The organism is Streptomyces sp. NPDC020192 (assembly GCF_044388685.1).
Taxonomy (GTDB): Bacteria; Actinomycetota; Actinomycetes; order Streptomycetales; family Streptomycetaceae; genus Streptomyces.
Map to the genome: position 1 here is coordinate 1 of NZ_JBIRXG010000002.1, position 55674 is coordinate 55674.

Below are 55674 nucleotides of genomic sequence, written 5' to 3' on the forward strand. Positions count from 1 at the left end.
ACCAGTCCGTCCATGTCGGCGTCGAAGGCGATGGGATAGATGTCCTGGTACTTCTTCGGCGGGTTCTCGGCGTAGGCGATCGTCCCGTCGGACCGGTGATGGAACCACTCGGGGTGTTTCTGCACCCAGGGGTGGTCCGGGGAGCACTGCAGGGCGAAGTCGAGGGCGATCTCCAGGCCCAACTCCCGTGCCCGGCCCACGAAATGGTCGAAGTCCTCGATGGTCCCGAGGTCGGGATGGACGGCGTCGTGCCCGCCCTCGGGGGAGCCGATCGCCCAGGGCACGCCGACGTCGTCGGGCCCGGCGGTCAGGCTGTTGTTGGGGCCTTTGCGGAACGTCGTACCGATCGGATGGATCGGCGGCAGATAGACGACGTCGAAGCCCATGTCCGCGATGGCCGTCAGCCGACGGGCGGCGGTACGGAAGGTGCCGTGGGGCTGCTCCGGGGTGCCCTCGGAGCGCGGGAAGAACTCGTACCAGGAGCCGTACAGGGCCCGCTCCCGCTCCACCAGCAACGGCATCGGATCCGAGGCGGTGACCAAGTCCCGCAGAGGGTAGCGGGCCAGGAGGGCGTCCACCTCCGGGGACAGGGCCGGCCTCAGACGCTCCTGTACCGACCGGGAGTCGTCGCCGAGGGCGCGCGCGGCGGCCAGGACGAGGTCGCGCTCCGGGCCCTTCGGCACTCCGGCGGCCGCCCGTTCGTACAGCGCGGCGCCCTCCTCCAGGACCAGCCCGATGTCGACGCCGGCCGGGATCTTGACGCGCGCGTGGTGCCGCCAGGTCGCCACCGGGTCGGACCAGGCCTCCACACGGAAGGTCCAGCGGCCCGTCGCGTCCGGTGTGACCTCCGCGCCCCACAGGTCGCTGCCGGGGGAGAGTTCCCGCATCGGTGTCCACGGGCCGCGGCGGCCCTTCGGATCGCGCAGGACCACATTCGCGCCCACGGCGTCGTGCCCTTCGCGGAACACGGACGCGGTGACCTGGAAGGTCTCCCCGGCCACCGCCTTCGCCGGGCGCCTGCCGCACTCCACGGCCGGCCGGACGTCACGTACCGGTACACGGCCGATGGCCGGGGTCCTGCGCATGTATCTCACCTCCGCCGTGCGCGAAGCCGGGCACCTGGCCCGGCTTCGCGGTCCGAGACGGGCCGACTCGCGTCGGTCCCGGGGGGAACGCCTTTGTACGGTGCCAGGTCAGGGGCTTGACGCCGTGGAACGCCGCTCCGGTGGCGGCGGTCTTCTCGCCTTCCGGCGACGTTTCGGACGCCCGTTCTGCTCGCGCAGGTAGGTGACCAGATTGGTGCGCAGATAGCGCTCGGCCGCGTCCGCCGCCTCGCGGGCGCAGCGTTTGCCCATCAGCACGCACAGCGTGTAACCCGAGTCCTCGAAGGTGGCCCGGACCGTGCGGTCGTGGGGCGAGGCGAGCATCACGCGCTCCCACGCCCGGTAACGCCGCAACTGCCGGGCCACTTCGGCCTTGGCGGGGAGCAGCATCGCCGTCTTCACCTTTCACGCTCTCGACTGGGCGCGTTCCCGACGGTCGGGTGGTGTCCGCGCACGGGAGGGCACGGCACCGTTACGGCGATCGAGGCTTTCACTTATGGTGCACGCACGACGACGCAGCGTCTTGTTGGAGCTTCAACCATGACGGGTGTCGGGTGCTCGTGTTGCACGAATGGCGTAGTGACCGCACCGTGGAGGTGACTCAGAAGCGATCAGCGCTCACGCTGTGTGTCCGGGATCCCTCCCGGAAAGGCGAGGGGAGCCAGAGCTTCGCCGGTGAGGAGCAAGCGACGATGAAGACCGCAGTGCCCTGCTACTACCACCTCGACGTGGAAGTCAGCCCGGAACGGGTGGGACAGGTCAGCCGCATCCTGGCCGCCCACTTGCGTTACTGGGACCTCGAGAATCTCGCGGACCCCGTCTGCCGCGGCGCCGAACTGCTGCTGCGGGCGATCCACCAGCACGCCTCCGACAAGCACACGTCGATCGAGATGTGGTGGAACGGACAGCACCTGATCACCGCCTTCGGTGACGACGACCCCGATCTGCGCCCCGACCCCCATCTGCGGTCCTGTCTCGCGGACATCGCCGCCATGAGCGACGGCTGGGGCTGTTGCGCCTCGGACAGCGGCAGCAAGATCATCTGGTTCTCGCAGCGCGCCCGGGCCGGCCAGCGCGTCCCGCTGGTGCCCACCGCGCCCGAGCCCACTCTGAGCCAGGGCCTCCCCGTGCCGCGCGAGCTCCCGGTCGCGCGGCTGGCCGCTCCGGCGGGGGCCCCGGACGACACCCTGGCCGCCACGGCGGCAGCCGGGGACCACGGGCTTGCCGTACCGGCCGGTGTTCTGGGCGACACCCTGGAGGGCAGCCGGTGACGTCCCGCACCTCCCGGAAATCCCGGAACGGGCTGCCCGTGTGGAGCGGGCAGCCCTACCCGTTGGGCGCCTCGTTCGACGGACAGGGCACCAACTTCGCGCTGTTCAGCGAGGTCGCCGAGCGCGTCGACCTGATCCTGCTGGACGAAGCGGGCACCGAGACCCCCGTCCGGCTGCACGAGGTCGACGGCTTCGTCTGGCACGCCTATCTGCCCGGCATCACCCCCGGCCAGCGCTACGGCTACCGGGTGCACGGCCCCTGGCAGCCGTCGCTCGGCCACCGGTGCAATCCGGCGAAGCTGCTGCTCGACCCGTACGCCATGGCGGTGGACGGCCAGATCGACAACCACGCCTCGCTGTACGAGCGCGCCCCCGACGGCCCGGCGCCCGCCGACAGCGCCGGGCACTCCATGCTGGGGGTCGTCGCCGACCCGTACTTCGACTGGGGCGACGACCGCCCGCCCCGCACGCCGTACGCGGACTCGGTCATCTACGAGGCCCATGTGCGCGGCCTGACCCGCACCCACCCCGACGTCCCGGAGCGGCTGCGCGGCACCTACGCCGGCCTCGCGCACCCCGCGGTCGTCGAGCATCTGACCGGGCTCGGGGTGACGGCGGTGGAGCTGATGCCGGTGCACCAGTTCGTCCAGGACGGCGTGCTGCAGGACCGGGGCCTCGCCAACTACTGGGGCTACAACACCGTCGGCTTCTTCGCCCCGCACAACGCCTACGCCGCCTTCGGCACCCGGGGCCAGCAGGTCAACGAGTTCAAGGCGATGGTGAAGGCGCTGCACGCGGCCGGCCTCGAGGTGATCCTCGACGTGGTCTACAACCACACCGCCGAGGGCAACGAGATGGGCCCGACCCTGTCCTTCCGGGGCATCGACAACGCCTCCTACTACCGGCTGGTCGACGGCGACTGGGCGCACTACTACGACACCACCGGCACCGGCAACAGCCTGCTGATGCGTCACCCCTACGTGCTCCAGCTGATCATGGACTCGCTGCGGTACTGGGTCACCGAGATGCACGTCGACGGCTTCCGCTTCGACCTCGCGGCCACCCTGGCCCGGCAGTTCCACGAGGTGGACCGGCTCTCGGCGTTCTTCGACCTGATCCAGCAGGACCCGGTGATCAGCCGTGTCAAGCTGATCGCCGAGCCCTGGGACGTGGGCGAGGGCGGCTACCAGGTGGGCAACTTCCCTCCGCTGTGGTCGGAGTGGAACGGCAAGTACCGGGACGCCGTACGGGACTTCTGGCGGGCCGAGCGCGGCTCGCTCGGTGAGTTCGCCTCCCGGCTGACCGGCTCCTCCGACCTGTACCAGCACAGCCGGCGCCGGCCGCGCGCCAGCGTCAACTTCGTCACCGCGCACGACGGTTTCACCCTGCGCGACCTCGTGTCGTACAACGACAAGCACAACGAGGCCAACGGCGAGGACAACCGCGACGGCGAGAGCCACAACCGGTCCTGGAACTGCGGGGCGGAGGGCGCGACGAAGGACCCGGCCGTCCTCGAACTGCGCGCCCGCCAGCAGCGCAACCTGCTGGCGACGCTGCTGCTCTCGCAGGGCATCCCGATGCTCTGTCACGGCGACGAACTCGGCCGCACCCAGCGCGGCAACAACAACGCCTACTGCCAGGACAACGACATCTCCTGGGTCGACTGGGAACTCACCCGCGAACAGCGGTCGTTGACGGAGTTCACCCGGCACCTCATCGCCCTGCGCGCCGCCCACCCGGTGCTGCGCCGACGCCGCTTCTTCCGGGGCGAGACCGCGACCAACGCCGACCAGCCGCTGCCCGACCTGATGTGGCTCAGGCCCGACGCCCGGGAGATGGCCGACCGGGACTGGCAGTGCGGCGACGCGCACTCGGTCGCGGTGTTCCTCAACGGCGACGCCATCGCGGAACGCGACGCCTACGGGCGCCGGATGACCGACGACTCCTTCCTGCTCCTCGTCAACGGCTACTGGGAACCGGTCGACTTCCGCCTGCCGGGCACGAGGTTCGCCGAACGCTGGACGACCCTGGTCGACACGGCGGACCCGGACGGCATCCCGGACGAGCGGGAGCGCAAGGCGGGGACGAGGGTCCGGGTGGAGGCGCGGAGTCTGGTCGTGCTGTCGAGACCGTCGCGAGTCGCCGGCTAACGCTGCCGGCGTGACGTCACCGTGAACTGCGCCCCGTCCGGATCCCGCAGAATCGCCTCGTCCTCGTCCTCGCTCAGCACACTGCCCCCGTGCTTCTCGGCCGTGCGGGCGCAGTCCAGGACGTCGGCGACGGCGAAGTGGACCTGCCAGTGCGGCCGTACGGAGGGATCCGGTGCCGACTCCACCGCGCCCGAGTCGATCCGCGCCACGATGTCGCCCTCGCTGCGCAGCACCACCTCGCTGCCCTCGTACTCCACCTGGCAGCAGCCCGGCAGCCCGGACGCCCAGTCGAGGATCTCGCCGTAGAACAGGGCGGCGTCGAAGGCGTCGCGGGTGTGCAGCCGGATGAACGTCGGCGACGCCCGCCGCCAGGCCTCCCAGTTTCCGACCAGTTCCCCCTGCCAGATGCCGAAGGTCGCCCCGTCCCGGTCGGCGAGCAGCGCGGCCCGGCCCGGCGGGAAGGACAGCGGTCCTACGGCCGCCGTACCGCCGCGCTCGCGGGCCCGGGCCACGGCCACGTCGGCGTCCGGCACGGCGAAGTACGGCGTCCAGGCCACCGCCATCTGCCACATGGCGGCGATGGCGGCGATCCCCGCCACCGGCACCCCGTCCGCCAGCGCGATACGGAAGTGCTCACCGAGTTTCGCGCTGCGCCAGCGCCAGCCCAGGACGGCCGTGTAGAAGTCCTGGGTGGTCTTCAGATCGCGGCTGGTCAGGCTCACCCAGCACGGGGCGCCGAAGACGGAGTGCGTGGACATGACGTCGCGCTTGCGCGGTCCGCCGGCGGGGGTGTTGTGGTTCATGGCGCTCGCGTCCTGCCGTAGGGGACGGTCTGGCACCAGTGTCCACTGCGCGAGCCGGTTCGCGCTCCTTGACCTCTCCTTTGAGCTCTCCTCCGGAGGAATTACCTCTGTAGCAGAGGTAATCTTTCGAGTGTGGAGCACGAGACCTTCCCGGAGGAGCTGGCCGACACGCTCGTACGCATCCAGCGGCTGATCCGGCGGCGACTGCGCGGCGGGCTGACCCGGCCCCGGCTGCGCGGCGCCGAGGTGGAGCTGCTGCGGCTGGTCGAGTCCCGGCCCGGCATCGGCATCTCGGACGCGGCCAGGGCGCTGCACCTGGCGGGCAACTCCGTGTCGACCCTGGTCAACCAGCTGGTCAAGGGTGGATATCTGCTCCGGGAGACCGACCCGGCCGACCGCCGTGCCGCGCGCCTGCTGCTCACCGAGGCCGCCGAGCAGCGGCTCGCGGACTGGCGGCGCCGCCGGGCCGAGCTGGTCATGCGGCAGGTCTCCGGGCTCGACGAGGCCGACCGGGAAGCCCTCCGCGCGGCGCTTCCGGCGCTGCGCAAGCTGGCCGTCACCCTGCAGGAGGAGGCCGAGGAACCATGACGAGTGACAGCCCCACCGGAGGCCCGCCCGGCACCCCCGCCGAGAGCGGCGATCACACCGCCGCGCTGCCCGGCACGACCGCCGACGAGGTGGCCGAGGCCGTCACCTGCACCGGTCTCGCCTATGCCTTCGGCGACACCAGGGCCGTCGACGGGCTCGAGCTCGCCGTCCGCGAGGGCGAGGTGTTCGGACTGCTCGGCCCCAACGGCGCCGGCAAGACCACCGCCATCCGCTGCGTCACCACCCTGCTGCCCGTCCCCGCCGGCATGGTCCGCGTCTTCGGCCACGATGCGGCCAAGGAGCGGATGGCGGTGCGCCGGCTGCTCGGTTACGTCCCGCAGCAGCTGTCCGCCGACAGCGGGCTCACCGGCCGGGAGAACGTCGCCCTGTTCGCCCGCGTCTTCGACGTGCCCCGCCGCGAGCGCGCCGCACGCGTCGCGCAGGCCCTCGCCGCCGTCGGCCTCACCGATGCCGCCGACCGGCTCGCGGGCACCTACTCCGGCGGTATGGTCCGCCGGCTCGAACTCGCCCAGGCCCTGGTCAGCGCGCCCCGGCTGCTGATCCTCGACGAACCGACCATCGGCCTGGACCCGATCGCCCGCACCGGCGTCTGGGAGCACATCAACGCCGTCCGCGCGGCCACCGGCATGACCGTCCTCGTCACCACCCATCACATGGACGAGGCCGACCAGTACTGCGACCGGGTCGGCCTGATGCACCGCGGCCGGATCCGCGCCCTCGGCACACCGGCCGAGCTGCGCCGGGGCCTCGCCGAGCGCCAGGGCACCGACACCCTGCCCACGCTGGAGGACGTCTTCCGCGACGTCGCCGGCAGCGGCCTCGACGACACGTCCGGAGGAGGTTTCCGCGATGTCCGCAGCACCCGCCGCACCGCACACCGCGTCGGCTGACCGTACGGATCTTCTGCTCACCCCGCCCGTGCCCCGCGCGGGCTGGCGGCTGCTGCCCGCCCGGGTCGTCGCCATGTGCACGGTCGAACTGCAGAAGCTGCGCCACGACCGCACCGAGCTGTACACCCGCGCCGTCCAGCCCGCCCTGTGGCTGCTGATCTTCGGCCAGACCTTCACCCGGATCCGGGCGATACCCACCGGCGGCGTGCCGTACATCGACTATCTGGCGCCCGGCATCATCGCCCAGTCCGCGATGTTCATCGCGATCTTCTACGGCATCCAGATCATCTGGGAGCGGGACGCGGGCATCCTCAACAAGTTCCTCGTCACCCCCACCCCGCGCTCGGCGCTGATCACCGGCAAGGCGTTCGCGGCCGGTGTGAAGTCACTGATCCAGGCGGTCGTCGTCATCGTCATCGCCGCGCTGCTCGGGGTCGCCCTCACCTGGAACCCGCTGAAGCTGCTCGGCGTCGCCGTCGCCGTGGTCCTCGCCTCCGTGTTCTTCTCCTGCCTGTCGATGACCATCGCGGGCATCGTCCTCAGCAGGGACCGGCTGATGGGCTTCGGGCAGGCGATCACCATGCCGCTGTTCTTCGGCTCCAACGCCCTCTACCCCGTCTCGGTGATGCCGGGCTGGCTCCAGGCCGTCAGCAAGGTCAACCCGCTGAGCTATCAAGTCGACGCGCTGCGCGGGCTGCTGCTCGGTACGCCGTCGCACCTCGGCTCCGATTTCGCGGTGCTGTCGGTGGCCGCCGCGCTCGGCGTCGCCGCGGCCTCCTCGTTGCTCGGCCGGCTGGCCCGATGATCTTGCCGGGAACGTGATGTGCGGCACGCGCGCGTACCCCGCGAAAAGGGACCGTGAACGGATTCTTCCTGGGCAGCGCTTGATCAGCGATCAAAGCGGGCGAACCCGCTGGCCACAGCGCATTCTGCGCATTTGACAGTGCGATCCGCGCACAGATAGACAGCAGCTCTCGAAGGTCGAGAGGGGCACTGTGTACGAGCCGAACGTGGTCGGGGACTGGCACGAGTACGACGAGCATGCCGGTCTGCGGGTCCGCGTCCACCGCCTGGAGGCGGGCGAGCCGCCGCGCGGACGCGACGACGCCGCCGTGGGGCTGACGTACTTCAGTGTCCGCGTGACCGTCGAGAACCGCGGCGCGCGGCAGTACTGCATCCACCTGGAGGACGGCCAGATCGACGTCCGGGTCGGCGCGGACGGCGAGTCCGCGTTCATGGACTGGCGCAACTCGCAGTTCATCGAGGGTTTCGACGTCTATCCGCTGCGCCGGGTCACCGCCGTGCTCTACGCCGCCGCTCCCGAGGCCGCCCTCAGCCACGTGGACGTCCAGGTGCAGCTGCGGGTGGAGGACGAGTGGACCGACCGCCGGCTGTGGGCCGGCGGCATCGGCGTCCAGGAGGCGCCCACCGCGGCCGCCTCCGCCGGCGCCCCCCAGTGCAGCCTGGCCCACCAGGTCAGCGCCTTCCTGCGGGACCAGACGGAGCCGGGCACCGCCTGACCACGCCGCCCCGGGCGTCGTACGACGTCAGTGCGGGATGCCGTCGATGATCTCCCGGGCGCCCTGCCGGAGCAGGGACACCGCCACCGAGGTGCCGAGGGTGGCGGGATCGAGCCGGCCGGCCCACTCGTGTGCGTTCAGCCGGGTCTTGCCGTCGGGGGTGAACACACAGGCTCTCAGGGAGAGTTCGCCGCCGCGGTCCACGCGCGCGTACCCGGCGATGGGGCTGTTGCAGTGGCCCTGCAGCACATGCAGGAACATCCGCTCGGCCGTCGCCTCCCGGTGCGTGTCCGGGTCACCGAGCCCGCTGACCGCGTCGATGACGTCGGTGTCGTCGTCCCGGCACTGCAGGGCCAGGATGCCCGCGCCGATCGGCGGCATCATCGTCTCCGGCGAGAGCACCTCGCTGATCACATCGGTCCGGCCGATCCGCTCCAGCCCCGCGACGGCCAACAGGAGGGCGTCCGCCTCGCCGGCGGCGAGCTTCGCCAGCCGGCTGTTGTCGTTGCCCCGGAACGGCACGCACTCCAGATGGGGGTGCGTGGCGGCCAGTTGGGCGATCCGGCGCACCGAGGAGGTGCCGATCCGGGTGCCGGCCGGCAGCTCGTCCAGGGTGAGCCCGCCCGGGTGGACCAGCGCGTCCCGGATGTCGTCCCGCTTCAGGAACGCCGCGAACACCGTCCCGGCGGGCAGCGGCCGGTCGGCGGGCACGTCCTTGACGCAGTGCACCGCGAGATCGGCCTTCCCGGCCAGCAGGGCCGCGTCGACCTCCTTGGTGAACGCGCCCTTGCCCTCGACCTGGGACAGATCGCCGAGCCACTTGTCGCCGGTGGTCTTCACCGGGACGACCTCGGTGCGCAACCCCGGGTGCAGCACGGCCAATTCGGCGCGGACCCGCTCGACCTGGGCCAGGGCCATGGGCGAGTCGCGGGAGACGATTCGGATCAGTTCGGGAACCGGCATGGGCACACGATAGACCTTCGCCCCTCAAGCCGGGCTTTCGGGCAGGTCGGCGGCCGACTCCTCCGGGGTGAGATCCGGGCGCAGCCGCAGCCACGACGGCTGGCGCAGCAGCCCGTTCCGGGTCCGCGTGCTGTAACTGACCTCGCCCACCAGCCGGGGCAGCACCCAGTGGGCGTCGGGGATCCGTTGCACGGGTTCGAAGGGACACCGGTTGCTCGCGACGGCCGCCAGCAGCCGGGCCAGTTCCGTCCGCTCCGCCTCGCTCCAGCCGGTGCCCACCCGGCCGACGTACCGCAGCCGGCCGGCCGTGTCGCGCTGGCCGAGGAGCAGTGCGCCCGGCAGTCCGGTCAGCCGCCCCTTGCCGGCCAGCCAGCCGCCGACGATCACGTCCTCGGCCCGCATGTTCCGGATCTTGATCCAGGCGCGGGAGCGCACCCCGGGCTCGTACACCGAGTCCAGCCGCTTGCACACCAGGCCCTCCAGACCGTGCTCCCTGGTCGCCGCGAGCGCCTCGGCGCCGTGCCCGGTGACGGCACCCGGGACCGACCAGTACGGCCCGGCCGGATTCAGCTCCTCCAGCCGGGCCCGCCGCTGGACGTACGGCTGCCGCAGCAGGGACTCGCCCAGGTACGGCACGTCGAACAGCACCAGATGGACCGGCACCTCGGCGGCCCGGCGCGCCGCCCGCGCGGGGGCGTGCGCCAGCCCCATCCGGCTCTGCAGCAACTGGAAGTCGGCCCGTCCCCGCTCGTCCAGGGCCAGCACCTCGCCGTCCAGCACGGCGGGCGTGCTGCCCAGAGCGGTGCCGAGCGGCCGGAGTTCGGGATAGGCCTCGGTGATGTCCTCGCCCGACCGCGCGCGCAGCCGCACACTGCCGTCGCCGGGCAGGTACACCATCGCCCGCTGCCCGTCCTGCTTGGTCTCGTACGCCCACCGCGCGTCCTGGGCGGCGGGCGGCAGCCTGCCGGGCGTGGCGAGCATCGGCGCGATGAGCGGCAGGGATACGGCGGTCACGGCTGAAGGTCTCGACCGCGCACCGGGGCCGCACGCGCTCCGGGCCGCGGGTTCCCCTGAACGGGCCCGCCACCGGATCAGGCGTGCCGCAGATAGGCGAGCACGGCCAGTACCCGGCGGTGCCCGCTGTCGCTCGGCGGCAGCCCCAGCTTCAGGAAGACGTTGCCGACGTGCTTGCTGACGGAGCGTTCGGTGATGACGAGCGTCCGGGCGATCGTCGTGTTGTCGTGCCCCTCGGCCATCAGATGCAGCACCTCCCGCTCGCGCGGGGTGAGCGCGTCCAGGGGGGAGCCCGCGCGGCCGGTCATCAGTTCCGTCACCACCTCGGGGTCGAGGGCCGTGCCACCGCGTGCGACCCGTTCCAGCGCGTCGAGGAACTCGTCCACGCAGCCCACCCGGTCCTTCAACAGATAGCCCACCCCGCGCGCGCCGCCGCTCAACAGCTCGGCCGCGTACGACTCCTCGACGTACTGCGAGAGCACCAGGACCGGCAGTCCTGGCAGCCGCTCGCGCGCCTCCAGCGCCGCCCGCAGGCCCTCGTCACGGAAACGGGGAGAGGGGCTCGCCCGGGGAGAGCGCGAGAGGCGTGCGGGGCGGCCGCCGTGCCAGATGACCCGGACGCGCCCCGTAACCCCCTCACGCGCTCTCCCGCACGACGGCCGTGGCAGCTGCCGGCCGGGCCACAGGGTCCCGCGACCGCCTCGGCTGCAGGGCTCGGCCTGCGGCTTGTGCCGATCGGCTCGGGTCGCGCAGCCGGTGGCTCGGCCGGAGGTGTCGTGACTGCCCGGTCGGGCGGTGCGGTGCGGTGCGGTCTGCGAACGTCTGCGGACGGGTTGGGGTCACGGCCTTTGCCGTCCGGTTCGGCCTGCGGCCTGTGCCGATGGGTTCGGGCTGCGCAGCCGGTGGCTCGGCCGGAGGTGTCGTGACTGCCCGGCCGGGTGGCTCGGCTCGCCGTCGCTGCCGTCCGGTTCGGCCTGCGGCCTCCGCCGATGGGCTCAGGCCACGCACCCGATGGCCCGGCCGGATGGTGTCGTGACCGCCCCGTCGAGCGGCTCGGTCTGCGGCACCCGCCGGTCGGCCGGGGGCATCGCCTCTGCCGCCTGTCTCGGTCTGCTGCCTCCACCGGTCGGCTCTGGTCACACCGCCCCCGCTGTCCGTCGGCCCGCTGCCCCTGCCGTTCGGCATGGCCCCCCGCCGGGCGACTCAGGCGACCGCTTCGGCTGAGGGCGCGGCGGTTGTTCGGCGTGGGCCGGGGCGGTCACGGTGTCCCGCGTTGTCCCATGCCCTTGCCGTCGTACGGCCCCGCACGCCGACGTCCTGGCCGGAGGGTGCCTTACGGCGACCTCGGGCCGAGCGGCCCAGCCCGCTGCCTTCGCCATTCGGCTCAGGTCACCGTCTCCGTCGAGACGTCCAGCCCGCCGCCTCTACTGCCGGGCTCAGCCGCCGTCTACGCCGAGCCGCTCGGCCCGCTGCCGACCCTCTCAGGCCACCGCCTCCGTCGAGGGCTCGGCGGCCGTCGGCTCCGGGGACGGGGCCGACGGGCGATGGCGGGGGAGGAAGGAGGCGAGGATGAAGGCGAGGACGGCCGCGCCCGCGCCGATCGCCATGACGACCTTGAAGCCGTTCTCGGACGGCAGTGCGTGCCCGTCGAGGTTGATCGTCATCTGCGCCAGGATCACACCGGCCACCGCGCTGGCCACCGACGTGCCGATGGACCGCATCAGCGTGTTGAGGCTGTTCGCGGCGGCCGTCTCCGAGGGCGAGACCGCGCCCATGATGAGGGCCGGCATGGCGCCGTAGGCGAAGCCGACGCCCGCGCCGATGACGCAGGACACCAGGACCAGATGCCAGACCTCGGACATCAGGACGATGTTGAGTCCGTAGCCCGCGGCGACGATCACCGCGCCGATCATGAGCGTGATCTTCGGCCCCCTGGCCTTGGTGATGGCGGCGGACACCGGGGCCATGGCCATCATCACCAGGCCCTGCGGAGCCATCACCAGACCGACCGTCAGCATCGACTTGCCCAGGCCGTAGCCCGTCTGGGTCGGCAGCTGGAGCAGCTGGGGGAGCACCAGGGACATCGCGAACATCGAGAAGCCGAACGCGATCGAGGCGAGGTTGGTGAACAGCACCTGACGGCGGGCCGTGGTGCGCAGGTCGACCAGCGGCTGGGCGGTCCGCAGCTCGAAGACGCCCCAGGCGAGGAGCACGACCACGGCGAGGGCGAACAGGCCGAGCGTGGTGCCGCTCGCCCAGCCCCAGTCGGCGCCCTTGGAGACGGCGAGCAGCAGTGAGACCAGGCCCACCGCCAGCCCGGCGGAGCCGACCGCGTCGAAGCGGCCGCCCGTGCGCACCCTGGACTCCGGCACGAGCATCATGACCAGCGCGAAAGCGACGACACCGAGCGCCGCGGACGTCCAGAACAGCACATGCCAGTCGAAGTGGTCCGCGAGGAAGGCCGCGGCCGGCAGACCGAGCGCGCCGCCGACCCCCAGCGAGGCACTCATCAGCGCCGTCGAACCGGCCAGTTTCTCCGGCGGGAGCTCGTCGCGCATGATGCTGATGCCCAGCGGGACCACGGCGGAGGCCAGCCCCTGGAGCGCACGGCCGACGATCATCGGGACCAGCGCGTCGCTGAGCGCGCAGACCACCGAGCCGGCCACCAGCAGCACCAGACTGATCAGCAGCATCAGCCGCTTGCCGAACATGTCACCGATACGGCCGGCCATCGGGGTGGCCACGGCCGCTGCCAGCAGGGTCGCCGTCACGGCCCAGGCCGCGTTCGACGGGGAGGCGTTCAGGTACTTCGGCAGCTCCGGCACGATCGGGATCACCAGGGTCTGCATCAGCGAGACGGTGATGCCGGACAGGGCGAGCACCGCGACCACGGCACCCGGGCGCACCGGAGCGGATCTGCCGGCCTCGGCGGGCCGGGTGAGGGCGTCGGACATGAGAGGAGAACCTTCCGGAGAGGAGGAGCGGAACGAGAATGTCTTAAGTCAAGCGATTGACTTACTTTAGCGAGCCGAAAAGGCGGCGCACGCGGGGCCTGTCCCCGGTGGGGCGGGCGCGCACCGTAGGGTGATCCGGTTGGACCTCGCCGCCCCGGCCGAGGACCTGGGGCGGTGCGCGGGACTGGCCGCCCCGGGGCGGTGCGCAGTCCCGGAGCGGTGGTGAGCATGGCGCGCAGGACGGCGCGGGCCGAGCAGGTGAGCGCGACCCGGGAGGCCATCCTGACGGCGGCGGAGCGGCTGTTCGCCGAACACGGCGTGTACGCCGTCTCCAACCGCCAGGTCAGCGAGGCCGCCGGCCAGGGCAACAACGCCGCCGTCGGCTACCACTTCGGCACCAAGACCGACCTGGTCCGCGCGGTGGCCCGGCGGCACGCCGAGCGCATCGAGGCGCTCCGCGAGCGGGCGCTGGAGGCGGCCGGCGACTCCACGGACGTGCGCGACTGGGTCGACTGCCTGGTCCGCCCGATCACCGAGCACCTGGCCGGGCTCGGCAGCCCCACCTGGTACGCCCGCTTCTGCGCCCAGGTGATGACCGACCCGGTGCTGCACGAGATCATGGTCGAGGAGTCCATGACCTCACCCGCGCTGCGCCGGGCGCTCGAGGCCCTGTACCGCGTGCTGCCCGAGCTGCCGCCCGAGGTCAGCGCCGAACGCGGCCAGATGGTCCGGCAGTTGATCCTGCACACGTGCGCCGAGCGGGAGCGAGCCCTGGCCGAGGGCACCCCGACCCCGCGCGCCACCTGGGCGGAGGCGGCCGGCGGACTCACCGACGCGATCGTGGGCCTGTGGCTGGCCCCGGTGAGCGCCGCCGCCCGCCGGTCCCGGCGCGCCTGACGCTCACGCACCCGCTCACGCATCGAAGGTCACCACGACCTTCTCCGCGGCCCCCGGCGTGAGCGCCAGCCCGAAGGCACGGTCGGCCTCGGCGAACGGGACGCGGTGGCTGATCAGCCGGGCGAACCGCTCGTGGTGCTCGATCAGCTGGGGCGTGACCTCGAAGATCTCGGTCGGGTAGCCCTGTGAGGCGATGAGCGTCAGCTCGCTGCGCAGCATGCCGCCGAGGTCGATCTCGGCCCCCTTCTTCTGTACGGCGACCATGACCAGCCGGGCACCCCACTTGGCGGCGCCGACGACCGTGTTGAAGACGGCGGCGGCCCCGGCGGCGTCGATGTACACGTCGGTGCCCGGCCGGGGCTGGCCGAGCGCGTTGGCGCTCTGCCCGTGCAACTCGGTCAGCCGCGCGGCCACGTCCTCCTCCGCCGAGTTGATCACCGCGTCCGCACCGACGGCGAGGGCCGTCTCCAGGCGGTCCGGCAGTACGTCGACCACGACCACATGCGCCACGCCTCGCAGCTTCAGCCAGATCGCGGCGCCGAGTCCGATGGGCCCGGCGCCGAACACCACCGCCTGCTCCGACGGCCGCGCCCGTGACCGGTTGACGCAGTGCAGCGCGACCGCCATCGGCTCGTTCAGCGAGGCGACGTCGAAGGGCACGGTGTCCGGGAACACGGCGACGCTCTTGCCGGCCTCGGCGTTCTCGATCAGCAGGTACTCGCTCATACCGCCGTACCGGCCGCCACAGCCGATGATCCCGGTGGGCGCGTCCTGCGGATTGACCACCACCCGGTCACCGGCCCTCAGACCCGTGACCTCCGCCCCGGCCTCGACGATCTCCCCGGCCGGCTCATGGCCGAGGGTCACCGGGACCAGCTCGCCGCCCAGGTGGGCCCGGGCCGGCATACCGCCCATGTGCAGGAAGGTGACGTCGGTGCCGCAGATGCCGCAGGCGCGGATCCTGACGAGGACGTCCTTCGGCCCGGGCCGCGGACGCTCGACGTCCACCCTCTCGATCTGCCCGGGGGCGCCGGTCCGTACGGACTTCATGGTGGCCATGGGTGGCTCGCTTTCGAAGGGTCGGGACGGGACGTGGGGGTGCCCCCGGACGGGCGCCGGGCGGGGGGAGTGGCCCGGCGGCCGGTCCGGGGGCGGCGCCGGTCCCCGTCCCCACGGGATACGGCGCCCGGGGGCGGCCTCCGCTCAAGAGCCGCCCGGCTCGGAGTGGCTTGCTTGAGTTAGGCAAGCACATATGACTTACTTGAGTCAAGCAAATGATTGGGTGCCCGAGGGCGAGCCGATCGCCGGGATACCGGGTCGCAGCCGCCGACACCGGCGCCGACGTCGCCCGACGGCTCACCGAGCGGCCCTGCCAACTGGTCGTCGCCGATGTGGACCTGCCCGGCCTGGCCGAGCTGAGTGCCGCGGGTGCCGTTGCCTACCGCCCCGCGGTGCTGCTGCTCGCCGGCTGTGACGAACTGCCCCGGCTCGTGCCCGAACTCGGCGGGGCCGAGCGGGACTACGTCACCAAGCCGGTCCGGATCGCCGAGGTCCTCGCCCGGATCCAGGTGCTGCTGCGCGGCACCGGCACGCCCCGGGCAACCCGGCCCCGGAGCGGCGCCCTGCACCACGCCGACCTGGCCCTCGACGACGTGACCTGCCGGGCGCGCCGGGGGAGCCGGGTGCTGGATCTGACCCCGGCCGAGTACCGGCTGCTGCGCCACCTCCTCGTCAATGCCCGCATGGTGCTCTCCAAGGAGCAGATCAGCCGGCATGTGTGGGGCGAGTTCCGCGGTGACAACGCGATCGAGCAGCTCGTCTCGCGGCTGAGGCGCAAGGTGGACCGGGAGGGTCCCGCGCTGATCCACACACGCCGGGGCTTCGGCTACTGGCTCGGCGGGCCGTCGTAACGAGACACCACCTCAACTTTCCCTGATTGCAGGGGAGTTGAGGCATGCCTGGATTTGGAAGGGTGTACCCACGCCGCCGAGCAGGGCATGGCCGCGGCCCGCAACCTGCTCAACCCCGAGGCGCGCAAGCCGTTTGCACCGGTGCCGTACTTCTGGTCGGACCAGTACGAGCTGAAGATCCAGGCGTACGGGGTGCTGCGCGGGCATGACGAGGTCGTGGTGGTGGAGGGCAGTGTGGCGGAAGGCGGAGTGCTCGTCGCTTACCGCCGGGGCGACCGGGTGACCGGCGCACTCGCGGTCGGGATGCCGCCCAAAGCCATCCGGGCGTGGCGCCAGACGATCGCGGCGGGGGCGGCTTGGCGGGAGGCCGTCGGCTGATGTCGCACCGGTCGCCGTAGGGGTGCGGGTCGCGCTTCACTTCCCTGCTGTCGCCATGCTCATGGCGTTCGCCGCCACCACCGCCCCCATCCCCGCCCACTCCGTCGCGCCCAGGCCCTGGCCGAGGACGACCCACCCCACCAGCGCCGCCAGGACCGGGTTGACGCTCATGAACAGGCCGAAGGTCTGCGCGGGGACACGGCGCAGGGTCAGCAGGTCGGCCAGGTACGGCACGGCGGAGGACAGGACGCCGGCCGTCACCGCACACAGGACGGCACCGGCCGTCGGCGGATGGCGCAGGGCGACGGCGATGCCAGCCGGCAGGAAGACCAGCGCGGAGACCGTCGCGGCCGCCGCGGCGCCCTGCGCGCCGGGTATGCGCCGGCCGACCACGCGGTTGAGCAGGATGTACGACGCCCAGCAGCACGCGGCGACCAGGCCGAGCGCCATCCCGGCGTAGTCGGCGGAGGGGCGCGGGCGCATCAGGACGACCACCCCGGCCGCGGCCAGCACCGCGCACCCGGCGTCCAGCCGGCGCCGCGAGGCGGCCAGCGCGATGGTGAGCGGCCCGAGGAACTCCAGGGTCACGGCGAGGCCGAGGCCGATCCGGTCGACGGCGCTGTACAGGCTGAGGTTCATCGTGCCGAACACCAACGCCAGCAGCAGCACCGGCCACCACTGCCGCCAGGTGAAGCCGCGCAGCCGTGGCCGGCCGACGGCGAGCAGGACGAGCGCGGCGACGTACTGACGTACCGCGACCACACCGAGCGGGCCGAGGACGGGGAAGGCCAGCGCTCCGACGGCGGCGCCGGTCTGGTTGGAGAGCCCGCTGCCGAACATGGTGGCCACGCCGGCCAGCCGCCGGGCCTTGACGGGGGACGGGGGCAGGGCCGTGGGCGCGGCGGCCACGGCCGGGCGTTGGGGAGCGCGTCGCATGACCCGGATCGTGCGCCGCCCGCACTCTTGCGCAAAATGCATGCACCGCCCGATCTATACGCTGAACGTATGCACGACATCGATCTGCGCCAGCTGCGCTGTCTCGTGGCGATCGTGGACGAGGGCACGTTCACGGACGCGGCGATCGCCCTCGGCGTCTCCCAGGCCGCCGTCTCCCGCACCCTCGCCTCCCTGGAACAGGCCCTGGGTGTACGGCTGTTGCGCCGCACCTCCCGTGAGGTGACCCCGACCGCGACGGGGCTGCGGGTGGTGGAGCGGGCCCGCCGGGTGCTCGCGGACGTCTCCGGCCTGGTCCGGGAGGCGGCCTCGGGGCACACCCGGCTGCGCGTCGGCTACGCCTGGTCGGCGGTGGGCCGGCACACGGTCGCCTTCCAGCGGCGCTGGAGCGCGGAGCACGGGGACATCCACCTGCACCTCGTGCGCGTCAACGCGCCCTCCGCCGGGCTCGCCGAGGGCGTCTGCGATCTCGCGGTCGTCCGCAGGCCGCTGGAGGACCGGCGGTTCGACACGGCGATCGTCGGCCTGGAACGTCGGCTGTGCGCGCTCGCCGCCGATGACCGGCTCGCCCGGCGCCGTTCGGTGCGGCTCGCCGAACTGGCCGACCGCACCCTGCTCGTGGACCCCCGCACCGGTACGGCCACCCTCGACCTGTGGCCGCCGGACGCCCGCCCGGCCGTCGAGGAGATCCACGACGTCGACGACTGGCTCACCGAGATCGCCGCGGGGCGCGGGATCGGGGTCACCGCCGAGTCGACCGCGCACCAGTACCCGCGGCCCGGCATCGTCTACCGGCCGGTGCGCGACGCCGAACCCGTCGCCGTACGGCTCGCCTGGTGGCGCGACGACCCGCACCCGGCCCGCCGGGCGGTCGTCGAACTGCTCACCGAGCTGTACCGCACGGTCTGAGCGGCCCACGGACATGACGGCCACGGCGTGGACAAATTTGTCGACAATCTTGCTTGGCGTCGCCTTCCGGGTCTGCGTGCTGCCGCTGCTCTTCGTCCCGGTGTGCTGTACTGGCTGGCCTCCTTCGGCGGCCTCCTACCCCTCCTCGTCCGGCTCCACGTCCCGGCCCGTGCACGCCAGTTCGCCGTCCACCTCGGCACACGCCTCCACGCCACGGGGCGAGGAGACCGACAGCATCGGGCTGCTGTCGCCGGCGGAGTCGTTTGCCGGATAGCCGGCCGACAGCACGTCCTGGCCCTTGCGCACCGCCACCTCGCGGGCCCGCGCCGAGCGCAGCCGCACCTGGGACCAGGCGGTGCCGCAGGCCGGTGACCAGCGCAGCCGGACGGTGTAGGCGGGGTCGGTGACCGTGCTCGCGGTCCGCGCGTCCCGGGCACACCTCGACGCGTCCGGCAGCTCCCCCTGGCACGAGCGGCCGTGGCAGCGAGGCGCCACCGACAGGTCCTGCGCGGCGGGCGCCGTACCGGAGCGCGCGGTCAGGGTGACGGCGGCGGCCACCACCGTCGCCACGCCGAACACGGCGAGCGCGGACAGCGGAAGCCGGGAGGGGAGTCGCGGCCGGAACCGGCCCGGCTTCCGGCCCCGGCCGCAGTCCGCGGCCGGACTCGCGTCCGACGGGCCCGGGTCGGCCGCGTCCCACAAGGCCAGTACGGCGTCGGGGTCGGCGCCGGCGAGCCGGCAGAGCGCCTCCACGGCGGGCCGGGGCGGCGGTGTGCCGCCGGACAGATAGCGGTGCCACGCGGACTTGCTGTACGGGGTTCGCGCGGCCAGCGCCGCCAGGCTGAGCCCCGTACGGTCCTTCAGTTCGCGCAGTTCCGCCACCAGTGGCTCGTCCGGCGTGGTCGATGCTGTCGATGCTTGGGGGTGCCGCATCGTGCGTCCTCGACTCCCTTTCCGCTATGGGCTATTTAGCCCCTGTTGTCGGGATGGCTTCCCAGGAGTGCGGCGAACGCAACACACGGTGAGGTAGGAGGAAGGTGAGGCATGGGCGTACCGAAAGCCCGTCCGGGGGTCGTCGAACGGGCCTTCGGTGGCTGGGCGGTGCGTCGGTGAGAGACCGTCAGCACCAGGGCAGGGCGCGGTTGGTGCGGACGTAGTGGGCCGAGACGTAGCCCCCGTGGTGCGCGAGCCGGTACCAGGCGCGGTTACCGGCGACCGACGAGCCGCGCGCCTTGCAGGTCAGGTGCAGATACCAACCCGTGTGCCGGTGCCCGATCACCCGGTAGCCGGTGCCCGGTCCGGAGCGGACGTTGAGCCGGGCGTGTCGGGTGGTGACGCGGCCGGTGGTGTACCGGACGACACGGTACGGCGCCCGGTGCGCGGCGTGCCCGAGGTGATGGACGCGGTACTGGAAGGGGTTGATGTGGCCGATGTGGTGCTGGGCGATGGCGCCGGGCACCGGATACGGAGCGGCGCTCGCGCTGGCGGCCCCGGCCGCCGTGGGCAGGAACGCGAGCATCGCGACCGTGGCCAGCAGACCGCTCTTGAGGGTCCGTCGGATCATGGCAACCTCCGGCTGTCGTTCTCGTGACCACGAGCAGTGATCACGACGGCCAGCGTTTCCGTGACGGACCGTCAGGATGCCGTTCCGTCGTCCCCCGGGACGCCCGGGACGTCCCCCGGAACGGGCGCCGGCGCCGCGGTCCGGCCGACCGGGGGAGAGGGGGGAGGCGCACCGCCGTCCCGCCCGCCTCCGTGCCGGTCCGGATGACGCGTCCCGAGGGGAGCGGCGGCGGATTCCGGTCAGACGGTCTCGGTGAAGGTGATCGTCCGCTCCTTCAGCAACGGGAACACCGTGCCCCGGATCAGTTCCGCGAAGTGGTCCGTCTCCTTGTGCGCCTCGAAGCCGGCGCGGTCGGTGTACCGCTCGTACAGCACGAAGGCCCCGGGCTGGTCGACCACCTCGTGCGCCTCGTAGGCGAGGTTCGCGGGTTCGGACGACGGGACCAGTTCGCGCATCTTGCGGAGCGCGTCGCGCACGGTGTCCGCGTCGGCGGGCGAGCACTGGTACTGGGCGACGACGGCGAAGGCCATGGGTTCCTCCGGGGTGCGAAAGGGTCGTGGTCCTGCCGATTGCAGCACGGAGCCGCTGGTGAGCGGCCTGTACGACACGCGGCCCGGGGGTGATGGGGTGCGGAAGTTACTTGACTTACGCAACGAGCTGGTAAGCTGCCGGGTATGCCCACGGAATCGCTGTCCGACCTGCCCGAGGCCTCCCCGGAGGTCGTCGAGATCGAGCGTGCCCTGACGCGCGTCACCTACCTCAGCACCCGGGCCCGGCAGCACGACCGGCTGATGGCGCTGGCGGGCGTGCCGCTGGACCGGGCCGCGGTGGCGCTGCTGCGGCAGATCGCCGACTCCGAGCCGCTGCGGCCGGGGGAGCTGGCGCAGCGGCTGGGCGTGGAGGCCTCCCATGTGACGCGGACCGTGCAGCAGCTGCAGAGGGCGGGCTACGTCAGCCGCGTCCCGGATCCGGACGACCGGCGCGCCCAGCGGATCCAGCTCACCGACGCCGGGCGGGAGGCCGTGGGGCGGATCCGGCAGGCCGGTGCCCAGGGGATGCAGCTCGCCCTCGCCGAATGGCGGCCGGAGGAGCTGCGGCAGCTGGCCGCCCTCTTCCATCGCATGGTCGACGACTTCCTCGCGTACACCATCGAGGAGGACGCCGGCCGGGAGGCGGACGAGGCCCCGCTGACGACGGGCTGACGGCGGCTGTCGGCGTGGGAAGGGTGAGAAGGGCCCACGCGGCGTCTACCGTCCAGTAATATCCGGCGGCAGGTCATCGGAGGCGAAGACGGTGCCGCCGGCGCGGTGGGCGCGGGGAGTCGCCGGGAACGAGGAGGGACTGGTCGTGGCGGAACGTATCGAGGTCGGGAGCAAGGTCGAGGACTTCGCCCTGCCCGACGAGACCGGCACCACCCGCCGGCTCACCGAACTGCTGGCCGACGGCCCGGTGGTCCTCTTCTTCTATCCCGCCGCCATGACCCCCGGCTGCACCGCCGAGGCCTGCCACTTCCGCGACCTCGCCGCCGAGTTCGCGGCCGCCGGCGCCCGGCCCGTCGGCATCAGCGGCGACACCGTCGACAAGCAGCAGGAATTCGCCGGCGCGCACGGCCTCGGCATGCCGCTGCTCTCCGACGCCGACGGCACGGTGCGGGAGCGGTTCGGCGTCAAACGCGGCTTCTCCCTCGCCCCGACCAAGCGCGTCACCTACGTCATCGCCCAGGACCTCACGGTACTGGAGGTCGTCCGCAGCGAGCTGCGCATGAACACCCACGCCGACCGCGCCCTCGCCGCCCTGCGCACCCACCGGGGCTGAGCCGCACCGTTCCGCTCCGCAGGGCCGGCCACCTCGCCGCCGCCGGTCCGCTCGCGCCGTCCGGCGCCGGTGTCGTGGCCGCCGCCCTGGTCTCCGCCTCCGACAGCTCCGCACCGGACGACACGAGCGGCGACACCTCCACCGGGGGCGGTTGCCGCTGTCCGCCTGCCCGAGGGCGTCCGGCGCGCGCCGGCCAGCCGGGGCCGACCGGGGCCGTCCGCTGCCCGTCCGCCCACCCGAAGCTCTTCGGTGCCCGTCCGCTGACCGGGGCCGTCCAGTGCGCGTCCGCCTGCCGAGGCTGTTCGCCGCTGTCCGCCCACCCGAGGTCGTCCGGCGTCCCTCCGCTCGCGGAGGCCGACCGGTGCCCGTCCGCCCGCCGACGCGAACCGGCTTCCGCTCCGCGCTTGATGACCTGGGACAGTCGGATCATCCTGGGGCATATGAAGCATGGCGTCGCCGTGGCGGTCATCGATGCCCTGGGTACGGTGACCGGCTGGAGCGAGGGCGCGCGGCTGCTCACGGGCCATCTGGCTCGGGACGTCGTCGGCCGGCCCGCGACCGAACTGCTCGCCGGGGACATCCCCGGCGAGATCCTTGCCGCGCGGGCCGGTACCGTCGCCCTGCGGCACCGCGACGGCCACCGCGTGGAGCTGGCCCTGACCGCGTCCCCGGTCCTCGGTCCGGACGGCCAGGCCACGGGGTTCGTCGTCACCGCCGACCCGCACGCGGAGACCGCCACTGCCCTGGCCGCCCAGGCCTTCCAGCAGGCGTCCATGTCCATGTCGGTCTTCGACCTCGAGCAGCACTATCTGCGGGTCAACGACGCCGCCTGCGCTGTGATGGGCGTACCCGAGGAGGTGCTGCTCGGCCGGCACTTCCTGGAGACCGTCGAGGACGCCGAGCACAGCCGGGGCTTTCTCGCCCATCTGCGCCAGGCCGCCGAGTCCGGCCGGCCCCAGCGCTACGAGAGCTTCACCGGCGCCTCCGCCATGAACCGGGAGCACGCCTGGACCACCGAGATGTGGCCGCTGCGCGACGCCTCCGGCGCGCAGACCGGCGTCGCGCTCGCCGCCTTCGACAGCAGTGACCAGTACTGGGCCCGGCAGCGCCTCACCCTGCTCAACGAGGCCGCGGCCGCCCTCGGCACCACCCTCGACGTGGTCCGCACCGCCGAGGAACTGATCGCGCTGCTCGTGCCGCGCTACGCCGACTTCGCCAGCGTCGACCTGCTCGACTGGGTGCTCGGTGCGGACGAACCGCCGATGATCGCCGACGGCGATGTCGTCCTGCACCGAGTCGCCCACGGCTCCACCCGCAAGGGCAACCCCGGCGCGGCCGTCCGCATCGGCGAGACCGACCGCTACCCGCCCTCCTCGCCGCCCGCCCGCGCCCTGCGCGAGGGCCACGCGATGCTGAGCCAGGCCGGCGAGCCCGAGTTCACCGAGTGGCTCGCCGAACTCAACGCGCGCTCCCCGCAGGGCCGCCCCTTCCGCCACGGCGTCCACTCCCTGATCGCGGTGCCGCTCAGGGCCCGCGGCACCACGCTCGGCGTCGCGGTCTGCGTCCGCATGGCCCACCCCGACGACTACGGCGCCGACGACGCGGTCTTCGCCGAGGAACTCGGCAGCCGCGCCGCCGTCTGCATCGACAACGCCCGCCGCTTCGCCCGCGAACGCAGCACCGCCCTCGCCCTCCAGCACAGCCTGCTGCCGCGGGGCCTGCCCGGGCAGGCCGCGCTGGATGTGGCCCACCGGTATCTGCCGTGCGGCTCCCTGGCCGGCATCGGCGGCGACTGGTTCGACGTCATCCCGCTCTCCGGCGGCCGGGTCGCCCTGGTCGTGGGCGACGTGGTGGGCCACGGCATCCAGTCCTCGGCGACCATGGGCCGGCTGCGCACGGCCGTACGCACCCTCGCCGACGTCGACCTGCCGCCGGACGAACTCCTCACCCACCTCGACGACCTGGTGGTCCACCTGTCCGCCGGAGACATCGGCGAGGAGGTCGCCGAGCTCGGCGCGACCTGCCTGTACGCCGTGTACGATCCCGTCTCCCGTCGGCTCACCCTTGCCGCCGCCGGCCACCCGGCCCCCGCCGTCGTCCTGCCCGGCGGCACCGCCGAGATCGTCCCCATGACCGCCGGACCGCCGCTCGGGGTCGGCGGGCTGCCGTTCGAGGCGACGGAACTGGAGCTGCCCGAGGGGTCCGTGGTCGCGCTCTACACCGACGGTCTGCTGGAGGACCGCGTCCGGGACTTCGACGGTGCCACCGGCACCCTGTGCCGGGCTCTGGCCGCGCCCAGCGGCTCCCTCGACGCCCTGTGCGACAGCGTCCTGAAGGCCGTCATGCCCGACCAGCCCGGCGACGACGTCGCGCTGCTGCTCGCCCGCACGCGCGCCCTTGGCGCCGACCGGGTCGCCACCTGGGACGTCCCGCCCGACCCCGCCGAGGTCGCCGCCTTCCGGCAGGCGGCCGGGGAGCAACTGGCCACCTGGGGCCTGGAGGAGGCCGCCTTCGTCACCGAACTCGTCGTCAGCGAACTCGTGACCAACGCCATCCGCTACGGCGAACCGCCCATCCAGCTCCGGCTGATCCGCGACCGCGCCCTCATCTGCGAGGTCTCCGACGCCAGTTCCACCTCTCCGCATCTGCGCCGGGCCAAAGCCTATGACGAGGGCGGCCGCGGACTGCTCCTGGTCGCCCAGCTCACCCAGCGCTGGGGAAGCCGCCAGACCGGCCGGGGCAAGACCATCTGGGCCGAACAGGCGCTGCCGGAAGCCTGATCACCGGATCACCGGCACTGGATCCCTGTCACCGGATCACTGGAACGGGCAGCCCGGATTCGGCGCGTCCTCCGAGAACGGTGAGCCGTGCGGCAGCACGTACAGCACGTCGAGCACGAGCGGTGTGTCGCCCAGATTCCGCCCGATGTGGACGTGGTCGGTGCCGGCCGGCTCCTGGATCGTCGCCCCCGTGCGGTACACACCGTCCGAGGCGCAGGACGCGTTGAAGTGGCTCAGCGTGCCCTGCTTCACCACGCCGTACAGCGGACCGTCGTGGTAGTGCCAGCCGGTGCTCTGCCCGGGCGGGATCGTGATCTCGCGCAGGGTGTAGTCGGTGCCGTCGACGGTGGTCTGAGCGATGATCCGGGCCGTCACCCCGGGTCCGGGCGGGGTGGCCTGGGCGGTGCCGCAGAGGAGGACGGTGGCGGCGGTCAGGGCGCCGGTGACGGCGGCGCGGAGTGCGGTGCGCATACGGGAGCCTCCCGGGATGCGAGCGGATGTCGCCGTGAACACAGCGGGTGTCGCCGTGAAGATTAGGCGAGTTGACGCCCGTGGTGGCCGGAATCCGGTGATCCGCACGCCAACCTTCGCCGAATCGTTCAGGAACAGAACTCGGCGATGGTGCCGGTGAGGATGTCGGTGAGACGGTCCAGCGAGCCGAGGTCGGCGTACTCGTCGGCCGCGTGCGCGCCCGCGCCGTCGACTCCGAAGAGCAGACAGGGGATGCCGGCCCGGTCGAGCAGGGCGCAGTCGGTCCAGAACGGTTCGGCACGTACGACGGGGGGGTGCCCGAGGGCCCGCTCGGCGTGGCGGGTGAGGGTGCACACGATCGGGGCCCCGGGGTCGGCCTGGAACGGTTCGCGGTCCAGGCCACGGGTCAGCCGGTAGCGGAAGTCGGGGACCGTGGAGGCGAGTTGGTCCAGGAGTGCGGTCAGTTCGCGTTCGACGCCGTCGGCGCTCTCGCCGGGGACGGTGCGGCGCTCCAGGGTGATACGGCAGCGCGCCGGGTAGGTGGAGGGCTCCTCGCCGCCCCGGATGACGGAGGCGTGCACGGTCCCGGTGCCCAGGAGCGGGTGTGCCGGACCCCGGGCGAGGCGCCGGCCCAGATCCTCCAGGGGGACCAGGAAGTGCCCGGCCTTGGCGATGGCGTCGACGCCCAGCTCGGGCCGCGAGCCATGGGCCGCCCGCCCCTCGATCTCCACCTCGAACCAGGCGAAGCCCTTGTGGGCGAGGGTGACTTGGAGCTGACTCGGCTCGGTGACGATCGCCGCGTCGGCCGTGAAGGACTTCAGCACCTCCTCGGTGCCCGTACTGCCGTGCTCCTCGTCGGCGACGCAGGCCAGGATCACATCGCCGCGAAGGAACCCGTGGGCGGTGGCGCGGGCGGCGGCGACCATCATGGCCGCGGTGCCGCCCTTCATGTCGAAGGCGCCGCGGCCGTACATCCTGCCGTCGTGGACCCGCGGGGCGAGCGGGTCGCCGTCGTAGCCGGCGAGGCCCACGGTGTCGAGGTGGCCGTTGAGCATGAGGGACCGCCCGCCGCCTGTGCCACGGGCGATCGCGACGAGCGAGGGGCGCCTGGGGCGCCGCTCCAGGCGGTGCACCTCGAAACCGCGAGCGGTCAGCCACCGGCCGCAGAGGTCGGCGACGACGCTCTCACCCGCCCCGCCGGGCACGAGGTCGGGGTTGACGGAGTCGACGGAGATCACCGTGGGCGCACGCCTGCGGGGTGGAGTACTCACGGGGGTTGTGGCTGATCCCGTCGTACTCGCCGCGTACGCTCCGCGAACAGCATCCCCATCTGCGCGTCCACGTCACCCAGCTGGAACCGGAAAGGGCCCTCCCGGCCCTCCAGGCCCGCGACTTCGACCTGGTCCTCGCCGAGGAGTACCCCGGCAACCCCAACCCCCGGCCCGCCGGACTCGAACAGGAGGACCTCCTGGAGGACCCCCTCCACCTCGCCCTGCCGAGCCCCGCCGACGGCACGGACACCGACAGCCCGACGGCGGCCCTGCGCTCGCTGGCCGGCCACCCCTGGGTGATGGAACCCGAAGGCACCGCCGCGAGGCACTGGGCCATGACCCTGTGCCGCAACGCCGGCTTCGAGCCCGACGTCCGGTTCGAGACCACCGACCTGCTGCTCCACCTCCGCCTCGTGGAACAGCGCCACGCCGCCGCCCTTCGCCCCGACCTGGTGTGGAGCGGACGGTCCCCGACCGTCGCGCTGCGGCGGCTCCCGCGCGGGCAGCGCGCACGCCGGGTCTTCACCGTCGTACGCGGCGGCGGCAGTCGGCACCCCGCCGTCCTCGCCTGTCGGGACGCCCTCCGCCACGCGGTCACCCTCCACACGGGCCGGGCATAGGCGGCCCCCTTGCGCGCGGCTCAGCCGCCGATGCCGTCCAGTTCGGCCACCGCGTCCCGCGGCAGCTCCAGCGACGCGGCGGCGATGTTGTCCCGCAGATGCTCCGGGGAGGACGTGCCGGGAATCAGGGCGATGTTCGAGGAGCGGCGCAGCAGCCAGGCCAGCGCCACCTGCTGCGGCGAGGCCTCGAGCCGCGCGGCGACCTTCGCCAGCGTCTCGGACTGCAGCGGCGTGAAGCCGCCGAGCGGGAAGTACGGCACGAAGGCGATGTTCTGCGCCGCCGTACGCTCCAGCAGCGCGTCGTCCTGCCGGTTGGCCAGGTTGTACAGGTTCTGCACGCTCACCACCGGCGCGATCGCGCGGGCCTCGTCCAGCTGTGCGGCGGACACGGCGCTCAGCCCCAGATGCCGGATCAGCCCCCGCTCCCGCAGCTCGGCCAGGGCGCCGAACTGCTCGGTGACGGAGTCCTCGTTCGGGGTGTCCACGTCGCCGAGCCGCAGATTGACGACGTCCAGGGCCTCCACGCCGAGGTTCCGCAGATTGTCGTAGACCTGCGCCTTCAGGTCCTCGGGGTGCCGGGACATGATCCAGCTGCCGTCGGCTCCCCGGCGGGCGCCGACCTTGGTGACGAGGTGCAGGCCCTCGGGGTAGGGATGCAGGGCCTCGCGGATGATCTCGTTCACGACGACCGGTCCGTAGAAGTCGGCGGTGTCGATGTGCGTGATGCCCGCCTCCACCACCGCGCGGAGCACCGCCACGGCCCGGTCCCGGTCCTTCGGCGGCCCGAAGACGTGCGGCCCGGCCAGCTGCATGGCGCCGTAGCCGACGCGGGTCAGGGTCAGGCCGTCGGCCGGGGTGACGGTGCCGCCGAGCTTGCCAGTCATGTCGTACCTCTCAGGTTGTCCGGGCCACGGGTCCCTCCCGGGGCCTCGCGCTCCACCCTGCGCCCGCGCCGACCCGGGTGGCAGTACCCCCGCGATCCTGGGAGTGGCAGGGACAGCCACCGTCGCCCGTCCGGCCGTACGGTGGGTGCCATGGACGGATCGAACGCGCTCGGTGAGTTCCTGCGCGCCCGCCGGGCCCTGGTGCGGCCCGAGGACGTGGGGCTGCCCGGCGGCGGACTGCGCCGGGTGCCGGGGCTGCGCCGGGAGGAGGTCGCCATGCTGGCCGGCATCAGCTCCGACTACTACCTGCGGCTGGAGCAGGGCCGCGACCGCAATCCGTCCGTGCAGGTCATCGAGGCCATCGCGCGCGTGCTGCGGCTGGACACCGACGCCACGGCCCACCTCGTCTCCCTCGCCCAGGACCGGCTCGCCGCCGGGGTACGGCACGGGAGCCGCTCGCGGCAGGTCCCACCGAGCCTGCTCCAGCTCATCGACGACTGGCCGCGCAACCCCGCCTATGTGCAGAACCGCTACTCCGACTGCCTGGCCGCCAACGCTCTCGCCACCGCGCTCACCCCGAACTACCGCCCCGGCGTCAACCTCCTGCGGGCCGTCTTCCTCGACCCCGCCGAGCGCGCGCTTCGCCGGGACTGGGAGGACCTCACCGCGGAGGGCGTGGCCGCCCTACGCTCCGAGGCGGGCGCGGACACGGACGACCCCCGGCTGCGCGACCTGGTCGGCGAGCTGTCCCTGCGCAGCGAACGCTTCCGCATCCTGTGGGCCCGGCACGAGGTACGGCCCCGCCGCGGCCGGACCAGCCACCTCACCCACCCCCAGGTCGGCGACCTCGACCTGCACTCCACCAAGCTCTCCGTGGACGGCACCGACGGACTCACCCTGGTCGTCTTCCACGCCGAACCCGGCAGCCGCAGCGCCGAACTCCTGGACATCCTCGGCAGCCTCAGCGCGCCCGCGCACGGCGCCGCCCCGGAGCGCGTGGAGGACCAGTAGGCCACGGCGTCGGCCGCACGGATAGGGTGAGCGTGATCAAGCGCACGGGGTGGGGAGAGGGCAGCGGACGGTATGGGCGCAGGCGCGGAGCGCGGTAGCGCGGGGGGCGGGCGGCCCACCTCGCGGGATGTCGCCCGGCTCGCCGGGGTCTCGCACACCGCCGTCTCCTTCGTCTTCAACGGCCGCGCCGAGGGCAACCTCTCGCCCGCCACCCAGGAACGCATCCGGCAGGCCGCCGCCCAGCTCGGCTACCGGCCCGACCCGGTCGCCCGCGGCCTGCGCCGCCGCCGTACGGCCGTGATCGGACTGGTCACCGACGAGATCGCCTCCTCCCCGTTCGCCGGCCGACTGCTGCGCGGCGCCATGGAGACCGCGTGGGCGAGCGACCACCTCGTGCTCACCGTGGACTCCGGCGGCGATCCGGCCAAGGAGGACGCGGCCGTCGCCGAACTCCTCGACCGACGGGTCGACGGCATCATCTACGCGGCCATGTCCCTGCGCCGGGTCCGGGTCCCCGAGGGCCTGCACCGCACCCACTCCGTGCTCGCCAACTGCGTCCCCGACGACGACTCGCTGCCCGCCGTCATCCCGGCCGAGCGGGCCGGCGGGCGCACGGCCGCACGGCTGCTGCTGGAGGCCGGGCACCGCAGGGTGGCCCTCGTCGGCGGGCAGGACGACATCGCCTCGGTGGAACGGCTGCGCGGCTTCCGGGACGCGCTGCGCGCCGAGGGCGTCGCCGTGCCCAAGGAGTGGGTCGTGCGCACCGGCGGCGAGATCAGCGGCGGCCACGAGGGCGCGATGCGGCTGCTCGACGGCACTGACCCGAACCGCCGCCCCACCGGGATCTTCTGCTACAACGACCGGGTCGCGGCAGGCGTGCTGCATGCCGCGACCCGGCTCGGCATCGCCGTACCCGGCGCGCTGTCGGTGGTCGGCTACGACGACCAGGAGCACATGGCCGCGTTCCTCACCCCGGCCCTCACCACGGTCGGACTGCCGCACCGGGCGATGGGCGAGGCGGCGGCCCGGCTGCTGCTCGACGCGATCGACACCGGCCGCACCCCGCCCGCCACCGTACGGCGGCTCGCCTGCCCCGTGGTCAGCCGTGCCTCGGTGGGACCTGCTCCCACGCACTGACCTCGGCGTCCCCGTCGACCACCAGCTCGGCCACGTCGTCCGGGCGGCGATACACCCGCTCGGTCACCATCGCCCGCTCCCCGGCGAACAGTTCGAGGAGCGAGCCGTCCACCAGCACCCGGACGGTGAGGGACGGACCGGGCGGCACGCTCACCGTGATCGGTGCCGATCCCGCTGTCCCCCGGGGGCCGACGCGCGGCCAGCCGCTGCGGTCCAGGACGACGGTGCCAGCCGCCGGGTCCAGCCGGACGGTGAGTGCTCGGTCCGCCGCCCGCAGCAGGGTGAGGGTGGTGGTGCCGCGCGCGGTCACGGTCAGGTCGTACGACACCGGGAGCGGCGCCCGGCCCGGCGCGGTCGCGAACGGCATGGGTGCGCGCAGGAGTTCCAGTTCCGGCGCCGGGAACACCCGCAGCGAGCCGTCCGGATGGACGTCGACCACCCGGGGTGCGGTCAGGGTGCCCGCCCAACCGGCCGCCAGGACCGCGGAGTTGTCCCGGGCTTCCCATGACCAGCCCCACAGCAGGGCGCGGTCGGGATCCTGGCGGACGGCGGGGGCGTAGAAGTCCCGGCCGTGGTCGAGCCGGCCGCCCGCCCGGGTCGTGAAGCGCAACCCGTTTTCACCGCCCGGCTCCAGATGACCCGTCAGATACGCGGTGGAGCAGGGCTCGCCGTCCCACAGGGACACCACGAGGACGTGTTCGCCGTCGCTCGTCTCGTACAGTTGTGGGCACTCCCAGCCGACGGCCTTGTCGCCGAAGGCGTCGGCGGCGACCGGGTCGGTGCCGTCCAGCAGGACGCCCGCGAACCGCCAGTCGGTCAGCTCCTGGCAGTCGTACAGCAGCACCGACGCGGTGCCGTCGGCGTGGCCCGCGCCGACCAGCGCCCAGCGCCTGCCGCCGTGGTGGAAGACGAACGGGTCGCGGAACATCACCACGTCCAGGCCGGCGGGCGGCGCCGTGACCACGGGGTCGGGCAGCGGCCGCCAGTCGAGGAGCCGGTCGTCGCCCGGGTCGGCCGCACGGGCCAGGCAGATGGTGCCGACGCCGGTGTGGGTGTGGTCCACCCCGGTGTACACGGCCGTGGGCACGCCGGCGTCGTCCACCACACACCCCGACCAGCAGCCCGCCTCGTCGGGGCCGCCCGGGGCCGGGGCGAGGGCGATCGGATGGTGCTCCCAGTGGACCAGGTCGGGGCTGGAGGCGTGGCCCCAGTGGACGTTCGCGTGCACCGGGGCGGCCGGGTTGTGCTGGTAGAAGAGGTGGTGGCGGCCCCGCCAGCGGAACGGGCCGTTGGGGTCGTTGATCCAGTGGACGGGCGGGCGGACCCGGAAGCGGGGGGCGGCCGGGTCCGGAGCGGGAGCGGCGAGGCTCAACGGTTGACTCCTGCGGAGGTGATGCCCTCGCGAAGAGGGCGCTGGCCGACGGCGAACACGGCGACGGCGGGGATCATCGACAGGACCACACCCGCGAGCACGACCGAGATCGAGCCGGTGCCGAGGTTGCCCTGAAGGGAGACCAGCCCCAGGGGGAGTGTGTAGTTCTGGCCGGAGGTCTCCAGGATCAGCGGGCGGAAGAACTCGTTCCAGTGGTAGTTGAAGGCGAGGACCCCGACGATCGCCAGACCCGGCCGGGCCAGCGGCGCGTACACGGACCGGAAGATCCGCCAGGGCCCGGCGCCGTCCAGCATCGCCGCCTCGCCCAGGTCCTTCGGCATCCCGAGGAAGTACTGGCGCATCAGAAAGGTGCCGAACGCGGTCGGGAACGCCGGAATGATCAGCCCGAGCAGGGTGTCGGTCAGACCCATCGACTTGAGCACCAGGAACACCGGGACGATCGTGACCTGCAAGGGGACCATCATGGTCGCCAGGACCAGCCCGAACAGCGGCTTCTTGAAGCGGAAGTCGAGCCGGGCGAACGCGTAACCGGCGAGCCCCGCGGTGATCATCTGGCCGGCCGCGATCAATGCGGTCACCAGGGTCGAGTTGAGCGCGAGCAGCCATACGTCGATCTGGTCGAAGACACCGCGATAGGCGGCCGTGCTCGGATGAGTGGGGACGATCTGCGGCGGCAGGTTGAACGAGTCCGCCGGGGTGCGCAGCGAGGTGGAAACGGTCCACACGACCGGGCCGAGCGTGAGCAGGGCGCACACGGTCAGCCCGGCGATCCGCGCCCACGGCCCGAGCGCGTACCGGGCGCGGCCGATGTTCAGGGTTGCTTGGCTCATGGGACTCACCCGGCTCACTGGTAGTGGACGAAACGCCGGCTGAGCCGGAACTGGACGGCGGTCACCGCCATGATCAGCACGAACAGCAGCACGCCCACCGCGGACGCCTCCCCGAACCGCAGCTGCTCGAAGGCCTTCTCGTATATCACCATCACCACCGTGCGGGTGGAGTCGCCGGGCCCGCCGTCGGTGAGCACGTACGGCTGCTCGAAGACCTGCAGCGCGTTGATGATGCCGACCACCGAGGCCACCAGCAGGGTGGGGGAGAGCAGCGGCAGGGTGATGGCGAGGTGCTTGCGCAGCCCGGTCGCGCCGTCGAGCGCGGCGGCCTCGTGGATCTCCTTCGGGATGTTGTTCAGCCCGCCCACGAACAGCAGGAACGAGAAGCCGAACTGCTGCCACACGTACACGATGATCACCGTGGCCATCGCGCCGTGCTCGGAGGTCAGCCAGGGCACGGGAGCGATCCCGAACAGCCCGATCAGCCAGTTGATCACTCCGAAGTCCTGGTTGAACAGGTACTTCATCACGACCGAGATGGACGCGGCGGACAACACGAGCGGGAAGAAGAACGCCGAGCGGAAGACCGATCGCAGCCAGCCCGGCATCCGGCCGTTCAGCGTCAGCGCGAGCGACAGAGCGATCAGCAGCTGCGCGGCGACCGCGAAGACCATGAAGACGAGCGTGTTGCGGAAGGAGACCAGGACGGTCGAATCGGTGAACACGGCACGGTAATTGGAGGCCCCTGCCCAACCGGGTGGATCGATCACGTTCCAGTGGAAGAGGCTCAGCACGACCGAACCGGTGATCGGTACGACCGTGAACACCACGATCCCCACCACCGTCGGGGCCAGGAACAGCGCCGCCAGCAGCCGCGTCCCCCGCTCACGTGCCGAGGGCCGCACGGCCGCCGCACGCGGGCCCGCGGCCCGGGGCCGTACGGCGGGAATCCGGGTGCCCGTCGTGCCGGCCGTGTCCGTCGTACCTGTCGTGTCCATCATGCGTCACGCTCCATGGCCTGCTCCAGATCGCCCTGCATCCGCCGCAGCGCCGGCCGCACCGAGTGCGGGCTCGCCAGCGCCGTCCCGGTGTGCTTGAGCAGCACCTGGGTCACCTCGGCGACCTGCGGCGGGGCCGGAATCGGGCCGGTGTCGGGGAACTTGTCGAGGGTGTCGTAGAAGACCCGCCAGTGCGCCGGGCCGGTCTCCCGGTAGCGGGCCGCCGTCAGCATCGAGCGGCGGGCGGGTGTCGTCTGGTTGGTCGAGAAGAGCGCGGTCAGGGTGTCCAGCCGGGCCGAGTACTTGATGAACTCCCAGGCCGCGTCCTGCTTCTTCGAGGTGCGCAGCAGCGCGTAGCCCGCCGCGCCGAACTGGTGCCGCTGGGTGCGCCAGCGCGGGAAGTACCGAACGTCGAAGGCGTCCGCACGCATGCCCGCCAGATGCAGACCACCCGCCCAGAAACCGCCGGCGGGCGTGACGCCGACCCGGCCGGTGGAGAACACCCCGATCAGGTTCTGGCCGTTGCCGCCCTCGGGCCGGGTGCACAGCCCCTCCTCGATCAGGTCGGCGAGATAGTCGTACGCCTCCTCGACCCGGCCGCTCGTCGCCTGCGGGGTCGTCCAGCGGAAGCCGCCCCCGCGCCCCTGCCGCTGTCCCGCCGGATAGAAGGCGTCCCACAGCCAACTGCCGCCGGACGCCCTGGACTCGGTCAGCAGATCGGTGCCGTTCGCGAACAGCCAGGGCACCACCCCGCCCCACAGCCGGTTCGTCCAGAAGTATGGCGTGAAATGGGAGTCGTTGGCCTTCTTCATCCGCCGCAGCAGCGCGGTGAAGTCGTCCCGGGTCCAGTCGTCCGCCGGGAGATCCGCGCCCGCGCGCTCCAGCACCCGGGTGTTGAGGTACATGTCGGCCGCGTTGAACTCGATCGGCAGCTGATACAGGCTGCCCTCGTACATCATCGACTCCACCAGCGAGGGATGGACGTCGGCGAAGTACTCCGTCAGCTCCGCCGCGTCCCGCTTCACCCAGCGGTCCAGTGCCACGCCCAGATGCCGGGCGAACAACTGCACGCCCTCCGTGGCCACATAGACCAGGTCGGGCGCGGTGCCCGCCGCGATCTGCGTGAGGATCTTGGCGAAGAAGTCCGGCCAGTCCACGGCCTGCACCGCGTTGATCCGGACCTTGATGTCGGGGTGCAGCCTGCGGAAGCCGGCGAGCAGCGTGCGGATCCCGTCCGGCGAGAACGCGGAGCCCAGGGTCGCGACCACCAGCGAACCGTCGTCGCGGCCCGGGATGTCGGCGCCGGTGAGGCGGTCCCAGCTCGCGGCGGTACCGGCGAGCGCCGCGGCCCCCGCGCCGTAGGCGCCGTACCGCAGCAGGGCGCGGCGGGAGAGAAGCGAGTCGGTCATCAGGTGCCTAACTCGTGTTAGCCAAGGTGTGATGTCCCAGATGATGTGAAGCGCGTTACGGCCCTGTCAAGGTGCGGGAACGCTTGACCTTTAACGAGTTAGGTCCCACAGTCCTGGTCCCATGGATCGTCAAGAACCGTCACGAGAGGACCGATGCGCGATGCGCGGCCATGGCCTGACGAGAAGAGCCCTGTTCACCACGACCGCCGCGGGAGCCGGTGCGGCACTGCTGACCACCGCACCCGCCGAGGCCGGGCCGCGCCCCAAGTCGGCCCGCGGCTGCGTGAGTTACCGGGCCGGCTATCACTTCACGGTCCCCGACCAGTGGAAGAACGACCCCCAGCGCCCGGTCTGGATCGACGGCGAGTACCACTACTACTACCTCTACAACGCCGACTACCTCTCCGGCGGCGAGGTGGGCACCGCCTGGCGCCTGGCCACCAGCACCGACCTGGTCTCCTTCACCGACCGGGGGATCGCGGTGCCCAAGGACACCACCGTCAACGGCGACGTCTGGTCGGGCTCGGCGGTGGTCGACAGCGCGAACACGGCCGGCTTCGGCGCGGGCGCGGTCGTCGCCGTCGTCACGATGTCACCGGGTGGCGGCACCGACCACCAGGAGCAGTTCCTGTACTACTCCACCGACGGCGGCCTCACGTTCACGAACTACGGCACCGATCCCGTACTGCCCAGCCCGGGTGCGGGGGTGGACTTCCGTGACCCCAAGGTGAGTTGGGACGAGGACCGGGGCCGCTGGACGATGGCTCTCGCCGAGCGGAACACGATCGGCTTCTACCACTCGGCAGACCTCAAGTCCTGGACACGCGCGGGTGGTTACGTCAAGGACGGCATCGGGGTCCTGGAGTGTCCCGACCTGTTCCGTGTCGTCGCCGACGACGGCACGGCGAAGTGGGTACTGGGTGCGAGCGCGGACGGCACCGGGTCCGGGCAGCCCAACACCTATGCCTACTGGACGGGTTCCTTCGACGGCGGTTCCTTCACCCCCGACTCGGCCGACCCGCAGTGGCTCGACCACGGCTGGGACTGGTACGCGGCGGTCACCTTCGAGAAACGTCGGGCGGACGGCTCGGTCGACCCGGCCGCGCGGTACGCGCTCGGCTGGCTCAACGACTGGGCCTACGCGCAGACGACACCCACCATCGACGCGGACGGCTTCAACGGCACGGACTCCGTGGTCCGTGAGATCACGCTCAAGAAGTCGAATTCCGGGGGCTATCACCTCGCCTCCCAGCCGGTCGCCGCACTCGACACGTATGTCTCCCGCACGGTGAACCTCGGCGACCTGACTGTCGACGGCACCCGCCCGCTCGACTACACCGGTGTCTCCTACGAGCTGACGACCGAGATCACCTGGTCCCAACTCACTGGCGCGGGCGTCCAGTTGCGCCGCTCACCCGACGGCGGTCGGCACATCGACGCCGGCGTCTGGAACGACTACGCCTTCCTCAACCGGCGCGGCACCGTCAACCCCGACACCAGCGGCACCCGCCAGGAGAGCCACAGCCCCTTCGACCCGAGCGCCGGCCGGGTGAAGCTGCGCATCCTGGTGGACCGCACATCTGTCGAGATGTTCGTGGACGACGGCCGGTACGTCCACACCAGTGAGGTGTTCCCCTACCTCGTGGACGACCGGCTCGCCCTGTTCACGGCGGGCGGGACGGCCGTGTTCCGGGACACGGTGATCCGGGAGTTCGCGGTGTGAGGGGATGCCGGTCCGGGGCCGCTAATACCAGTGGGGAGCCCGGTGCGGGTCCGCCTGCTGTACCTGCGCCGCGAAGTTGGAGCCGGACGTGTTCACGTGATAGCGGTCGCGTACGTAGTTGATCGTGGCGCACATGTCCGCGACCACGTCGTACGGCGTGGTCGCCGTGCCCGCCTGATGGTAGCTCGCGAACGTGGTGGGAACGCACTGGGTGGCCCCGCGTGAGCAGTTCTGCGGGTGGCCGTCGGACACTCTCGGACCGCTCGCGTTCATGTCGGTGAGGTTGATCCTGGACCCCGGGCTGTTGTAGGAGGACTCACGCAGGGTGATGGTGACCAGAGCCGGCACGCCGAATTTCGGGTCCATGCCGGTGAGTTGGCACGCCCTCTGCGCGTAGCGCTGCATGGCGGCCTCGCCGGAGTCGTCGTGCGGGTCGTTGTAGGTGACCTGGCCGAGGGTGATTCTTCCGCCTCCCCCGGCGGGGGCGGCGGACGTGCAGTCGACGGCGAAGCCGGCGAACCGGCCGAGCGCGGTGAGGGAGGTGCAGCCCGGTATGCCGTCGGCGTCGGCCCCGGTGAAGCCCTGCGCGAGTTGTTCGGCCCGGTAGGCGGCCTTCGTCTCGTCGCCGAAGAAGCCCGTCGGGCCGTGGGGGATGGTGCGACCTCGTTTGATCAGGGCCTTCTGTACGGCACGGACGTCCTCGTTGGTCGCGCCGAAGCGGACGTTGGACAGAGCGACCATGACGGCTCGCTTCCTTTCGGCTTGTCGGTTCCGGGGGCATGGTGAGCCGGATGCGCGCGCCCTCGCGGAGAGACGCTACCGATGCGCCGTCACCGCGTCGTCACCCCGGCGTCATCCGCCCAGGAGGCCGTGACCCCGTGGCGGGAGAGCATGCGGGCGAACTGAGCCGACGGCTCGACCCCCAGTTCCTCCCGCAGCAGCCGCCGGAACGAGTGATAGTGACGGACCGCCTCCATGAGGTTGCCCTCCGCGAGATGCGCGGACACGGCGGCCCGGTGCGCGCTCTCCCGCAGCGGTTCCGTGCGCACGCTCTCCCACGCCGCCTCCAGAGCGAGCGCCGGCCGTCCCTCTCGTACGAGCGCCTCGGCCAGCGCGTCCAGGGCGTGCAGCCGCAACTGCCGCAGGCGGTCACGTTCGAGGAGCACCCACTCCTCGTCCCAGCCCGGCAGCAGATCGTCTCCACCGAGCAGGCCCTGCGGAAGCTGGGCGGTGAGCGCGGGGCCGCGGCCCTGAAGGACACCGAGCGCCGTCTCGGTGAAGGCGTGCACGTCGACGCGCAGGGCCGTGGCGGCCGCCAGCGAGTCCCCGCTGCACCGGATCAGCGGCTGGTCACCGCGCGGAAGCTTCCACAGGGCGGTGCGCAGACTGCCCCTGGCGTGATCCTCGGTGACCTCGGGCCACAGCGTCCCGGCGAGCACCGTACGGGACACGCGCCGCCGCAGTGCGACGAACGCGAGCAGGCGCTGGCCGCTGCGGCACAGTTCGACGGGCTGGGCGTCGCACTCCAGCCGGAACTGACCGAGCAACCGCAACTGGGGAGGTGAAAGCACCGTGACCGCCTCGCTCACCGTGGCGAGCGGGAGCGCACCCCGTGAAGGGAAGCCTCTCGCGCCATCAGTTTCAGCCGGTGCGGCCGGGCCGTGCAACTTCACGGAACGGCGATGATCCTCGGCACGGTTTGCGGGCCCACCGTCCCGGCGGGAAACTCGAGAGCGGGGGTGAGGGCGGGAATACGGAGGGGGAGACGGCGGATCGCCGCCCCGGCGCGCACGAGGTCGACGGCAGCGTCCGACTCGGCCGCACTTTCGGCGCCACGCTTGGCGGGAGGACGCAACAGTGCTGGTTCTCCGTTCAGTTCATTCGGTTCATTCACTTCACTTCGACGCCTTGGCCGGTCCCTCCGGAACCAGCGGCGATCCGCCGGCGATCTCCTGGGGGCACATCCAGGTTCTGCTGTGGCTGTTCCTGGGCGCCATCGCGCTCATCGGGATCGTCCTGGTGGTCGCCCGGTACACCGTGCGGAGTCGCTCGGCGTCGTCGGACGGCATCGTCCGCAGCTGGATCGCCCTGTCCCTCGTCGCCGGCCTTCTGGTGTTCTGCGCGATGGCCTTCGCGATCCAGGACTCCAACCTCCGCAGCACGCTGATCGGAGCGCTCGCCGCGGCCGTCGGGTCGACGATCGCCTTCTACTTCTCCGGCAAACACGCCGAGGAGGCCCGTCAGGACGTGCTCAGTGCCGCGTTCGGAGGTCAGGACGTCGTCCCCGATCTGATCGGGCACACGGAGGAGGAGGCGGCCTCGATGCTCGGCAGGACATCGCTCCAGCTCGACCTGGCGCCCGGCTCGGGACCGCCCGCACCGCCCGCGACCATCTCCAGTCAGGACCCGGCGCGGGGAGCGACCGTGCCGAGGGGTTCGACGGTGAAGGTGGCCTACTCCTCCGCGCAGGTCCCGGCCGCGGCGACGGGGGGCGGGCCGGGCTGAGCACCGCCGGAGCGAGCACGGGGCGTCAGTTCGTGGGGTGCCAGCCCAGGGCCGGGCCCAGGTGCGTCGCCATGTCGGTGAGGATCTGAACGTAGTCCTCGTGCTCGAAGGTGAACGGCAGCGCGAACGCCACCTCGTCGACCTCGCGGAACGCGGCGTGCGCGCGCAGCTGTTCGGCGATCTCCTCCGACGTGCCCACCAGGTCCGGTGCGAACAGCAGCCGGGCCGGGCCCTGCGGGGTGGCCGTGCGGGGCAGGCGCTTGGCGGCGTACGCCTCGTACTTGGCGCGCTGCTCCGGGCTCGCGGAGTCGGTGGGGATCACCACCAGCCCCTGGGAGACCCGGGCCGCCTCGCCGTCGGGGTGATGAGCGCGGAACTCCTTGATCAGGGCCAGCTGGATCGCGGCGAAGTCCGGTTGCCCGGCTGCGTCTTCGGCGTTCTCGGCCTTGACGACACTGCTGGTCAGGAGGTTCATCCCGTGCTCGCCGGCCCAGCGTGCCGAGCCGAGGCTGCCGCCGCCGTACCACAGGCGACGCCCGAGACCGGGGGAGTGCGGCTGGACCACGTCCGAGAACACCTCGAAGCCCTCGACTCCGCTGAAGTCGCTGGCGGGCTTGCCGCGTACGAAGTCCAGCAGCCGCCGTACCCGCTCGTAGGAGAAGTCCTCCACGCCAGCGGTGTCCGGGTACAGCGCCTCCTTGATCTGCTCGTAGTGCATCGGCGGGCCCACGCTCACGCCCGGGTTCAGCCGGCCGCCGGACAGCAGGTCGACGGTCGCCAGGTCCTCGGCCAGGCGTAGCGGGTTCTCCCAGCCCAGCGGGATCACGGCCGTGCCCAGCTCGATGCGCCGGGTGCGCTGGGAGGCGGCGGCCAGGACCGCCACCGGGGAGGAGATGCCGTACTGCAGATGGCGGTGGCGGAGCCAGGCGCTGTCGAAGCCCAGCCGCTCGCCCAGCTCGATGATCCGCAGCGTGGACTCGTGGCCCCGGGCCGGGTCCGCCGCGTCGAACAGGCCGATCGTGAGAAAGCCCAGCTTGCGCAACGGGCGAGGGGTGGACGGCACGGGCTCCTCCAGCGGTCGTACGTCGGCTCTGCCCCGATTCTGGCAGGCCAATGTGACAACCACGTGATCACTTCTGCTCATTCCGGCGGGCTGCTCACTTCGAGCGGGTGATCACTTCAACGGTATGACGACCTCGTCCTCGACCGGCGGATCGAGTTCCTGTGCCCGGTTGCCGGTCGCGGCGAAGCAGCGCAGCCGGACCTCCTCCGGGGCGACGTCCAGCCGCAGGAAGCACTTGAAGAACGGCGGGCTGTAGGTGACCGAGCTGGGCGAGAACAGCTGGGCGTACAGCTTGCGGACGGGCAGCCGGAACCTCGATGTACGGTCCGGGCGGCCCCCGGTGCCGAGCAGGCTCGCGACCAGGCGGGTGCGCCGGGTCACCCGGGCGTCCGGGGCGGGAGCACGGCCCGGCTCGATGCCGAGCCGTTCGGCGACGACGGCCATCGCCTCGGACTCGGTGAGAGTGAAGAAGCGGGGCAGCCGCAGCCGGCGGCCGTACAGGCGGCTGTAGAAGGCCAGCGAGTCGCCGCGCAGCGGATAGCAGCGGAAGTCCCGCTCGGTGACGCCTCCGACCGACACCCGCGGGATGGTGTGCGTGGCGTGCATGAACGCCCCGCCACCACCCGAGACCACGTACTGGATGGTGCGCCCGTCCACGTCGACCGGGTAGCGCTGGTAGTTGTGGATGTCGCCGCCGATCGCGGCCACATAGTGGTGCTCGGGGTCGCAGACGATGTCGTCCACCGTGCCGCCGCCCTCGATGGCGCACGGGTGGTGCTCGCCGTCGACGTACAGCGGGGAGCCGGTGATCAGGATCTTCGGCTTCGGCCCCCGGGACACCGCGCGCAGCCAGGCGCCCTGCTCGGCGTCGATCGTGCCCAGCAGACCGGTGTCGATGCCGACGAGCCGTACCGGGCCCGCGTCGATCGCCCAGTACGGCCCCGGCTGCTCGGCCTGCTGACCGGGCGCCGAGCGCAACTCCCGCGCCATGGCGAGCCGTTGCTCGTCGGCCGGGGCCGGGCGGTGCCACAGCAGGGCGCGCCACCAGGCGCGGGTGAGCGGGCGGGGCCGGGGCTCGGGGGCGAGCGGCGGGGTGTCCGCGCAGAAGACCCGCATGAACGCGCCGAGATCCTCGTACCAGTCGTGGTTGCCGGGTATCGCGTAGATCGGCGCCGGATAGTCCCGGTACGGCCGGAAGAACTTGCCGCCGTAGTCGTCCGTGCTGCCGACCGGGTAGATCACGTCGCTCGCGATCACCGCGAACTCGGTGTCCTGACTCGCCTTCAGAAAGCCCGGAACGACGGCATATTGGGAGTCGTCGCCCTCGCCGGTGTCCCCGATGACCATGAAGGAGAAGGTGTCGGGGACCTCGCGCCGGATCACCTTGTCCGCCGGTGCCCCGGCCGCCTCCCGGCGTGCCGCCCAGCGGCTGCGGGTGCGCCCGGTCGGATCGCCGAACCAGGACGCCAGCACGCCGTTGCGGGCGGCCCACAGGGTCCGCGGATCGAGCCACGACACCTTCTCGACGTGGTCCGGCATCAGCTGCCTGTAGGCGCCGGGCTCGGCCGAGCCCCAGCCGGCGCCCTGTGCGGTATCGCGTGAGGAGTCAGACACGCCTGCACCGTAACAACGCGCCGGTCAGCGGCGGTTGGCGGGCCCGGTGCCCGAGTGCGGCGCAGGGGGTCATTCGTGGGGTACGCCCAAGTTCCGTACGAGCTGGGCGAGTTCCTCCTGGAAGAGCTTGTCCGGCCGATTGGTCTGCGTCTGCAGATGCCCGTAGATCTCCAGCGAGACCAGTCCGTGCAGATGCCCCCAGATGCGCAGCGCGAGCGCGACCCCGGCCGGCGGCAGCTCGGGGAAGGCGGGACGCACCTTGTCGAGGAGCCCGGCGTCGAAGTCGGACCAGCTGAAGTCGCCGTCCTCGTACAGGTGTTGGGTGTGGGGCCAGGCGGCCGCCGCGAGGGCGGTGAGTCCGGTGCAGACCCGGCGGGCGGCGTCCGGCGCGGCGCCGCCGGCGGGGGCCTGATAGCCCGGGACGGGGTCGCCGTAGATCAGCCGGAAGCCCTGTGGATTGGCCAGCGCCCATGCGCGGAAGGCGGTGGCCCAGGCCTGGATCCGGGGGCCCGCGTCCTGCTGCGGGGCGGCTTCCCAGGCGGCGTCCACGGCGTCGGCGAGCGCGGTGTACACGTCGTGGATGAGCGCGGTCACCAGGTCGTCGCGGGTGGCGAAGTAGCCGTAGATGGCGTTGGCGGTCATGCCCATCTCGCGGGCGATGGCCCGCAACGTGATGGCGTCGGGCCCGCCCGCGGCCATCAGCCCCATGGCCACGCTCTTGATCTCGGACGTCGTCTCGGCCCGCAGCCGCTCGCGCCGCCCCCTGCCCGCTGTCGCTGTCACGCGGTCACTCTACAGCGTCACCAATTCTGTACACCGTGTGTGAACTTCACGCCGTATAGTTTCTGTACGGCGTCACCCACTCGGGGAGGCGTCCCCACATCCATGTCCGCATGCACAGGGGAGAGCCATGCACATCGGAGTCATCGGAGCCACCGGGACGATCGGCAGCCGGGTCGTCACGGAGGCCCTGGACCGCGGCCACCACGTCACCGCGTTCAGCCGGGACGCGACCGGGCCGCGGCGCGCCGAGCGGCGTGACCGCATTACCTGGGAGAGCGTCGACGCCCTGGACGCGGCGGGCATCGCGCGCGTCCTGCCCGGCCTGGACGTGCTGATCAGCGGGTTCCAGCCGGGCAACGCCGCGAAGGACATCGAGGACACCGTGCGGCGTTCGATCGCCGACCCCACGCTGTACGCCACCGCGGCCCGGGCCCTGCTCAAGGCGCTGGAGAGCCACCCGCGCACCCGGCTCATCGTCATCGGCGGCGCGGGCAGCCTGGAGCTCGAACCGGGGGTGGTGCGCGCCGACTCCGACGAGCTGCTGCACGCCGCGCTCGACGGGATCGGGCTGCCCCGCGCCTACGCGGCGGCGGTCCGCGGCCACCGCGACGCCCTGAACGTCCTGCGCACCTCGAACCGCCTGTGGACCTACTTCAGCCCGGCCGAGGAGATCGCGCCCGGCGAGCGCACCGGCCGCTTCCGGACCGGCGGCGACCAACCGGTCCTGGACGCCGAGGGCCGCAGCCGTATCTCGGCGGAGGACGCGGCCGTCGCCCTGCTCGACGAGGCCGAGCTGCCCCGCTTCGTCCAGCGGCGGTTCACCGTCGGCTACTGAGCGGCGGAGCGCGGGGCGGGCGCCGGTAGGCTGTCGTCTTCCTTCAGGAGGGGGCTGACCATGGAACTCGCCTTCGCCGGGCGGGTGGTGGAGTGGCGGGGGCCCGCCCCGTACTACTTCGTCGCCGTACCGGACGCGGAGTGCGCCGACATCCGAGACGTGGCCGCGCTCGCCAGCTACGGCTGGGGTGTGATCCCCGTCGAGGCCAGCATCGGCGCCACCGCCTTCACCACGTCCCTCTTCCCCAAGGACGGCGGATACCTGCTGCCGCTGAAGACCGCGGTGCGTCGGCCGGAGGGGCTTGCGGAGGGGGACGAGGTGACGGTCGCGATGACCGTACGGCTGTGACACGCGCGTCCGCTACTCGTACCTCCGCGCCGCACGGAGTTGCAGGGCCATGGCGTGCCAGGTGACCGGTTCGATGCGGGCGTGGAGCGGGGACGTGGCGCCGACCCATCTCGACCAGGCGTCCAGCCAGTCGGGGAGTGTGCCGTGCGCCCAGGTAGCCGCGCAGGTTCCGGGCGGTGTCGACGTCGTCCGCGCCGGTGTCGGAGTCGGCGAGGAGGCAGTGGTAACCGGGCGGTGCCGTACGGGCGTTGTCCAGCAGGAGGGCCAGGCCCTGCCAGCCCGGTGCGCCGGGGGCCGGCTCGGGCACCGCGATGCCGCCGCCGGCCCGGGGGCCGAGCAGCCGGGCCCAGCCCCGGAGGAAGTCGCCGATGGTCCGGTTGTCCCAGGTCAGAACGGCGGGGGAGCCGGCGCAGGCCCGCTCGCAGTCGACGGCCAGGAACCGCAGGTAGGCGGCGAGGTCCTGACGGGTCTGTACGCGGTCCCGGGACCGGGGGCCGGTGGATGCGGACATGTCGTGAGGTTGACGGAACGCGGTACGTGCGGGCCGTCAGGTCAGGTTCAGGCCGCCGTCCAGCAGGATGACCTCGCCGGTGAGGTAGGTGTTGCCGAGGACCGACGCGACCAGGTCGGCCACGTCGGCGGGCTGGGCCGGGCGGCGCATGGGCGCGTGGTCCCGCCACAGTTCGTGCGCCTGCGTCCAGTCCTTCGTCATGGGTGTGTCCACCAGTCCCGGCGCCACCGCGTTGACCCGCACGTCGGGCGCGAGCGCGACCGCGAGCAGCCGGGTCACATGGTTCAGCGCCGCCTTGCTCGCCGCGTACGGCACCGACGAACCCTTGGGGCGCACCCCGGCGTGGCTGGTGATGTTCACGATCCCGCCGCCTCCGGGGGACGTGCGCAGCGCCGGTAGTGCCGCGGTGCACAGCACCCAGGGCGCGATCAGGTTCACCTCCAGCAGCCGCCGCCAGTCCGCCGGGGTCGCGGCGGCGAGGTCGGCGTGCGGGATCGGCCAGCTGATGCCCGCGTTGTTCACCAGCACGTCCAGCCGCCCGTACCGGTCCAGCGCCGCCTCGACCAGCCCGCGCGCCTCCGCCTCCACCTCCAGGTCGGCCCGTACGTACGCACCGCGCAGCTCGGCCGCCAGCGCCTCCCCGGCCCGGGTGCTGCTCCGCGAGTGCACGACGACCCGCATGCCGTCCGCGGCCAGCCTGCGCGCGACGGCCTCCCCGATCCCCGACGTGGATCCGGTGACCAGGGCAACGGGCCGATCGCTCTGTTCGCTCCTCATGATCGAGGATCCTGTCACGGGCCGGCGCCGCCCCGCCCCCGCTGGACTCTCAGGGCCTCCCGCAGCCGCGCGAGCCGCATAGGGAAAGCCCTCGAATGACCTCACGTGACTGACATGTACGGGACAAGGCTGGGATCCTTCCCCAGCACACCGCACCTCCCAGGTGCGCACGGATCCCGCACAACTCAGCTCGCCCGGGCAGCAGACCCGTCCGCCAGGCTGTCTGTCACCGGCCGCGACCCGGCGGCCGCAGCAGGAGGAGTACCAGTGAGACCCCACAGACCCGTTCCCCACGCAGGTCGCAGGCGCGCCACGGTCGGAGCCGCCCTGATCTCCACCGCGGCCTTCCTCGCCGTCTGAGGGCACCGCCGAGTCCGGCAGCACCGCGTACGACAAGCTGACGGTGAGCGCCGGTTCGACGACCCTGGCGACGTACTCGAACGTCAACGCCGCCTCCGGGTACGCGCAGAAGACCTTCGACCTGTCCTCGCCGGCGGGCCAGACGGTCACCCTGAAGTTCAACGGCGTGGAGGACTCCTCCCTGCAGACCAGCTTCGTCGTGGACGACACCGCCCTGACGACCGGCTGAGCGGCTACCCGTACGACGCGGTCCCGCACCCCCCAGGGTGCGGGACCGCGGCATGTCATCTTCAGCTCAGCGGATCCAGCGTGAGATACGCCTGCTGCGGATCGCCGTCGTTGACCAGCGACTCCTGGTTGCCGACGTCGTCGAAGGCGAACGCGTAGGCCTTGCCGTCCGCCATCTGTCCGTGGACCGCGCGGGCGTACTGGTTCGGCACCGCGTCCCGGTAGAAGTCCGCCGGTGTGGTGTCCGGCTGGTTCGAACCGACCAACAGCGTCGAGCGGTTGAAGCCGGCGCACAGTGTGCGGGAAATCGGCCCGCGGACCGCGTCGTTCGGTGCGTCGAGCAGCTTGTGGCAGCCGAAGACGCTGTCCGCGTCCGGCCTTCGGAAGTTGGTGACGACCGCGCCGGAGGCGTCGGTGAAGTTCATGACGTCGCCTGAAACCCGCCCGAAGTACCGGATGCCAGGCTGATCGGCGAACGGCGTCACGGTCAGCGTGCTGCTCGCGTACTTCTGCCAGACCCGGTTCACGTAGTCGTCCATCACGTTCGCCGGCAGGGCCCCGGTCTCCACGCCGTAGAGCGGGGACAGAGCGCGCAGCACGGTGCCGTCGGAGCGGGTCTGGATCAGCCCGGCCCAGCCGCCCGGCTGTGCGCGCAGCGCGTCGAAGAAGCCCGTGTAACCGCCGGACTTGAGGTGCCCGGTGCTGCTCACGCTGCCGTCGGCCCGCTGCACGCCGACCGCGTACGGTGCCGAGAACATGTCCACCTGGGTGCTGTTGAGCCAGAGGCCGGAGTCGTTCAGCGTGTACTCGGACCAGTTGAAGAGGATGTTCCGGTTCGGGTCGGACGGATTCTGTACGGCCGGCTGCACCAGCCCGCCGGTGGTGAGCCGGAAGTCGAGCTTGCGGCCGTAGGAGAAGTAGATCCGGCCGGAGAACTTCGGTATCCGGATCGTCGTCGACTGTCCGGGCGCCGGGCCGGTGATCGACGCGTCCGGCGCGGGCGTCGGCGGGTTGCCGCCCGCGGGCCAGGCGTGGAAGGCGCCGTTCGCGTCGGCCCAGCCCTGCCGGCCGGAGGACAGCTGGGTGCCGAGGTCGTAGACGTAGACCGGTTCGGAACGGCCCGAGTTGTTGGTGATCTTCAGCGGGACGGTGTCCGGGACGGCGGCGCCGGCGCGGTCCGGGACACCGAGGGCGAGCACCCCGCCGACCAGGGCCGCGGCGGCCGCCAAGGGCAGTGCGGGGCGCGTGAGGTGATGCGGCACTCTCTGCCTCCGTGTGGGGTCGGGGTCGTACGGACATTGGTCCGTACCTGTCTGAGAGCGCTCTCAGCGTCGTGCCGCACCGCGTGCGTGTCAATGCGAAGAGCAGACCGGCTTGCGGCGCCCAGCGGGTGGCAGGCGCCGCAAGCCGGTCGCGGGTCCGGTGCGTGAGCCGGTGTCAGAAGGTACGCTCGAGCAGGCCGAGCAGGGCCGCCCAGTGCCGCTCGGCAGCCTCCTTGTTGTACGCCGGGGTGTCCGCCTGCGTGTAGCCGTGCTGGGCGCCCGGGTAGACCTCGCAGGTGTGCCGGACCCCGGCATCGGTCAGGGCCTTGTCGAAGCGCTCGATCTGCTCCGGCGGCAGCGACGGGTCGTTGTCGGCGTGCCCGAGGTACAGCTCCGCCTTGATGCGCGGGGCGCCCAGGTGCGGGCTGGTCGGATCGTCGGTGGCGAGCGCGGCGCCGTGGAACCCGGCCGCGGCCGCCACCCGGTCCGGATGCGCCGCCGCCGTCCACAGCGAGAGCCGGGCGCCCATGCAGTAGCCGGTGATCCCGACCGGCCCGTCGTTGACCAGCGGGCTGTCGGCCATCCAGCGCAGATAGGCGGCGGAGTCCCGCTCGATCAGGTCCGGGGTCAGCGAGAACACGATCGGGCCGAGCTTCTGCCAGATCGTCGGGTCGGCGTCAGGGTCGATGAACTCGGGCAGCTCCACGACCGGAGCCCGGCCGAGGCGGTAGGTCACATTGGGCACCAGCACCGTGTAGCCGGCGGCGGCCAGCCGGTCGGCCATCGCCTTCAGGTGCGGGCGCAGGCCGTAGGCGTCCTGGTAGAACAGCACACCCGGACGGGGACGACCGTCCGCGGGGTGGACGAGGTAGGCGTCGGCGACGCCGTCCTCGGTCTGGATGTCGAGGTCGGTTCCCTGGACATCGGTCATGGTGGGCAGGCCTCCCTAGGGGAACGGGCGCCGGACGGCGGTCGCCTCCGGCGCCAGGGCTGCGCCCATGCTGTCACGCAAGATCCAGAACCCCGCACCCGGACTCCCTCGAGCTCACTCGAAGCGGCTGGTGTCCCCGGCGCCCCGCCGGACGATCTCCGCCTCGCCGCCGGAGAAGTCCACGACGGTGGTCGGCTCGGTGCCGCAGTCGCCGGAGTCCACCACCGCGTCCACCGCGTGGTCGAGCCGGTCCTTGATCTCCCAGCCCTGGGTCAGCGGCTCCTCCTCGTCCGGCAGCAGCAGCGTGCTGGACAGCAGCGGTTCGCCCAGCTCCGCCAGCAGCGCCTGGGTGACCACATGGTCGGGGATGCGCACGCCCACGGTCTTCTTCTTCGGGTGCAGCAGCTTGCGCGGCACCTCGCGGGTCGCCGGGAGGATGAAGGTGTAGCTGCCGGGCGTGGCCGCCTTCACGGCACGGAAGACGTCGTTGTCCACCCGGACGAACTGGCCGAGCTGCGCGAAGTCCCGGCACATCAGCGTGAAGTGGTGCCGGTCGTCCAGCCGGCGGATGGACCGGATCCGGTCCATGCCGTCCCGGCTGCCGAGCCGGCAGCCCAGCGCGTAACAGGAGTCGGTCGGATATGCGATGAGCGCGTCCGAGCGCACGGCGTCAGCGATCTGGGCGATGCTGCGCGGCTGCGGGTTCTCGGGATGCACGTCGAAGTACTTCGCCACCCGTCGAGCTTATGCCGTCGCCGGGTGCGGCACTCGTAGCGCCGGAGGCCTGTTGCGAGGAACCTTGCGAGGAACCTATGGCGTCATACCTGTGTGAATTACCTATGAGATGCCGGAGCCGCGCCGGCCGGGGCCGACCGAGCCGCTTGCGCCCCGGCCGCCCCGAAAGTCCCCGCCGGTCTCCCGTGTACGTCCCGGAATCCGGGGCATGCGACCCCTGAGCCGTCCGGGGCACCCCCCGCTCCGGGCGCCGCGTCTCCGCCGACGGCCCATCCCCCCCGGGCCGTCGGCGGAGCCGTGTCCGGGGGCAGGGACGCGAGCGGGCCCCTTCGGGTAACCTGCCGCTGCGTATGCCCAGGTCAACGCGGACATGAGGAGGGCGGACAGACATGGCGGGCCGACCCGACGAGGACACGGCGTCCGCGCCGCCTTACGGCGGCGACGGCGCCTGGGCGCAGCAGTTGCTGGAGCATCTGCGGCCCGCCGGACGCGACCTCGGCCGGCTTGTCGCCTGGCTGGCCCGCAGCACCCGGGCGACCGTGTGCCTCCAGGACGCGCGCGGCAGCCTGCTCGCCGGTGAGCCCCTGCCGCTCGACACCGCCGTGGTCCACGACGTCGCAGCCGGCCGGGTCGCCGCCGCGGCCCTGCAGGACGGCGTACGGCATGTACGCCTGGTCGGGATACGGCACCCGGGACCCGGACCGGCGGCCGGCGCCGTGCTCGCCGTGGCCCGCCCGGCGCCCTTCGACCGGCACACCGCCGAGATCCTCAACCACACCGCAGGCGTCCTCGAACTGCTGCTCAGGGAACGGGAGCTGGCCGACTCCGGACGGCGACTGCGGCGGGCCACGGCCGATCTGCGCCTCGCGATCCTGCAACTGCTGATGGTGGAGGACACCGTCTCCGCCCGCCGGGTCGCCGCCGGGCTGTGGCCGGGGCTGCTGGAGGAGGACACCGCCCGCGTGTACGTCGTCGAGACCTCCACCGCCGAACGCGACCGGCTCGCCGACGCCTGCGCGGCCGCCACCGACGGCCGGGCGCTCGTCGTGCGCTGCCCCGCGAGGGACGGACACGTCATCGTCGTCGGCCCGTCGGCCGAGGTGGGGGAGCGGCTGCGGTCCCTCGTCTCCGGCAGCCCCGGCACCTTCCTCGGCGGCAGTCCCCGCCAGCGCCTCGCCCTGACCGCCACCGCCTACGGCCAGGCCGTCACCGCCCTGGCCGTCGCCCGCTTCCGGCCCGAGCGCGCCGCGGTCTACGCCGCCCGCACCCGCCCCGCCCAGCTCATGGACCCGGCCGGACTGCGCACCTGGGCCGCCGCGGTGCTGCGCCCCCTCGACACACTGCCGCACCACGTGCGGGCCGAACTGCTCGCCACCACCGGGCTGGGCCTGGAGTTCACCGCCGTGAGCGCGGCCAAGGTGCTCGGCGTCAGCCGGAACACGGTCCGCGCTCGGATGGACCGGGTCGCCGCGCTGCTCGGCGCCGACTTCTCCCGGCTCGCCGTCCGCGCCGTCGCCCACCTCGCGCTCAACACCGAGGCGGCACACGGCCCGTACGATCCCGGCGGTCCCGTGGCCCGTCCGGCGGGCCGGGACGGGCTCGCGGACCTGCTCGGCACGCCCGCCCTGCGCACCTGGGCCGAGGGGCTCCTCGGCCGGCTCGACGAGGACGGCCGGGACCTGCGCGGCACCCTGCGCGCCTGGATCGCCGCCGGCGCGCACGCCGAACACGCGGCCGAGACGCTCGGCGTCCACGCCCAGACCGTACGCGAACACCTCCGGTCGACCGAACCCGTCCTGGAACGCCGGCTGACGGCCGGAGGCACGGATCTGTACGAGACCGTCCTCGCCCATCTGGTCGCCGGCGAGCTGCCCGTACCCGAACTCGGTACGGCGAACCGGGAGCAACCGGACTCACCTGTGCACGGGTGAGTGCCCGGCGGGCCGCGCCGGGCACCGGTGCGCTACCCCGGGCCTTGTGTCGCACGTAAGTTCAGTGTTCCGCGGGGTACGACCGGCACGGGGGTCCGGTCGCGACCCCGCGCCCGCATCCCTGTGCCAGTGTCAACCCGTCCGGGTGACCGGCAGGTTGTAGACGTGCGCGGGGGAGATGATCGTCGTGATCGCCTTCCCCAGCACCGTGCTGGGCTCCTGGCCCTGGTAGTCGGTGTCGGTGTTGAGCAGCGCGACGAGCGTCGTCCGCGTGGACGGCAGGTAGACCGTCAGGGACTCATAGCCCGGCAGGGAGCCGTTGTGGCCGATCCAGCCCTGCACGTCGAAGATGCCCAGCCCGTATCCGGCGCCCTTGTCCGAGTTCGCCTGCGGTGTGATCAGCCGCTGCTTCTGGGTGGCGGCGCTGACCATCCGGGTGCCGTCCGGGAACCGGCCCGTGGCGACCGTGGGCGCCCAGATCCGCAGATTCTCGAGGGTCGAGATCATCGCGCCGGCCGCCCAGCCCCAGGACGGGTTCCAGTCGGCCGCGTCGGCGGCCCTGCCGTTCGCCGTCTGCTCGGTGTAGCCCTGCGCGTGCGGGCGGGGGAACGCGTTGCCGGCAGGGAAGAGCGTGTCCTTCATACCGGCCGGGTTGGTGACGTGCTGTCTGATGTAGTCCCCGAGGCGCTGTCCGCTCTCCTTCTCCACCACCAGACCGAGCAGGATCAGGTTGGTGTTGCAGTAGGAGAACTTCTGCCCCGGCTGGAACAGCACCGGGTGCCTGAAGGAGTACGCGAGCAACTGCTGGGGTGTGAAGGGCCGTTGCGGATCGGTCGTGAGCGCCTTGAAGAAGCCCGGATCCTCGGAGTAGTTGAACAGCCCGCTGCGCATCTCGGCCAGCTGACGCAGCGTGATCTTGTCACCGTTGGGCACGCCGTCGACGTACCTGCCGATCGGGTCGTCGAGTCCGACCTTCTTCCGGTCGACGAGTTGCAGCAGCGCGGACACGGTGAACGTCTTGGTCTCGCTGCCGATGCGCATGTACAGACCGGGCGTCATCTTCCGGCCCGTGCCGGTGTCGGCGACACCGAACGAGCGGACGTAACCCGGCTGCCCCGGCGTCCAGATGCCGACGATCGCGCCCGGGATGTCCGCCTCGTGCATCATCTTCTGGACGGCGGCGTCGAGTTGGCGGGCCACGGCGGGCGTGAGGTCGCGGACGGCCGGTCCCGAAGGGGTGGGGCCCGGCGCGCGGACGGTCGGGGCGGCGGGTACGGAGGCCGGTGCCGCCGACACCGGCCCGGCGGCGAGCGATACCGTCAACGTCCCCACCGTGACGGCCGCCGCTGCCCCCCTCGACAGGCGTACGGACGAACGCGACATGGGCTGACTCCAAGCACGTGAGAGCCGAACGTGCGCTGAGCGGGACGTCGGAACCCGGACCTCACCAGCATAGGAGCGCACACCCGGGCTCGCCCGTCGGGCTGAACGGGGCGGCGGGGCGCGCGGGAGTGCCGGCGGGATGCTTGTCCGACGGGTGGGGGGCCGTTCGAGCGATGGCCTCACCCGACCCGGTGAGCCGTCGGGGCCGGGCGTACCGGCGACGGCTCACGGGCGTTGCTCCGGCATGGACCGCTTGTACCGCTTGGACCCGGCGTACCGCCTGGACCGGATGGAGCAGAGGTACCCCATCGGCCGGCCGGAGCGGTCGAGCCCCGGGGACCGGGCCGATCGGACGCGCCGGGCGGACCGGCGTGAGCATGCGGACCGGGCCCGGGAGCCGATCTACGCCCGGCTCGTCGCCGAGTGGCGGGCGCAGGGGCGGGACGTGCCCGCGGAAGCGGACGTGCTGCGGGCCGTCCCCGGGTTCAGCCCGCGCGCCCGGTCCACGGCCGAGCGCACCTGACCCGCCGCCCCCGTCACTGCCCGCACACCGGCGCGAGGACGGCGAGGGTGCCGTTGGCCTGCCGCAGGGCGTCCTCGAGGGTGCCGGGCGCGTGCAGCGTGCCGGTGCCGTCGGGCGGCACGAGCCACTCCAGGAAGCGGGCCGGGCGGTAAGGCGGCGGTACGGCGACCCAGGACCCCTTGGTCGCGTACCGCAGACCGTCGCCCACCCAGCCCCCGGACGGGTCCGGCGGCACGAAGAACCCGACCCGGCCCGCCGCCGAGTCGACCAGCGTCGGCCCCGGCACGGGCATCCCGGGCCGCCACAGCAGGTCCAGGGTGAGCAGGCCGAGCCGGTCGGGCACGCTCAGCACGTCCCAGAAGCGGCCCGCCTCCAGCAGCGCGATCCCCTCGCCATGATCCCATTCCCACTTGCAGGACCGAGGGTCCGCCGCCGCGGCGGCCAGCCACTCCACGCCCCGCATCCACATCGTGTTCGTCATGCGCTGCTCCGGATGTCCTCGCTCGCCCGCCTCGGCGCAGGCAGCGACCATGGCCGGGCACTCCGTGCACCCGCACAGCAACCCGGCATATGCATGCTCGTAGATATTTCTACGTGGCGGAAGGGGTGGCGCGGCGTGGCGTTTGAGCCCGTTCGTTCGAACTCCGGCTGTCGGTTCGTCAGTTGGGAGAGGCGGATGCGTCACTCTTCCGGGGCGACCGGCGTGGTCGGGCGGGCTGCGAGCCGGGCGCAAGCACCAGCATGGTGACGTCGTCCCGGACCTCGTACCGCAGCCGTACGAGGTCCTGCCAGACCAGATCGGGCAGCTCGGCGGCGGACGCGGTACCGGCCAGGGCGGCCAGCCGGGCCGGCAGCGGATAGAAGACGCCGGCCTCGTCCCGCGCCTCCCACACCCCGTCGGAGGCCAGGAAGAGCCGGTCGCCCGGCCCGAGCGCCACGGTGACCTCCTTCGGCGGTTCGACGCCGATCAGCCCGATCCCCAGCGGCGGCCCCGGCGCGACCGTCACCTCCCGGGCGTGCTCCCCGTGCAGCAGGACGGGCGCCGGATGACCGCAGGCCACGACCCGCACCGCAGGCCCGTCGGCGGAGAACTCCAGCAGCACCCCGGTGGCGAACAGCTCCCCGTTCGGTACCCCCGCCGAGTCCACCGCCAGCCGGCGGTCCATCCGCGCCGCCACCGACTCCAGGTCTGGCTGGTCCAGCACGGCCTCCCGGAAGGCGCCCAGCAGGGACACCACCGTGGCGACCGCCGACAGCCCGTGTCCCCGGACGTCCCCCATCACCGCGCGCACCCCGTACGGCCCGTCCCGCACGTCGAAGAAGTCCCCGCCCACCAGCGTCCCGTCCTGCGCGGCCCGGTAGAAACCCGTGCAGCCCACGGTCCCGACCCGCTCCGGCAGCGGCGGCATCACGGCCCGCTGCACGGCCTCGCCGACGGCCCGCTCGGCGTCCAGCTGGGCGTCGCGGCGACTGCGTACGAATGACACGAACACGCTCAGTGCGGCGACGAAGACGATGGTGAGCAGGTCGGTGTTGCCGGGACGGTTCAGATGCGTGGCCGGGACGTTCAGCACCACGACCACGGCGGTACCGAGGACGGCGGTGGCCAGCGGGCCGTACGACAGCACCGCCAGCGGAGGAATGGCGCCCAGCAGAAAGCCGAGGTCACGCGCATGCGGGGTGATCAGCGTGGCGCAGCTGACGGCGACGAGCAGCGCGACGGGCAGCACCCGCACCCACCGCGGCGGCGGCGCCCCTCGCAACCACCCGCGGTCCTCCCGCTCCCCACGCGACACCCAGCCACGCACCGATCCCACACCCCCAAACTACGCCGCCACCCCCTGCCGGGCCTCTTGCCGCGGGGGGTGTGGAGGGGCTGGGCGGAGATACCGGGGTGTCGCGGTGGCCGGGGCGGTCGGGCGGGACGGGTGCGGTACCCCGTCCGTGCCGTACCGCTCCCGGCCGGTGGGGCGCGGGTGCAGGGGCGGACGCTAGTCCGTGCCGGCGGTCAGGCGGGTCTCCGCCATGGTCAGGATCTCGGTGACGCGGAGGCCGAACGCGGCGTCGCAGGCGTGCGGGCGGCCCGTCCGGGCGGCGGTCAGCAGGGCGTCGGCGGCTCGGGCGAGCGCGGGGACCGCGCCCTCGGAGCTGCCGGGGAGGAGGGTCGTCCCCGCCTCGCCCCGCAGCTCCACGTCGGCCCCGGCGGCAGCCGGCGGCGCCGTCAGGCTCAGCGTGAGCGTGCTCGAGGCGCCCGTGGCGTGGTCGAGGACCAGGTGCACGGTGTCGGCGGGACCGTGCGCCGCCGCCACCACCTGCCGTACGTCACCCAGGACCGGAAGGAGGACGGACAGCGCGTGCGGGCCCACGTCCCACAGCGCCCCCTTCTCCCGGCGCCACGGTGAGGCCGCGAACGGGCTGTCGGACGTGAACACCGCCCCCAGCCACTGCGCCCGCGCCGTGAACCACCCCGCCACGGCCGCCTGCTCCTCGATCCAGGCCTCCGGCTCCTTCTGGAAGCGCGCGGTGAAGAAGACCACCGACGCCACCCCGGCCCGGTCCACGGCTTCCACGACCGCCCGCCCCTCGGCGGCCGACACCGCCAGCGGCTTGTCCAGCAGCAGATGACGGCCCGCCCGCGCCGCCCGCACCGCCAGCTCGGCCTGCACGGACGGCGGCAGGGCCACCGCCACCGCGTCCACGTCGGCCAGCAGCGCGTCCACGTCGGCGTACGCCGTGACCTCGTACTGCTCCGCCAGCTCCCTGGCCGCCTCCGGCCGGCGGCCCCACACCCCCGCGAAGCGAAGGCCGGTGTGCCCGGCGAGCGCCGGGGCGTAGGCCGCCCGGGCCCAGGGGCCCGTTCCCAGCAGTCCGATGCGCATGCAGCGTTCCTTCCTCCGAGCCGATCCCCGCACCCTCAAGATGCTGCGCTCCGCTCGCCCTTCGCACACCTGAGGTCCGAATCCCCGTGCCCGGCGAGCCAGTTGGCGATGGTGGCGGCGATGGGCTGACCTGTGTCCATCTCCACGAACCCGAACTGACCCGACTGGTTGCACTCCAGGAACCACCAGATCCCGTCCGCGTCCTCGGCGAAGTCGAATGCGCCGTACGCCAGTTCCGCGCCCCTCATGTACCGCCGTACGCCCTCCGCGAGGCGCGGTGGGACGTCCGCGGGCAGCCAGGGGGAGGCCGACGGGGCGAAACGGACGTCCACGTCGTCGGGGTGCGCGTCGGGGGCGGTGGGCTTGCGCGCGGCCAGCAGGGTGTCGCCGACGACGGTGAGCCGGATGTCGGCCCGCTTGGCGATCCGGCGTTGCAGCAGCGTCGGACCGAAGGCGACCGCCGCGAAGTCCGTGTCCGGGGCGACCCGGCTGGTGGGCACCGCGCGTGGCGGCTCCTGCGGATGCGCGCCGGAGACGGGCTTGACCACCAGGTCCGGGTAACGCTCCGCGAACTCCCGCGCCGCCTGCGGGAACGTCGTGATCAGCGTGGCCGGCACCGGGAGGCCGCTGCGCTGGGCGAGATGCAGCTGCCAGGGCTTGTGGCGGGCGCGCCGGGCCGCGTCGGGATGGTTCATCCAGCGCGCGTCGCCGCACCGCAGCATGCCGTACAGCGCCTGCGTGGACTCCTCCGTCAGCCAGGCCGACGGGTGCGCGG

General features: G+C 72.5%; 55 protein-coding genes and 1 pseudogene (1 of these 56 only partly in view). 23 read left to right on the forward strand and 33 right to left on the reverse strand.

Annotation, left to right across the window (positions count from 1 at the left end; genetic code table 11):
* Positions 1-1085: maltotransferase domain-containing protein (locus ACH47Z_RS04390; protein WP_399070392.1), on the reverse strand; the 1085-nt coding region annotated here is incomplete at its 3' end.
* 108 nt (positions 1086-1193) lie between these two features.
* Positions 1194-1493 (reverse strand): DUF5133 domain-containing protein, encoded by a 300-nt coding sequence (locus tag ACH47Z_RS04395; protein WP_399070394.1) that lies wholly within the window; start codon positions 1491-1493, stop codon positions 1194-1196.
* A gap of 302 nt (positions 1494-1795) precedes the next feature.
* Here ACH47Z_RS04395 and ACH47Z_RS04400 point away from each other — a divergent pair, with 302 nt between their 5' ends.
* Both ACH47Z_RS04400 and glgX read left to right on the forward strand, forming a co-directional pair.
* Entirely contained in the window at positions 1796-2374 is a 579-nt protein-coding gene (locus tag ACH47Z_RS04400) for a pep a2 (protein ID WP_399070396.1), read from the forward strand.
* Positions 2375-2406: 32 nt separating this feature from the next.
* Positions 2407-4524, forward strand: coding sequence for a glycogen debranching protein GlgX (glgX, locus tag ACH47Z_RS04405; protein WP_399071344.1), 2118 nt, complete (start codon positions 2407-2409; stop codon positions 4522-4524).
* Here the strand turns inward: glgX and ACH47Z_RS04410 are convergent.
* Positions 4521-5327, reverse strand: a complete 807-nt coding sequence (locus tag ACH47Z_RS04410) for a VOC family protein (protein WP_399070398.1) — start codon at positions 5325-5327, stop codon at positions 4521-4523. The genes glgX and ACH47Z_RS04410 overlap by 4 nt on opposite strands.
* A 132-nt stretch (positions 5328-5459) precedes the next feature.
* Here ACH47Z_RS04410 and ACH47Z_RS04415 point away from each other — a divergent pair, with 132 nt between their 5' ends.
* From ACH47Z_RS04415 to ACH47Z_RS04430, 4 genes are all read left to right on the forward strand, one after another.
* A complete protein-coding gene (locus ACH47Z_RS04415; RefSeq protein WP_399070401.1) occupies positions 5460-5915 on the forward strand; it encodes a MarR family winged helix-turn-helix transcriptional regulator in 456 nt (151 codons plus the stop codon).
* Positions 5912-6826 carry an ABC transporter ATP-binding protein gene (locus tag ACH47Z_RS04420; protein WP_399070403.1) on the forward strand — a complete coding sequence of 305 codons (915 nt, stop codon included), beginning with the start codon at positions 5912-5914 and terminating at the stop codon, positions 6824-6826. The genes ACH47Z_RS04415 and ACH47Z_RS04420 overlap by 4 nt, the downstream gene beginning before the upstream one ends.
* Positions 6786-7631: an ABC transporter permease gene (locus tag ACH47Z_RS04425; protein WP_399070405.1), complete on the forward strand. Its 846-nt coding sequence runs from the start codon at positions 6786-6788 to the stop codon at positions 7629-7631. The genes ACH47Z_RS04420 and ACH47Z_RS04425 overlap by 41 nt, the downstream gene beginning before the upstream one ends.
* 190 nt (positions 7632-7821) lie before the next feature.
* On the forward strand, positions 7822-8346 hold the full coding sequence (locus ACH47Z_RS04430) for a hypothetical protein (RefSeq protein ID WP_399070406.1): 525 nt from the start codon (positions 7822-7824) through the stop codon (positions 8344-8346).
* Between the two features lie 27 nt (positions 8347-8373).
* On the opposite strand, the gene hemC is transcribed toward ACH47Z_RS04430, so the two are convergent.
* The 4 genes from hemC to ACH47Z_RS04450 form a co-directional block, all read right to left on the reverse strand.
* Positions 8374-9315, reverse strand: a complete 942-nt coding sequence (hemC, locus tag ACH47Z_RS04435) for a hydroxymethylbilane synthase (protein ID WP_399070408.1) — start codon at positions 9313-9315, stop codon at positions 8374-8376.
* 18 nt (positions 9316-9333) lie between these two features.
* Positions 9334-10290: a non-homologous end-joining DNA ligase gene (ligD, locus tag ACH47Z_RS04440; RefSeq protein WP_399071347.1), complete on the reverse strand. Its 957-nt coding sequence runs from the start codon at positions 10288-10290 to the stop codon at positions 9334-9336.
* Positions 10291-10400: 110 nt separating this feature from the next.
* Positions 10401-10934, reverse strand: coding sequence for a LuxR C-terminal-related transcriptional regulator (locus ACH47Z_RS04445; protein WP_399071349.1), 534 nt, complete (start codon positions 10932-10934; stop codon positions 10401-10403).
* An 870-nt stretch (positions 10935-11804) separates the two neighbouring features.
* The gene (locus ACH47Z_RS04450; RefSeq protein WP_399070410.1) at positions 11805-13277 is read right to left on the reverse strand and encodes an MFS transporter; all 1473 of its coding nucleotides are present in this window, start codon (positions 13275-13277) and stop codon (positions 11805-11807) included.
* A 228-nt stretch (positions 13278-13505) separates the two neighbouring features.
* Here ACH47Z_RS04450 and ACH47Z_RS04455 point away from each other — a divergent pair, with 228 nt between their 5' ends.
* A complete protein-coding gene (locus tag ACH47Z_RS04455; RefSeq protein WP_399070412.1) occupies positions 13506-14174 on the forward strand; it encodes a TetR/AcrR family transcriptional regulator in 669 nt (222 codons plus the stop codon).
* 15 nt (positions 14175-14189) lie between these two features.
* Here ACH47Z_RS04455 and ACH47Z_RS04460 read toward each other — a convergent pair whose 3' ends face one another.
* Positions 14190-15233: a zinc-binding dehydrogenase gene (locus ACH47Z_RS04460; RefSeq protein WP_399070414.1), complete on the reverse strand. Its 1044-nt coding sequence runs from the start codon at positions 15231-15233 to the stop codon at positions 14190-14192.
* Positions 15234-15448: 215 nt separating this feature from the next.
* Between ACH47Z_RS04460 and ACH47Z_RS04465 the strand changes: the two genes are divergently transcribed.
* A complete protein-coding gene (locus ACH47Z_RS04465) occupies positions 15449-16084 on the forward strand; it encodes a response regulator transcription factor (protein WP_399070416.1) in 636 nt (211 codons plus the stop codon).
* A gap of 54 nt (positions 16085-16138) precedes the next feature.
* Positions 16139-16462 (forward strand): oxidoreductase C-terminal domain-containing protein, encoded by a 324-nt coding sequence (locus ACH47Z_RS04470; protein ID WP_399070418.1) that lies wholly within the window; start codon positions 16139-16141, stop codon positions 16460-16462.
* A 36-nt stretch (positions 16463-16498) separates the two neighbouring features.
* On the opposite strand, the gene ACH47Z_RS04475 is transcribed toward ACH47Z_RS04470, so the two are convergent.
* On the reverse strand, positions 16499-17311 hold the full coding sequence (locus ACH47Z_RS04475) for an EamA family transporter (protein WP_399071351.1): 813 nt from the start codon (positions 17309-17311) through the stop codon (positions 16499-16501).
* A gap of 156 nt (positions 17312-17467) precedes the next feature.
* Between ACH47Z_RS04475 and ACH47Z_RS04480 the strand changes: the two genes are divergently transcribed.
* The gene (locus tag ACH47Z_RS04480; protein ID WP_399070420.1) at positions 17468-18325 is read left to right on the forward strand and encodes a LysR family transcriptional regulator; all 858 of its coding nucleotides are present in this window, start codon (positions 17468-17470) and stop codon (positions 18323-18325) included.
* A gap of 135 nt (positions 18326-18460) precedes the next feature.
* Here the strand turns inward: ACH47Z_RS04480 and ACH47Z_RS04485 are convergent, their stop codons facing one another.
* The 3 genes from ACH47Z_RS04485 to ACH47Z_RS04495 form a co-directional block, all read right to left on the reverse strand.
* Positions 18461-19258 carry an XRE family transcriptional regulator gene (locus ACH47Z_RS04485; protein WP_399070422.1) on the reverse strand — a complete coding sequence of 266 codons (798 nt, stop codon included), beginning with the start codon at positions 19256-19258 and terminating at the stop codon, positions 18461-18463.
* A gap of 187 nt (positions 19259-19445) precedes the next feature.
* The gene (locus tag ACH47Z_RS04490) at positions 19446-19889 is read right to left on the reverse strand and encodes an SH3 domain-containing protein (RefSeq protein ID WP_399070424.1); all 444 of its coding nucleotides are present in this window, start codon (positions 19887-19889) and stop codon (positions 19446-19448) included.
* A gap of 239 nt (positions 19890-20128) precedes the next feature.
* Positions 20129-20419, reverse strand: a complete 291-nt coding sequence (locus ACH47Z_RS04495) for a putative quinol monooxygenase (protein WP_399070425.1) — start codon at positions 20417-20419, stop codon at positions 20129-20131.
* Between the two features lie 144 nt (positions 20420-20563).
* Here ACH47Z_RS04495 and ACH47Z_RS04500 point away from each other — a divergent pair, with 144 nt between their 5' ends.
* The 3 genes from ACH47Z_RS04500 (at position 20564) to ACH47Z_RS04510 (ending at position 24484) form a co-directional block, all read left to right on the forward strand.
* Entirely contained in the window at positions 20564-21091 is a 528-nt protein-coding gene (locus ACH47Z_RS04500) for a MarR family winged helix-turn-helix transcriptional regulator (RefSeq protein ID WP_399070427.1), read from the forward strand.
* Positions 21092-21236: 145 nt separating this feature from the next.
* On the forward strand, positions 21237-21704 hold the full coding sequence (locus ACH47Z_RS04505; RefSeq protein ID WP_399070429.1) for a peroxiredoxin: 468 nt from the start codon (positions 21237-21239) through the stop codon (positions 21702-21704).
* Positions 21705-22144: 440 nt separating this feature from the next.
* Positions 22145-24484 (forward strand): SpoIIE family protein phosphatase, encoded by a 2340-nt coding sequence (locus ACH47Z_RS04510; RefSeq protein WP_399070431.1) that lies wholly within the window; start codon positions 22145-22147, stop codon positions 24482-24484.
* 36 nt (positions 24485-24520) lie between these two features.
* Here the strand turns inward: ACH47Z_RS04510 and ACH47Z_RS04515 are convergent, their stop codons facing one another.
* Both ACH47Z_RS04515 and ACH47Z_RS04520 read right to left on the reverse strand, forming a co-directional pair.
* Positions 24521-24955 carry a cupin domain-containing protein gene (locus tag ACH47Z_RS04515; RefSeq protein WP_399070433.1) on the reverse strand — a complete coding sequence of 145 codons (435 nt, stop codon included), beginning with the start codon at positions 24953-24955 and terminating at the stop codon, positions 24521-24523.
* 128 nt (positions 24956-25083) lie between these two features.
* The gene (locus ACH47Z_RS04520; protein WP_399070435.1) at positions 25084-26226 is read right to left on the reverse strand and encodes an ArgE/DapE family deacylase; all 1143 of its coding nucleotides are present in this window, start codon (positions 26224-26226) and stop codon (positions 25084-25086) included.
* Here ACH47Z_RS04520 and ACH47Z_RS04525 point away from each other — a divergent pair.
* A complete protein-coding gene (locus ACH47Z_RS04525) occupies positions 26214-26846 on the forward strand; it encodes a LysR substrate-binding domain-containing protein (RefSeq protein WP_399070437.1) in 633 nt (210 codons plus the stop codon). The two genes, ACH47Z_RS04520 and ACH47Z_RS04525, sit on opposite strands and share 13 nt — an antisense overlap.
* Before the next feature lie 20 nt (positions 26847-26866).
* On the opposite strand, the gene ACH47Z_RS04530 is transcribed toward ACH47Z_RS04525, so the two are convergent.
* Entirely contained in the window at positions 26867-27730 is an 864-nt protein-coding gene (locus ACH47Z_RS04530; protein ID WP_399070439.1) for an oxidoreductase, read from the reverse strand.
* A gap of 150 nt (positions 27731-27880) precedes the next feature.
* Between ACH47Z_RS04530 and ACH47Z_RS04535 the strand changes: the two genes are divergently transcribed.
* Together ACH47Z_RS04535 and ACH47Z_RS04540 are read left to right on the forward strand one after the other, a co-directional pair.
* Positions 27881-28741: a helix-turn-helix domain-containing protein gene (locus ACH47Z_RS04535; RefSeq protein WP_399070441.1), complete on the forward strand. Its 861-nt coding sequence runs from the start codon at positions 27881-27883 to the stop codon at positions 28739-28741.
* Positions 28742-28813: 72 nt separating this feature from the next.
* Positions 28814-29878 (forward strand): LacI family DNA-binding transcriptional regulator, encoded by a 1065-nt coding sequence (locus tag ACH47Z_RS04540; protein ID WP_399070443.1) that lies wholly within the window; start codon positions 28814-28816, stop codon positions 29876-29878.
* Here the strand turns inward: ACH47Z_RS04540 and ACH47Z_RS04545 are convergent.
* The 4 genes from ACH47Z_RS04545 to ACH47Z_RS04560 are packed head-to-tail and all read right to left on the reverse strand — an operon-like array spanning position 29841 to position 34508.
* On the reverse strand, positions 29841-31250 hold the full coding sequence (locus tag ACH47Z_RS04545; protein ID WP_399070445.1) for a glycoside hydrolase family 32 protein: 1410 nt from the start codon (positions 31248-31250) through the stop codon (positions 29841-29843). The genes ACH47Z_RS04540 and ACH47Z_RS04545 overlap by 38 nt on opposite strands.
* On the reverse strand, positions 31247-32101 hold the full coding sequence (locus ACH47Z_RS04550; protein ID WP_399070447.1) for a carbohydrate ABC transporter permease: 855 nt from the start codon (positions 32099-32101) through the stop codon (positions 31247-31249). The genes ACH47Z_RS04545 and ACH47Z_RS04550 overlap by 4 nt, the downstream gene beginning before the upstream one ends.
* A gap of 14 nt (positions 32102-32115) precedes the next feature.
* Positions 32116-33099 (reverse strand): carbohydrate ABC transporter permease, encoded by a 984-nt coding sequence (locus ACH47Z_RS04555; RefSeq protein ID WP_399071353.1) that lies wholly within the window; start codon positions 33097-33099, stop codon positions 32116-32118.
* Entirely contained in the window at positions 33099-34508 is a 1410-nt protein-coding gene (locus ACH47Z_RS04560; RefSeq protein WP_399070449.1) for an extracellular solute-binding protein, read from the reverse strand. The genes ACH47Z_RS04555 and ACH47Z_RS04560 overlap by 1 nt, the downstream gene beginning before the upstream one ends.
* A gap of 160 nt (positions 34509-34668) precedes the next feature.
* Between ACH47Z_RS04560 and ACH47Z_RS04565 the strand changes: the two genes are divergently transcribed.
* On the forward strand, positions 34669-36231 hold the full coding sequence (locus tag ACH47Z_RS04565) for a glycoside hydrolase family 32 protein (RefSeq protein WP_399070451.1): 1563 nt from the start codon (positions 34669-34671) through the stop codon (positions 36229-36231).
* Positions 36232-36252: 21 nt separating this feature from the next.
* On the opposite strand, the gene ACH47Z_RS04570 is transcribed toward ACH47Z_RS04565, so the two are convergent.
* Positions 36253-36972 (reverse strand): peptidoglycan-binding protein, encoded by a 720-nt coding sequence (locus tag ACH47Z_RS04570; RefSeq protein WP_399070453.1) that lies wholly within the window; start codon positions 36970-36972, stop codon positions 36253-36255.
* Between the two features lie 89 nt (positions 36973-37061).
* On the reverse strand, positions 37062-37802 hold the full coding sequence (locus ACH47Z_RS04575) for a BTAD domain-containing putative transcriptional regulator (RefSeq protein WP_399070455.1): 741 nt from the start codon (positions 37800-37802) through the stop codon (positions 37062-37064).
* Positions 37803-38139: 337 nt separating this feature from the next.
* Here ACH47Z_RS04575 and ACH47Z_RS04580 point away from each other — a divergent pair, with 337 nt between their 5' ends.
* Entirely contained in the window at positions 38140-38736 is a 597-nt protein-coding gene (locus ACH47Z_RS04580) for a PASTA domain-containing protein (RefSeq protein ID WP_399070458.1), read from the forward strand.
* A gap of 25 nt (positions 38737-38761) precedes the next feature.
* Here the strand turns inward: ACH47Z_RS04580 and ACH47Z_RS04585 are convergent, their stop codons facing one another.
* The 3 genes from ACH47Z_RS04585 to ACH47Z_RS04595 form a co-directional block, all read right to left on the reverse strand.
* Positions 38762-39799 (reverse strand): LLM class flavin-dependent oxidoreductase, encoded by a 1038-nt coding sequence (locus tag ACH47Z_RS04585; RefSeq protein WP_399070460.1) that lies wholly within the window; start codon positions 39797-39799, stop codon positions 38762-38764.
* A 111-nt stretch (positions 39800-39910) separates the two neighbouring features.
* Complete coding sequence (locus tag ACH47Z_RS04590; RefSeq protein WP_399070462.1) at positions 39911-41413, reverse strand: metallophosphoesterase family protein; 1503 nt, start codon at positions 41411-41413, stop codon at positions 39911-39913.
* A 69-nt stretch (positions 41414-41482) separates the two neighbouring features.
* Positions 41483-42196, reverse strand: a complete 714-nt coding sequence (locus tag ACH47Z_RS04595) for a TetR/AcrR family transcriptional regulator (RefSeq protein WP_399070464.1) — start codon at positions 42194-42196, stop codon at positions 41483-41485.
* Between the two features lie 127 nt (positions 42197-42323).
* Between ACH47Z_RS04595 and ACH47Z_RS04600 the strand changes: the two genes are divergently transcribed.
* Complete coding sequence (locus ACH47Z_RS04600) at positions 42324-43031, forward strand: NAD(P)-dependent oxidoreductase (protein WP_399070466.1); 708 nt, start codon at positions 42324-42326, stop codon at positions 43029-43031.
* A gap of 60 nt (positions 43032-43091) precedes the next feature.
* Positions 43092-43379, forward strand: coding sequence for a DUF1905 domain-containing protein (locus tag ACH47Z_RS04605; protein ID WP_399070467.1), 288 nt, complete (start codon positions 43092-43094; stop codon positions 43377-43379).
* A 547-nt stretch (positions 43380-43926) separates the two neighbouring features.
* Here ACH47Z_RS04605 and ACH47Z_RS04610 read toward each other — a convergent pair.
* On the reverse strand, positions 43927-44667 hold the full coding sequence (locus ACH47Z_RS04610) for an SDR family NAD(P)-dependent oxidoreductase (RefSeq protein WP_399070469.1): 741 nt from the start codon (positions 44665-44667) through the stop codon (positions 43927-43929).
* A gap of 364 nt (positions 44668-45031) precedes the next feature.
* Here ACH47Z_RS04610 and ACH47Z_RS04615 point away from each other — a divergent pair.
* Positions 45032-45256 (forward strand): annotated as a pseudogene (locus ACH47Z_RS04615) (hypothetical protein); the annotation flags it as partial.
* 61 nt (positions 45257-45317) lie between these two features.
* Here the strand turns inward: ACH47Z_RS04615 and ACH47Z_RS04620 are convergent.
* The 3 genes from ACH47Z_RS04620 to ACH47Z_RS04630 all read right to left on the reverse strand — a co-directional run bounded on the left by ACH47Z_RS04620 (position 45318) and on the right by ACH47Z_RS04630 (position 48183).
* Complete coding sequence (locus ACH47Z_RS04620; protein WP_399070471.1) at positions 45318-46517, reverse strand: glycoside hydrolase family 64 protein; 1200 nt, start codon at positions 46515-46517, stop codon at positions 45318-45320.
* A 175-nt stretch (positions 46518-46692) separates the two neighbouring features.
* Positions 46693-47448, reverse strand: coding sequence for a dienelactone hydrolase family protein (locus tag ACH47Z_RS04625; protein WP_399070473.1), 756 nt, complete (start codon positions 47446-47448; stop codon positions 46693-46695).
* A gap of 114 nt (positions 47449-47562) precedes the next feature.
* Positions 47563-48183 carry an L-threonylcarbamoyladenylate synthase gene (locus ACH47Z_RS04630; protein WP_399070476.1) on the reverse strand — a complete coding sequence of 207 codons (621 nt, stop codon included), beginning with the start codon at positions 48181-48183 and terminating at the stop codon, positions 47563-47565.
* A 389-nt stretch (positions 48184-48572) separates the two neighbouring features.
* Between ACH47Z_RS04630 and ACH47Z_RS04635 the strand changes: the two genes are divergently transcribed.
* A complete protein-coding gene (locus ACH47Z_RS04635) occupies positions 48573-50114 on the forward strand; it encodes a helix-turn-helix domain-containing protein (protein ID WP_399070477.1) in 1542 nt (513 codons plus the stop codon).
* A 132-nt stretch (positions 50115-50246) separates the two neighbouring features.
* Here the strand turns inward: ACH47Z_RS04635 and ACH47Z_RS04640 are convergent, their stop codons facing one another.
* Complete coding sequence (locus ACH47Z_RS04640; RefSeq protein ID WP_399070478.1) at positions 50247-51497, reverse strand: serine hydrolase domain-containing protein; 1251 nt, start codon at positions 51495-51497, stop codon at positions 50247-50249.
* A 244-nt stretch (positions 51498-51741) separates the two neighbouring features.
* Between ACH47Z_RS04640 and ACH47Z_RS04645 the strand changes: the two genes are divergently transcribed.
* Positions 51742-52020 (forward strand): hypothetical protein, encoded by a 279-nt coding sequence (locus tag ACH47Z_RS04645; protein WP_399070480.1) that lies wholly within the window; start codon positions 51742-51744, stop codon positions 52018-52020.
* A 13-nt stretch (positions 52021-52033) separates the two neighbouring features.
* Here ACH47Z_RS04645 and ACH47Z_RS04650 read toward each other — a convergent pair whose 3' ends face one another.
* From ACH47Z_RS04650 to tgmB, 4 genes are all read right to left on the reverse strand, one after another.
* Positions 52034-52501 (reverse strand): hypothetical protein, encoded by a 468-nt coding sequence (locus ACH47Z_RS04650; protein ID WP_399071355.1) that lies wholly within the window; start codon positions 52499-52501, stop codon positions 52034-52036.
* A 178-nt stretch (positions 52502-52679) separates the two neighbouring features.
* Complete coding sequence (locus tag ACH47Z_RS04655) at positions 52680-53783, reverse strand: PP2C family protein-serine/threonine phosphatase (RefSeq protein ID WP_399070481.1); 1104 nt, start codon at positions 53781-53783, stop codon at positions 52680-52682.
* Positions 53784-54011: 228 nt separating this feature from the next.
* The gene (locus ACH47Z_RS04660; RefSeq protein WP_399070482.1) at positions 54012-54899 is read right to left on the reverse strand and encodes a Gfo/Idh/MocA family protein; all 888 of its coding nucleotides are present in this window, start codon (positions 54897-54899) and stop codon (positions 54012-54014) included.
* 35 nt (positions 54900-54934) lie between these two features.
* A protein-coding gene (gene tgmB / locus ACH47Z_RS04665; RefSeq protein ID WP_399070483.1) for an ATP-grasp ribosomal peptide maturase crosses the window boundary here: on the reverse strand, positions 54935-55674 show its 3' portion. The gene runs 244 nt beyond the window's last position; only the last 740 of its 984 coding nucleotides appear in the window; its start codon lies beyond the right edge, outside the window; the stop codon is at positions 54935-54937.

Coding starts and splice junctions, on each gene's coding strand:
- ACH47Z_RS04395 (WP_399070394.1), bottom strand. CDS start 1,493: ATGCTGCTCCCCGCCAAGGCCGAAGTGGCCCGGCAGTTGCGGCGTTAC.
- ACH47Z_RS04400 (WP_399070396.1), top strand. CDS start 1,796: ATGAAGACCGCAGTGCCCTGCTACTACCACCTCGACGTGGAAGTCAGC.
- ACH47Z_RS04410 (WP_399070398.1), bottom strand. CDS start 5,327: ATGAACCACAACACCCCCGCCGGCGGACCGCGCAAGCGCGACGTCATG.
- ACH47Z_RS04420 (WP_399070403.1), top strand. CDS start 5,912: ATGACGAGTGACAGCCCCACCGGAGGCCCGCCCGGCACCCCCGCCGAG.
- ACH47Z_RS04425 (WP_399070405.1), top strand. CDS start 6,786: ATGTCCGCAGCACCCGCCGCACCGCACACCGCGTCGGCTGACCGTACG.
- ligD (WP_399071347.1), bottom strand. CDS start 10,290: ATGCTCGCCACGCCCGGCAGGCTGCCGCCCGCCGCCCAGGACGCGCGG.
- ACH47Z_RS04450 (WP_399070410.1), bottom strand. CDS start 13,277: ATGTCCGACGCCCTCACCCGGCCCGCCGAGGCCGGCAGATCCGCTCCG.
- ACH47Z_RS04455 (WP_399070412.1), top strand. CDS start 13,506: ATGGCGCGCAGGACGGCGCGGGCCGAGCAGGTGAGCGCGACCCGGGAG.
- ACH47Z_RS04460 (WP_399070414.1), bottom strand. CDS start 15,233: ATGGCCACCATGAAGTCCGTACGGACCGGCGCCCCCGGGCAGATCGAG.
- ACH47Z_RS04465 (WP_399070416.1), top strand. CDS start 15,449: ATGATTGGGTGCCCGAGGGCGAGCCGATCGCCGGGATACCGGGTCGCA.
- ACH47Z_RS04480 (WP_399070420.1), top strand. CDS start 17,468: ATGCACGACATCGATCTGCGCCAGCTGCGCTGTCTCGTGGCGATCGTG.
- ACH47Z_RS04485 (WP_399070422.1), bottom strand. CDS start 19,258: ATGCGGCACCCCCAAGCATCGACAGCATCGACCACGCCGGACGAGCCA.
- ACH47Z_RS04490 (WP_399070424.1), bottom strand. CDS start 19,889: ATGATCCGACGGACCCTCAAGAGCGGTCTGCTGGCCACGGTCGCGATG.
- ACH47Z_RS04495 (WP_399070425.1), bottom strand. CDS start 20,419: ATGGCCTTCGCCGTCGTCGCCCAGTACCAGTGCTCGCCCGCCGACGCG.
- ACH47Z_RS04500 (WP_399070427.1), top strand. CDS start 20,564: ATGCCCACGGAATCGCTGTCCGACCTGCCCGAGGCCTCCCCGGAGGTC.
- ACH47Z_RS04510 (WP_399070431.1), top strand. CDS start 22,145: ATGAAGCATGGCGTCGCCGTGGCGGTCATCGATGCCCTGGGTACGGTG.
- ACH47Z_RS04515 (WP_399070433.1), bottom strand. CDS start 24,955: ATGCGCACCGCACTCCGCGCCGCCGTCACCGGCGCCCTGACCGCCGCC.
- ACH47Z_RS04530 (WP_399070439.1), bottom strand. CDS start 27,730: ATGACTGGCAAGCTCGGCGGCACCGTCACCCCGGCCGACGGCCTGACC.
- ACH47Z_RS04535 (WP_399070441.1), top strand. CDS start 27,881: ATGGACGGATCGAACGCGCTCGGTGAGTTCCTGCGCGCCCGCCGGGCC.
- ACH47Z_RS04540 (WP_399070443.1), top strand. CDS start 28,814: ATGGGCGCAGGCGCGGAGCGCGGTAGCGCGGGGGGCGGGCGGCCCACC.
- ACH47Z_RS04550 (WP_399070447.1), bottom strand. CDS start 32,101: ATGAGCCAAGCAACCCTGAACATCGGCCGCGCCCGGTACGCGCTCGGG.
- ACH47Z_RS04555 (WP_399071353.1), bottom strand. CDS start 33,099: ATGGACACGACAGGTACGACGGACACGGCCGGCACGACGGGCACCCGG.
- ACH47Z_RS04560 (WP_399070449.1), bottom strand. CDS start 34,508: ATGACCGACTCGCTTCTCTCCCGCCGCGCCCTGCTGCGGTACGGCGCC.
- ACH47Z_RS04565 (WP_399070451.1), top strand. CDS start 34,669: ATGCGCGGCCATGGCCTGACGAGAAGAGCCCTGTTCACCACGACCGCC.
- ACH47Z_RS04570 (WP_399070453.1), bottom strand. CDS start 36,972: ATGGTCGCTCTGTCCAACGTCCGCTTCGGCGCGACCAACGAGGACGTC.
- ACH47Z_RS04600 (WP_399070466.1), top strand. CDS start 42,324: ATGCACATCGGAGTCATCGGAGCCACCGGGACGATCGGCAGCCGGGTC.
- ACH47Z_RS04605 (WP_399070467.1), top strand. CDS start 43,092: ATGGAACTCGCCTTCGCCGGGCGGGTGGTGGAGTGGCGGGGGCCCGCC.
- ACH47Z_RS04610 (WP_399070469.1), bottom strand. CDS start 44,667: ATGAGGAGCGAACAGAGCGATCGGCCCGTTGCCCTGGTCACCGGATCC.
- ACH47Z_RS04625 (WP_399070473.1), bottom strand. CDS start 47,448: ATGACCGATGTCCAGGGAACCGACCTCGACATCCAGACCGAGGACGGC.
- ACH47Z_RS04635 (WP_399070477.1), top strand. CDS start 48,573: ATGGCGGGCCGACCCGACGAGGACACGGCGTCCGCGCCGCCTTACGGC.
- ACH47Z_RS04640 (WP_399070478.1), bottom strand. CDS start 51,497: ATGTCGCGTTCGTCCGTACGCCTGTCGAGGGGGGCAGCGGCGGCCGTC.
- ACH47Z_RS04645 (WP_399070480.1), top strand. CDS start 51,742: ATGGACCGCTTGTACCGCTTGGACCCGGCGTACCGCCTGGACCGGATG.
- ACH47Z_RS04650 (WP_399071355.1), bottom strand. CDS start 52,501: ATGACGAACACGATGTGGATGCGGGGCGTGGAGTGGCTGGCCGCCGCG.
- ACH47Z_RS04660 (WP_399070482.1), bottom strand. CDS start 54,899: ATGCGCATCGGACTGCTGGGAACGGGCCCCTGGGCCCGGGCGGCCTAC.